Source organism: Roseofilum sp. Guam (genome assembly GCF_017746735.1).
GTDB classification, from domain to species: domain Bacteria; phylum Cyanobacteriota; class Cyanobacteriia; order Cyanobacteriales; family Desertifilaceae; genus Roseofilum; species Roseofilum reptotaenium.
Window position 1 is genome coordinate 1 of the sequence record NZ_JAGHZN010000014.1, and the last position, 57,671, is coordinate 57,671.

The following is a 57,671-nucleotide window of genomic DNA, read 5'->3' on the forward strand; positions in this document are numbered from 1 at the left end:
AAACTCAAGCATCTGTATCCTGTTTTTGAGATGGATGACGAGTTCGATTCTATTGCCTCATTTTAGCTGTGTCAAGGCAGTAGGGTGCGTTCTTAACGCACCCTCAAGAACGCCTTATCCCCCAAAGCCTTGACCGCGATGGTTTGAGGTTAGAGTTAAACAATTATTCAACTGGGAAAGCAGTGTTTCTTTGTCCAAATCTTGACCAATTAACACAAGCTGGTTTTTCGGTTCCCCTTTCCATTCTTTATCGTCGAGCGTAAACCGTTTACCACTCAGGTGGAAGATATGGCACATGGGGCTTTCTTCAAACCAGAGAATCCCCTTAGCGCGAAAAATATTTGCGGGTAACTGGTGATCGAGAAACTTTTGAAACTTCTTAATCGAAAAGGGGCGATCGCTCTGAAATGAAATCGACATAAATCCATCATTTTCCAAATGGTGAGAATGATGGTGATCATGATCGTGATGCTGGTGATGTTCATGATCGTGATCGTGATGGTGGTGATGCTCATGATCGTGATCGTGATGGTGATGATCATGATCGTGGTGATGACCATGATCGGCTTCTTCTTCAAAATATTTATCGGACTCAAATAAACCCACACTCAAAACCAATGGTAAAGACACCTCACTATTTACTGTCTTTAAAATCCGAGCATCGGGCTTAATATCGCGGATTTTCACCTCTACAAGATCTACATGCGCTTCATCAACCAGATCCGTCTTATTCAACAGAATAATATCCCCATAAGCAATCTGACTATAGGCTGCTTCTGAATTAAACAAATCCAAGCTAAAATTCTCCGAATCCACCAGTGTGACAATCGAATCTAGACGGGTTAGATCTCGTAATTCCGTACCCAAAAATGTGAGTGCTACTGGAAGCGGATCGGCGACTCCTGTTGTTTCTACCACCAAATAATCTAAGTTTTGTTGGCGTTCTAGGACACGATAAACGGCATCAGCCAACTCATTATTAATGGTGCAGCAAATACAACCATTACTCAACTCCACCATATCTTCACCAGTGGAAACAATTAGCTCATTATCAATGCCTATTTCGCCAAACTCATTGACAAGAACAGCCGTTTTTACGCCCTGTTGGTTACTGAGAATATGATTAAGCAGGGTTGTTTTCCCACTTCCGAGGAACCCCGTGATGATGGTTACGGGTAAAGGAGGTAAAGCGGTGTCTTGCTGTTCAGATGGGTTGGAGGTTACTGCTGAGGTCATAATGGTACTGTGCAAACGAGTCTCAATTTGTCTATTATCACCCATAAATAGGGAATTGGGCGATCGCCCGACCAATCCAGTCGATCTGAGTTATCAGTCAAGGGGACAATAAGATATAATTAATACCCATAAGATTGACAGACTAGCTAAGTACGGATACGGTGGAGAAGCAAAGTAAACCGCGATCGCCACTCAAGCAGACAGAATGATTACAGATTAAGCGATCGCCGTTGAGTCATTGGCGGCGATTAAGATGTCTAAAAAAGCGGTTCATTCCATTACAGAAAAAATTAAGTTTTCCGGTCTTTTGATGGTATCACCTGTGATTAATTTGATTGCAGAATCAGTAGTTTTATATTCTTTAGAAGCATATCAGGGAATTAGTATGATGACGGCTAAAGATTTTTAGCAAAGATATTTTGAAAGTAATTAAGGGTGACAACCGTATGAGAGCTTCTAGAGGTAAAGCTTTTGAAGATCGCCCCACCATAGCGAGTCAACTGGATTGAGGACAGTTTAGCTAAAAAAAATTTCCCACTCTTCCGGATTCAGAAGAGCCAGCTAGGGATAGTGGTATGGTAGATGCACCCTGATGATTCCCCTTGGCTCCCCCGCTAAGGGGTTTTTTTTGAGATGGAGGGGGGGAATGGAGGATCGGGAGACGCGGAGATTCCTCATTACCAAATTACCAATTACCAATTATCGATTACCCATTACAGTGGCATCATGTTAGAGTGATGGCATAAAATCAGTGCAACCCATTGAGCCAACAAGATTAAACGAACCCTCTGCTATGGATCGGGATTTTGATAAACGCGATAACGAGTCTGACTTGAATACAGATTCTATCCCTATGGCTTCTTGGTCAATGGAACAAGAGGTCAATGGGTTGATGGATGATTTGTTTGAAGATATTGACCGCGTGTTAGATCGCGGCGGCACTCTGCCGAAGGAACCGGTGCAACCGCAATCTGTTTCCCTCAAACCCTTGGATATTCCTTCGATGAAGTTGCCCCAGGCGATCGCCGAAAATCTGGCTCAGATCTCCCCAGAATTAGCCAGTTTAACCCGTATCCCTCAGATCGGGAATCAGACGAATACATTGACAACGGTAGAGGAGAGCCAAATGAGTTCCCCTACTGAGGAAAACCCAGAGATAGAATGGGCAAACTGGGCACAGGATTTAGAACCAACGGTATTACAAGAGGAAGAGGGGCTTCCAGTAGCTCCCCCTGCACCAACGGTTCAACCTTGGTGGGATCGTTGGCTATTGGTTGGGTTGGGGACGGCGATCGCCCTTCCCCTAGGTTGGTGGATATCCAGTAGCCAGGGAGGACAAGGGATACGCCAACAGTTTGCCCAGTTCTTACCCTCTAGTCAACCCAGTCCAGAACCCATGGCTCCGGTTGATTTGTCCTCCACAGCTTTAGCGGATGAAGAGTTTGCCAATTATATGCAACGTGCTTTGAAGTTAAAGGATCAGTTAGAGCAAAATCAGGAGGAGCCACAACTGAGTGACTCTGAAGGTGAAGCGTCTCAAACCCCTCCATCTGCTCCCAGTCAAATTTTGGAGCGCGTGTATATTCCCGTTTATCAACCGACTCCAGCACCTGCACCTTCTCCAGAGGTGGCGGCTGCACCGTTACCGAGTCCTACTGATGATAGCGCGTCCCCTTCCCCCGTGCCGTCACCCGTTGCTCCCCAGGCGAGCAGTAGTCCACCAGAGAGTCCGCCAGAGAATATGATGTTGACAGGAATTCTGGAATTGGGCGATCGCTCGGCTGCCTTATTTGAAATTGAGGGCATGTCTCGGCGGTTTCAAGTCGGAGAAATGATTGGTTCGAGTGGATGGATGTTGGTGGATATTGTCAATCAAGAAGCCGTTATTCGTCGTAATGGCGAAGTGCGATCGGTGTTTGTCGGTCAAAAGTTTTGAGAGTTACTGTAGGGGCAGGTTGACTAAATTCTCTGGTTTTCTAATCCAAGTGTTAGCGAACCTCCCCTTACAACGGGTTTACGATTCTGTCAGTGGAAGGAGGAGAAAATAGTGGGTATTTTTGATGATATTAATCGCTTTTTAGAAGATCGTTTGGATGAATTTCTGCGCAAGCATCCCCAGTTGGAGCTATCGATTTTAGAAGATCAGCTCCATGAACAACAGGAAGATACCCTGCGCCTGATTGTCGATTTACAGCGTCAGGAAAAACAAGCCCAAGAAGAAATTATAGCAACGGCTCAGGAAATTCAGCGTTGGCATACTTGGGTGCAAAAGGCAACTGCAAAAGGGCGCATGGATTTAGCACAAGCAGCACAAGAGAGAGAAAATGCCCTGTTGCATAAAGGGAATCAGTTATGGGGAAAAATGCAAGGCTGTAAACAGAGAATTGCCAAAGCCAAAGAACTATATCAGGAAATTAAAAAGCGCAAGGAAGAGGTTCATGCTAGGGTTTTACAAATGGAAGCTGAAGCCAGTGCCAGTGAGCAACAAAAAACAACCCATTCTCCTCCTGGTTGGAATCAGGGTTACACTCCCATTGGCAGTAGTCCCGATCAGTTAGAAGAAGAATTTCGCCGTTGGGAAGCCGATCAAGAATTGCAAGATTTGAAAGACCAGATGAAGAAATAAGCTGTAATGATTAGGGTTAATTGTTATTTTCAGAAACCTAACCGTAATGATGACTGAAAATTCCTAAGCCATTATGAACTCTAGCCGCAGTCGAAGGGGGACGGTTAATCATTTGTCCGCCGAGGATCAAACTGGTGGAACTACCGCCATCTAAGTTTAAGGCGTGAATGGCTCCAAGTTTTTGCATGAGTTCGGCAGTTTCGGTTAAGCTGGCTCCTAATCCACCGATGCGGTTATGGATGGTGACGAGTATCAATTCACCAGAGTTAGTAATTCCGAAAATACTGCGAATGGCAGATTGTTGGGCAAAGGCACGGCTAAATCCTTCCGCTTGAGCATCAACGACAATTTGTTGATTTTTGATTAGTAAGGGACCGCCGCCGATAATATGGGGAAAGGAATTAAAGTTAGAGGGATTAGTGGTACTTTCTAAGGTTACGGTTGTGCCAGGCATCAGGCTGGCTTTGGCGCTAGAGAGCGATCGCAAAACCAATAAGTATCCCGTATCGGGAATATCAGTTTCTTCCGCAATCTCCACATGGCGCGACACTTGGTTATTCTCCACTACAATAATCACTTCTCCGGCAGTTAAGGGCGTGTAACTCTTACCCCATTGAGGTGTAAAGCGAGAAATTCCTCCTTTAACATAGCCACTGTTGAGAACAACCAAAGTAAATTGTCCGCCAGTTGATGTAGTAATTACTTCTTCTAGGGCGAGGCGGTCAATGGCAGTGCTGCCCTGATTATCCCAGGCGATCGCCCCCCGATTCAAGATGGGCCCAGAATACCAGGTTCCGTGCCAACGAATTGCCCCCAAAGGTAATCGGTTATTGCGGTTAAAAAATCCAGCATTAATGGCAGCTAGAGTTTTACAAAATTCTCCCATTTTTAATAAGGGAGTTGTACCTTCCATGGTGTGAGCGTAAGTCCAAATCGGTTCTAAATTCAGTTTCGGCGTTTGATTTGGAGACAGCGTTAAGGACGTAACCGGAAAACGATCGGAACCTAAGGATACATATTCTTCTTTCCAGCGCAGTCCCGGCAACCAAATAATATTTCGGTTGCGGGGAATATCGGGGCGAATCTCCAGAATTAAGGTATAGGGATTGGTTTGAGTAATGGCTTTTACGGATAGTCCAGGAGGAAGATTGCCTTGAATTAAAAGATGCTGGGGATCGGCCGTTATTGTCGGGCGTAACGGTTGGGACGTATCGGCAATGACTTCTCCTTCATTCACTTCTTCGGAGGAAGGTCGAGGACTTTCAGGGGTAACGATTGAGGGGTTTTGATAGTCGTCTAAAATACTTTGCTTAATCGCTGTATCCAGGGTAACTTGCCAATCAAACGTATCTTGTCGGAGTTGATAGGGGGTGGGTTCGGTGAGGTTAATTTTCAGACGCAAACCGATCGCACGATCGCCCTCAAACAGATTTTCCGTTTGTATCCCAGTAACATTTGTCATCGGCTTCGTGAGCACTAACGTATCGCCGTTAACCGCCATCATTAACGACTGCTGTTTTCGCCAGTTCGTAATCTCCAGATGACGATAATGGTTATGACGTTGCGCTGGCAGGGGAATGGGGAGAGAAAACCATTGAACCGGTTGTTGACTTGGGTTTTCCGTATTCAGCAAGTCAATTCCCATACCCTGAATCAGTCCAGCATCGGCGATCGCCGTTCGCGCGAATAAACCATTACTCCATTGATTCCAAGTTGCCGCACGGGTTTTTCCATTAATGGAAATCCGGGTTCCTTCCCGAATCGGGCCAGCCGGAAACACTTCTAAAATATAGTCTGAGGGAATCGGTTCCACTTTACCCAACAGCAGTAAAGATTGATAGAAAAACGCCGCCACTTCTGCACGAGTTGCATCCCGGTTGGCGTGGAAAACCCTTAGATCTGGATAGTTCACCACCAGGTTAGCGCGGGTTGCTAAATGCAGCGCATCCCGACCATATTGGGGCACACTGGAGGCATCTTCATAAATGTCTTCTAGGGGAGCAAGAGGTTGACTGCGATCGACCAGGGTATGAACCCGCAACCCACTGACTAAAGAGACAATAATCTGAATCCGGGTAACATTGGCTTGGGGTCGAAATCGACGACCTGGAAAGCCTGATATAAAGTTGGTCTCGTAAGCCCAAATGATGGCTTGAGTCGCCCAAAAATTCGCTCCAACATCGATAAACGGCGTGTAGGGTCTTTTTTGGGGTTGTTGTAGGGCAGCTTGGAGTATAACGGCATATTCAGCGCGAGTCATGGGGCGATCGGGCCGAAATGTCCCATCAGGGAATCCATTGACAATGCGGCGATCGCGCAATGCTTGGATAAAGGGGAATGCCCAATGATTGAGAGTATCGGGAAAGGAAGACATCGTTCAATTAAAAATTAAAAATGATTATAACGGACTAGCCGAACAGGATATGATTGCCAATCTAATTTTATCAATGTTGATCACCGTGGGTTTGGCCATACTGGGCATTTGGTTTGCAGGACTCCCCGGTTATTTTATTGTCTGGCTCTCCCAACCTTTTATCCGGTTTTGTTTTGGTCAAAGGGCCCTATCTAATTTGAATGCTCAACAAAGTTTTGCCGCAGTTTTTCTGGTATCTTTGTTTTGGGGATTTAATGTTCTTCCTGGGTATTTAGTGGCGTTTGTTTGGCTAAAAGAATATACCTTGATCAGTCAAATTCCAATTTTTGTGGGTGTGGTGTATATAGGCAGTATGATCGTTGCTCTGCTAACCTATGGCTGGGTTTTGGGAAAATAGAAAGCTAATTGCTCCTTGAGAGGCAAGTAGCTCTCAGCTTGTTGTTAAGCGCATTTTCACATAAAAATGGTCTCAGGAGTAAGGTGTATTGATGACAGTGAAGAGGGTTTGTTAAAATCAGATCAACGTTCACGTTCTATGTAGACAGAGGTTGTTACATGACGATTATTCTTGATAATCTTGAGCCAGAAATATTAGAAAAACTCAAAAACACAGCCATTTCTCATGGTCGAACCGTGACAGAAGAAATTAAGGTTATTTTAACCGAAAAGTTAGATCAACCCCAAAAAATGAAAAATCCTGAAGAATTAGGGTGGAGTGAAGGATTCTTTGAGAAAACAGCAGGGGCTTGTGCGGATGATCCGATTCGGATTGACAGTGGAGGAATTGACTCCAACTTAGATCATTCTTTTGCCAATGTATTGAATGATTAATTCCATGATATATTTGTTGTATACCAATGTAATTATTACATACTTAAATAATCGTTCTACCGCTATTAGAGAACGCTTGCAGCAAATACCGGTTCAGAATATTTGTGTTTGTTCTGTTGTTAAAGCTGAATTGTTTTATGGCGCAAACAAAAGCAATAATCCGGTCAAGACATTATTCAGGCAAAAAGAGTTTTTGTCTGAATTTATCTCTCTTCCATTTGACGATCATTCAGCCGAAGTCTATGGAAGTATTCGAGCAGACTTAGAGCGAAAAGGAACGCCGATTGGTGCGTATGATTTGCAAATTGCAGCGATCGCCTATAACTTAACCCTGGTAACCCATAATACCAGGGAATTTGCACGAATTGATCGGCTATCCTACGAAGATTGGAATGCTTAGGGAATAGAATAGAAGAGACACAGGAAATCACTATACACCCGTTCCAACTATAGATCGATAACCTTAAAGTTTTTGAAGTTGAAAAATCATGAAAATTTTGCGATCAAAGAAATTAATGGGTTTATGTTGCTCAGTTTTACTTCTAGCAAGTTGTGGCGCTTCAGTAGACACACCCTCCACACAGAGCGGCCAAAACCCATCCCCATCCGATGGAACCATCACGATCTGGTGGACTAGAAGTTTCTACATTCAAGAAGATGAAGCCCTTGAAGCCGCGATCGCGCAATGGGAAAAGGAAACTGGGCACACAGCAGAACTGTTTTTTTTCGATGAAGACGATCTTCCCGGCAAAATTGCCAATGCCCTCAAAAGGAACGCTCCCCCCGAAATTGTTTTTTCGCCCCGTATTGCTTTTACCAGTGTCCCGCTGTGGGCTTGGGAAGGCAAACTCGCTGATGTATCCTCTGTCGTGGAACCCCTCAAAGAACAATATAGTTCTTCTGCCATCGAAGCCGTTTCCCTTTATAACCAGAAGTCCCAAAAGCGCTCTATCTATGCGACCCCTATTGGACAACGAACGATACACATTCATTATTGGCGAGACTTACTGGCAGAAGCGGGTTTAAACGAAGCTGATATTCCTCAAGAATGGGAGGCTTTTTGGAATTTTTGGAAACAGGCACAAGATAACTTACGAGCGAAAGGCTATACAGACATTTATTGCTGCGGTTTTCCCATGTCAGCCGAGGCCACGGATACACATTTTATATTTGAGCAGATTTTAGAGGCTTACGATATTCCCATTGTGGATGAAGAGGGCAATCTGATCGACAATCAGGAAATTCGCCAGCAGGTTGCTAGAGCCATGGAATTTTTCGCCAGTTTTTATCGCGAGGGCTATGTGTCTCCAGATGCAGACAATTGGACGAATGGGAGTAACAATAAAGCATTCCTTAACCAAAATGTCTTAATGACGATTAATCCTACGTTATCTATCCCAAACGCTCAAAAAGAAGATGAAGAAATTTATCAAGAGCGCATTGTAACGATTGGATTTCCCCAAGAACCCGATGGGGAAATCCCGCGCTATGTCGTTACACTCAAGCAGGTGGCCCTATTTGAATCTTCTCCCAATCCAGAAATTGCCAAAGATTTTCTCTCTTACTTCATCGAGCCAGAACATCTCGAGCCGTATCTGGAAAACTCGTTGGGTCGTTACTTTCCAGTTATGCCAGAACTCGCCGCCAAGCCATTTTGGAACGATCCAGCCGATCCTCATGTTTTTGCAGCCACCCAACAGTTCCAAAGAGGAGAAACGATTCCCTCTGCCCAATCTCTCAACCCAGCTTATAGTACCTTACAGTCTGAAAATATTTGGGGCCTGGCGATCGAGGGAATGGTTGCAGAGGGGAAATCTGGGGAGGAAGCCACCGAAGAGGCATTTTCCAGAATTCGCGAAATTTTTAGAGAATGGGAAAGATAGTTGAGACAATTACCCGTGATGAAGATGCTCAAAGTCTGGAAAAAAAGCCTCCTCGTCCAAATTGTCGGTTCTTTCTCGACTCTCTCCTTTGCGATCGTTGCTTTAACCAGCTATTTGGCTTTCGTGCAAGCAAAAGAATCTCTGAAGGAATCAATTTTCGATCGCCTGACAGCGGTGGCTTCCCTCAAAGAAGGAGAATTAAATCATTGGTTGCTCGATCGCCGCAATAAACTCCTCGCCTTGAATCAATTGCCAGAAGTCGGGATGCAGGCTCGAATATTACTGTCCGCGCAGCGATCGACCCCAGAATATCAAGCAGCTTTGGTTCAGTTGCAGACCGCTCTAAGTGGGTTTATTCGTGATCGCTCCGATTTTCACGAAATATTTCTACTCACTCGAGGCGGACGAGTTCTCGTTTCCACTGAACTGGAGAAAATCGGCAACTACGAACCCCTCCCCCGAAGTAGCGAGGCGATTGAAGGAAGGGAGAACAGTTTTACTGTCAACTTTTATCGTCTTCAAGATAGCGATCGCCCTGCTTTGACCATCACGACCCCTATATTAGACGGAACGGGCAAACGGATGGGACTGCTTGCCGTGCATCTCAACCTCGAGCGTCTCGATCGGATTGTGCGAGATAATCGCGGTTTGGGTAAGACAGGAGAAACCTATACAATCGTTGATTTTGGCAACGGTTTTGTCCATCACTATGCCTTTATTTCCTCTGAAGGCTTCGGTTCAGACGAGTTTCCTGATGGGATAGAGAGCGAGGGGATCGTGGCAGCAATGGAGGGCAACGACAATCGCGGTCTCTATCGCAACTATCGCAATATTCCTGTCATCGGTGCTTATCGTTGGTTGGAGCGGCATGACGCGGGTTTACTCGTGGAAATGGAGCAGTCAGAAGCCTTCGCCCCTGCTCGTCGCCTTGCTTATCAGATTATTTTTGCCGGTTTGAGTCTATCTGGAATTTTAGCGATCGCAATGGTGTTGGTCGGTCGCCAGATCGTCAAGCCGATTTTAGCGATCGCCCAAGCCGCGAGATCCCTTGAGAGCCAGATTAAAATCGGAGAGTTTAGCCATCTGCAACCTACGCCAATTTTAACCGAAAATGAAATTGGTTGTCTGGCCAAAACCTTCAATCAAATGAGTTATCAGTTGCAATATTCCTACGAAAAATTGCAAGAATACAGTCATGATTTAGAGTCTAAAGTTTCGGCACGAACTCAAGAATTAAATTATAAAAACAAGCATTTACAAGAGACTTTAAATCAACTCGAACGCACTCAAATTCAACTCATTCAAAACGAAAAAATGGCGAGCTTGGGTCAAATGGTGGCAGGAATTGCTCACGAAATCAATAATCCAGTTAGTTTTATTGCCGGCAATCTCCAACATTTGCAAGAATACGCAACCTCTTTACTTCATTTGATCGATCTCTATGAAACCGAATATCCTGAAGATACTGCGGCGATCGCTGATGAAAAAGAAGAAATCGATCTCGATTTTGTCCAAAGAGACTTACCCAAAATGTTGAATTCCATCAAACTGGGTACGACTCGCATTCGGGAGATTGTCATCAGCTTGCGTAATTTTTCTCGCTTGGATGAAGCGGATTGCAAAGCAGTGGATCTCCATGAAGGACTTGATAGTACACTCTTGATTTTACAGAATCGGATCAAAGTCGCACCCAATCGCCCAGAAATTAAAATAGTTAAAGAATATGCCTCTCTCCCCCCAATCGAATGTTACCCTAGTCAACTCAATCAAGTTTTTCTCAACCTTATCAGTAATGCAATTGATGTTTTAGAACCGGGCGCGATCGCTGGGGAAATCGAAGAGCCAACCATTCGCATCCGCACCCTGTTAGAGGAACAAAACGCGATCGTCGCGATCGCCGATAACGGCCCCGGAATTCCTGAAGAAATCCGTCATAAAATATTCGATCCATTTTTCACGACAAAGGAAATTGGCAAAGGAACGGGATTAGGGTTATCGATTAGTTATTCCATTGTCGTTGAGCGCCATGGTGGCGATCTAACTTGTAGATCTTTTCCCGGTCAAGGTACTGAATTTATCACCTCTATTCCCATTTAACCCATATTCCGCACGATACATTACATCAAATCCCCAAAATGCTGTATTAATATTGAAACAATGGAGTACTCAAGTAGCGATCGCCTCCACTCGGTTGAATCACCACAATCATCTGGCCTTGATGTTCTGGACGTTGGGCGACTTGCAGCGCCCCATAAACCGCCGCTCCCGTGGAAATACCGCTCAGAATTCCCTCTTCTTTGGCTAAACGGCGACCCATCTCATAGGCTTGCTCCTCAGAGATGCCTATGACCTCATCAATCAGATCTACTCGCAGCACATCAGGAATAAAGCCCGCGCCAATGCCTTGGAGATTATGGATATTGGCTTTTTCTCCACTTAAAACCGCACTGGTTTTCGGCTCGATCGCCACAATTTTAAGCCCTGGTTTCTTTTTTTTCAAATATAGACCTGCTCCTGTCAGGGTTCCCCCTGTGCCCACTCCCACCACCAAGACATCCAGCTTACCTTCAGTATCTGACCACAGTTCCGGCCCTGTCGTTTGGTAGTGGATTTTCGGATTTGCAGGATTACTAAACTGTTGAGGAGAAAAAGAATTAGGCGTACTCGCCAGTAATTCATTCGCCCGTTGAATGGCTCCAGCCATGTCCAAATGATCCGGAGTCAAGACCACCTCTGCACCATAAGCCTTGACCATCTGTTGACGCTCCCGGCTCATATGGTCTGGCATTGTCAAAACTAAGCGATAGTTTTTCGCTGCGCAAACCATCGCTAACCCAATCCCCGTATTGCCAGAGGTCGCCTCAATAATAGTAGACACGCCAGGGGTAATTAATCCCGCTTGCTCGGCTTCGGCGATCATACTCAAGGCAATTCGGTCTTTCACCGATTTAGCCGGATTCATCCCCTCTAGTTTCAGCACAATCTCGGCGTGACCATGTAATTGTTTGGGGAGATGCTGTAATTGGACAAGAGAAGTTGTGCCAATGAGTTCGGTAATGTTTTGATAAATCTGCATGTGAGAGAATAGGGAAATAAGAGAAGAAATGACTGTCAGCGTTTATAAAAGAAGTTGGAAAAAGATGGCAACGAAGCCTGCCATTAACAACAGATGGGGTAGGTTGCTCCAGAACGGACGTTGAGTAATTTTTAACAGGGGATAGAGACTAAAGGCGATCGCCCCCAACAGGGCCAGTCCTTGCAAAAAGACCGCCACATCCGAACTCCAGGTCAGCACCGGCCAACCCTCACCAGAAAAGCCAAACGTACGAGCTGTTACCGGTAACAGTTTGCCCGCTTCCGTCATCGCGGCTGGAATATAATAGGCTAAATTCACCCCCAACGTCATCGGCAAATAGGCATAAATTGTGACCAAATAGGGAGGCATTTCCCGGTCAAAGAGCCGGGCGATCGCATGAACCCCATAGGTTAAACCCCAAGGAATACTCAACAACAGTGCCACCACAGGCAAGGCCATAAACCAAGGTTGCCCCGTAATTAAAGTGCTATCCAGGCCAAAAAAGCTCAACACTTTGTCGGCAGAATGCATAAACACCCCACCAAACAAGAGTAGTAGTAGTGCCACTTCTGCCCAAAAGGGTTGGTGATTTTCCAATAAATCCGTCGCCACAAACCGCAGATTTAACTGTACCGAGCGGTTGGGACAAGCCTTTAAGCAGCTCATGCACAACACGCAATCTCGGTTATCCCGCAGTTGGGCAGGATGGGAATAGAGGGGACAGCCTTCTGTTGCTTGTCCCTCATTCGGTAGGGAATCCGCAAAGGTAACCGGAGTGGCATCACTGCCTTTATAACAGCCAAACGTACTACATTGACTTCCACAAATTTGCTGAGTCGATCGCAACTCAATCAAGGCCAGTTTGGCAAACATCCCATTCATGCCACCAATGGGACAGAGATACCGACACCACAAACGCCGCTCATAAATCAGGCTACAAATTACTGCACCAGCAGTAATGATCAGCAATAAATCAGAGGACAGATAGGGCGTATGGGGCAGATCTGCAAGTTTCTCCCAGAGATAAATAGCCACAAAACCGCCCCAGAGCAACCATGCTCCCCAACGATTCATCCATTTTGTGGGCCAAGGGAGCAGTTTACGGGGCCAAATCCATAGGGAGAGGGTTCTGATCCATTCTCCGGTCACCATAAATGGACAAACGGCACACCACAACCGACCAATAAAAGGGAAGAGAAACAGATAAAAGGGCCACCACCAAGCCCAAAAGAGATTCAGAGTCATGTTAGAGTCACGAGTCTGGGGGCCTAGATAGCCCATGAGGGTGACGGGGATAAACAGGAGCATGACGACAACCCAGAATCGTTTAGGCCACCAATCACTCAGCAGAAATCGACGCAACCAGGGCAGTTGATTGAGTAAATCGACGCGAAAGGCATTTTTTTGGGATTGAACTGACCAGAGGACTTGTTCGGGAATGATCGTTTGTCCGGGGGGAGTCATCAGCACCGCCCGTTTAAGGATGCTTTGCAGTTCGGCCACGTTGGCGGGATAGTCGTAGCTGATTAGACGGCGCAAATCTGCTTGATTGAGGCTTAAGGGCGATCGCTGAGTTTCTTGGCAGTATTTATGTAGAAAATACCGGGCAAATCCAGGAATATCTAGTTTACGCTGTTTCAGGGAGGGAAGTTTGAGGGTATGACAGGGGAACTTACCCAACGAGATCGAGGAAGGACTGCTGAGGATCAGACGCACCCAGGACTGGATCGGGGGGCCCTCTGGGTTGGGAGTGAGGAGGTTAGTGTGCAGATAGCTCAACAGGCGATCGCGGTCTTTTTGGCTTAGAAGCTGACAATTTTCAATTAATAAGGTTCCTCGCTCTAGGAGTTCAATCACTCCCAGTTGTTGACCCGCGTGACCAAAAAGGTCATCCGTATTCAGGGCCCCATTCTCCTCACGGGGAAGTAAGGCACAGTCGAGTTCAGCCCAGGGATGATCTTTAATTCCTGAATAGTGATGAATATAGCCAGCCAGAAAGGTTTTTCCCGCTCCAGGAGGGGATTGGAGTTGGATGGGTTTCAGGTCTAGGGTTGCTTGTTCAATCTGTGAAGCGAGTTTTTGGCCGATTTTGCTTTTGCCAATAATCAACTGATCCGTAGGAATTGGTCGGATAAAGGCTTGTAGTCCTTGGATGCGGATTTGTTCGGTCACGATGCGATCGGCAAAATGCTCTAAGTCTTGCGCTAGAAAGGTATTAAAGGCTTTTTCAATTTGTGGATATTGGGTGGTGAGCTGCTCAAAGTCTGTTTGGCTCAGAAACCAGAATTCGCTTTTGGCGATCACCACGGCATTGGTGCGATAGGTCGCCATCGGTTGGTGGAGGGCTAAGGGAGTATAACCAAACAGTTCTCCAGCGCTGTAATAGCGAATGTGGGTTTTGCCCACCAGGGAAGAGCGATAAATCTCCACCGAACCCCATTTGATTAGGTATAACCCAATCGGTTCTATGCCTTGGTGATAAATGTCTTGGTTGGGTTCCACTTTCAGCAAACGTAGAGATTGAGCGATCGCCTCAATTACGTTGTCGCTTAATTGTCCCCATACTCGATGAAAGCTTAACCAGTCGATACCGTCTGTAATCTCGGTTTCTTCCAGGGATATGTCTTGCTCTGGATGGGGCCGTAACGGAAGGAGTGAACTAGGAATCATGCTATCTGTGCCCGATGTAGCTCATCTATTATTTTAATATAGTTATGCAGTTATTGAAATTTTGTCTCCCCGTCAAGGTACTGAATTTATCATTTCGATTCCCATTTAATTGTTAATTGATATAACATGAACAGCGATCCCTACAAACTGAAACGTTTTCTAGGCGCACAAGCGACGATTTATGAGAAAGTCTTGGCTGAACTCAGAGCAGGTCAGAAGAAATCCCATTGGATGTGATATATTTTCCTCCAGTATCAAGGCTTAGGCTTTAGTATGATGTCGCAAAAGTATGCAATCCAAAGTCTAGACGAAGCTAGAGCTTATTTAGAGCATCCGGTTTTAGGCGATTGCTTGCTCGAATGTACGACAACGGTTTTAGGCATCACTGGGCGATCGGCACATGACATTTTTGGCTCCCCTGATGACCTCAAATTGCGATCATGTGTCACCTTATTTTCAGTTGTTTCACCCCCTGATTCTGTTTTTGTACAATTGATTGTTAGAGCAGTTTTACAACGGACAAAGAGAGACTAAGACGTTGGAGTTGTTGGATTCGAGCATTGAAAACAGGAGGTAGGGTGGGCAAGCTGATCGGGGTAGAGCGTCAATTCTCTATCTGTACCTTGCCCACCCTACAACACCTACTGTGAGATACGCTGTTACCCAAGCATCTATAACAGTTTCATGAAATTTGAAATTCCTACGCCGCTTGGATTTACAGTTAGAACCTCTGAAGAATACTGGCAACGGTTAATCATCAAGCACCCTGATATTGAGGAGTTGGAGAATCTCATCCAATTTGCTCTTTCAGCACCGGACGAGGTTCGACGCAGTAGCCGGGATGCAGAAGTATTATTGTTTTATCGGGTACGGCGAGAAGAACGTTGGGTTGTTGCAGTTGCGCGACGCTTAAATGGAGATGGATTTTTGATCACAGCCTACCAAACGGATGCGATTAGGAAGGGGAAACAGTATGGCTCAAATAAAGGTGTTTTATGAACCAGAAACGGAGCTATTGAGCGTGTTCTGGCAAGTTCCACGAATGAATCAAATTGCTACTGAGCTTGGAGATGGGGTGATTTTGATCAAGGATGGGATCAGTGGTGAGCCAATTGGCATAGAAGTGCTGTCCTACCGTCCTGGTGACGACCGCTTTGATGCCGTAAGTGTTGAATTAGGGAAAATGAGTTCGATGCAGCAAACCGGGTAACTAGACCGTTATACAACCGGGAGTAGGGGCGAAAAATTTTTCGCCCCTACTTATGATTTGGTCTTCAGGAGATCCTGTAGTAGTATTTGCTAATTGTTCCCCGATCGCGAAAGGACAGACCTAGGGTGAAACCTCGCTCAAGCTATTACGATTTAATTCCCTATCTTCGCCAAGAGTGGCAAACGATCGCCCAAGCCCTGGTGTGTACTCTTCTATTTACGGGCTTTTGGCCGATTTTAGCCCAACTGGCTGGGGAGATTGCCGAGTTGATAGGTCAAGGTTTGGTGGTGGAAATTGCCCAACTCGCGGTGATCGCGGCTGGGGTTTTTCTCTTGCGAGGCTTGGCACAATATGGACAAGATGCCTTAATGGCCAAAGCGGCTTTTCTCATTGCCCGCGATTTACGCCAAGAAGTCTATAGCCATTTGCATCGCTTGAGTTTAGATTACTTTGAAACGGCCAAAACTGGCGATTTATCCTATCGTCTCACTGAAGATGTGGACCGCATTGGGGAAGCCATTAACAAGATTTTTCACCAATTTCTCCCCAGTATTCTCCAGTTAATTGTAGTCATTGGTTATATGGTCTACATTAACTGGCAACTGACCCTAGCTGTAGCGATTGTTGCCCCCTTAATGGCCCTTTTGGTGGGATGGTTTGGGGAAAAATTGCTTCAGTATTCTCGCCGCAGTCAAAATCGAGTCTCAGATTTAGCGTCTTTGATTTCCGAAGTTTTGGGAGGTATTCGCTTAGTAAAAGCCTTTGGTGCAGGAGATTATGAGGTCGATCGCTTTAGTGTCCAAGCCGAACGCAATCGCCGCGCCAAGTATAACGCCGAACGATTAAAGGCCATTCAGTTTCCCGTGGTCGGCTTTCTAGAAGCCATGAGCATTATCTTCCTCTTATTCCTGGGAGGATGGCAAATTCAACAAGGAAATTTGACCGGCAATGGATTTTTACGCTATGTAGTCGCCACAGCCATGCTTATCGATCCCATTTCCTTTGCCACGAGTAATTTTAACGAATTTAAGCAAGCTGAAGCTTCTGTAGACCGGGTATTTGAGTTAATGAAAATTGCGCCCCAGGTCGTCGAGAGTGCAGAGGCGATCGCCTTACCCAGAGTTGAAGGAACGGTAGACTATAACCACGTTTATTTTGCTTATGACAGCCAGAAACCCGTCTTACAAGGCTTAAGTTTTCAGGTTAACCCCGGCCAAGTCATTGCCTTAGTGGGGCCTTCAGGAGCAGGGAAAACGACACTGGTTAATCTGCTTTTACGGTTTTATGATGTGCAGAGCGGTGCAATTCTCATTGATGGAGTGGATATCCGCAAAGTTACCTTAAACTCCCTACGGCAACAAATTGGTATCGTGCCCCAAGAAACTATCCTATTTTCTGGCACAGTCGCCCAAAATATTGCCTTTGGTCAAAAAGAATTCAATCTTCACCAAGTCGAAGCAGCGGCTAAAATTGCCAATGCTCACCCATTTATCGAGCAACTGCCTGAAGGATATCAAACTTGGATGGGAGAGCGAGGAATGACCTTATCCGGAGGACAACGACAGCGAGTGGCGATCGCCCGTGCAGTCTATCTTAATCCTCGAATCTTAATTCTCGATGAAGCCACATCTGCCCTAGACTCAGAATCAGAAAGTCTAGTACAAGAAGCCCTAGAGCGAGTGATGCACAATCGCACCGTCTTTATTATTGCTCACCGTTTAGCCACCGTACGCCGAGCCGATCGCATCCTAGTCGTTGAACAAGGTCAAATTGTGGAGTCAGGAACCCATCAGGAACTCTTGGATAAAGGCGATCGGTATGCTCTGTTTCACGCTCGCCAATTCAATTAATGTAGGTAATGGGTAATGGTTTATTCAAGGCTTAGATTTTCAAGATCTGCTAGATCTTGGGTTCGCCCAGAGGCCCGTTTATTTTTCTTCAGATTTTCTAGGTCGATAAATTTGACAGTTATACTATCAATCTCAAGCTCCAACCGCTCTTGATAACAGGTTTTGAAATCAATACCGTCAGGGGTTGTCAGGAGATCAATGCGATTTGGCGGATCACCCAACTCGATGATTTGGTCTGGTTCCAGAAAATCTTCTGGTTTTAGACCGAGTGACCCAAAACCGAAATCGCTTAAGGATTGAATAAGCTTCTGGGCGTTTTCCAGTTCCATTTCAATCCAAATATCAATATCTTTGGTGTAGCGAGGATAACCGTGAGCAGCAACAGCATAGCCTCCAACGATAAGATATCGCACATCATTACTGTTTAATGATTCGATAAACTCTCTGAAGTCGGGGTTGAGCATTGTATTTCCATTGATTATATTCTTGACGGATTTGTTCGAGGGTCGCCAGGCACTCAGTAGGATGGCGTGTTTGCCAGTAGGTCAAGTCTTTGGGTTGCTGCTTTTGGTTGACTTTGGTATAAGTCATGGAAATGGTGCGTTTTGCTGGTGGGGTCATGGGGATAATTAACAATGAGTGCTGAGGGACTAATTGTAACGTAGTTCGACGGACTTGATTCAAATCATTCCAGTCGCACCATTGCCTTTTGCCTCTTGCCTTACCTACTACAGAGACTCTAAGTAACTCAACAAATCTGCCATCACTTCCGGACTCGGCTGAAACTGGGGCATTGGTGGAGTTCTACCCGTGATGACTTGTTCGATTAAACGGCGCTTAGACCGATGTTCCGATACTCCTTTCAAACTCGGTCCCACTCGGCCATTGGCTTCCAAACCATGGCATCCAGCGCAATTCATTTGGAAAATCGCATGGCCCTGAACCCGATCTCCTTCCAAAGCCAATACTTCCCTCAAGTAGGGGTCGGGCCGATCTAAGTACTGGAGAGCGAAGCCCAGAAGCCCCAGCACCACGACAACCAAGACAACGATGCTCCACCAGCGTTTACTCAAGAGGGAGTCAGAGCTAGGATGATCTAATGTTTTATCACTAAACTGCTTAACCAATGGGTTTAAATAAAGAAGACGGTTTTTGGAGAAATATGAAAATTTAATAACTTACTAATAACATAACTTAAAATTTCGCAACTTCCAAACAGGTCGGGCTTACTCCATTCTGGGTCTTCCCCTGAAAATATTGGAGAAACCTGCCCAGGGAACCGATCTGGTCAAAGTGAAGAGAACACGCTAGGTTATATCTGTCTCTGACGCGATCCGAAAGCACAATTGCCTCCAGGATTACCTCTAAGCCGTGATGATTTCCCAACAAGAGTTTGTATCCAACCCGATCAAAGTCTACGTCCCTAGGGGGTCTTGCTCTATTGATTAAGAGTGGGTTCCGCCAGCGGGCTATTAATGTTTAAGATGAACATATAACGCTGAACCAGCGCAATTTCGCTTATGGAAGGATCATTTCAAATCACTCTCTTAATTATCCTCACGGTTATGGCCGGGATTAGTGCCCAAGTGCTGGCAGATTTTCTGCGCGTACCGGCGATCGTTTTCCTATTGCCCTTTGGTATTTTGTTAGGGCCAGATGGATTGGGATTGATCGATCCTCAACTACTCGGCATTGGGATTGAAGTGATTGTAGCGCTCTCGGTTGCTCTGATTTTGTTTGAAGGAGGACTGAATCTAGAGCTTCGAGATTTGGGAAAAGTGTCCGGAAGTTTGCGGAATTTAGTGACGATTGGCACATTAATTACTTTGGTGGGTGGGGGGATCTGTGCCCATTATTTGGGCGAGTTTCCTTGGGGAATTGCCTTTCTATATGCCTCGTTAGTGGTCGTGACGGGGCCGACTGTGATTTCTCCTTTACTCAAGCATGTGAAAGTCCAGCGACCTGTCGCTACACTCCTAGAAGGAGAAGGGGTCTTAATCGATCCGGTGGGGGCGATTTTGGCGGTGGTGGTTTTGGATATTATCCTCAATGGAGATGCCGATCCAATCTCCATTATCAGCGGATTGTTACTGCGCCTAGGTATTGGTGGGGCGATCGGTGCTTTGGGGGGCTGGGGACTGGGTTGGTTTCTCAAGCGCAGTAAGTTTTTATCGGAAGACTTAAAAAATTTAGTGGTTTTGGCAGGGTTGTTAGGCTTGTTTGGTATTGCCCAAACCATCCGCTCAGAGGCTGGATTAATGGCTACCGTTGTCTCTGGGATTGTGCTGCGGGGGTCTTCGCTACCGGAGGAGCGCTTATTACGACGCTTTAAGGGCCAACTGACGATGTTGGCGGTTTCGGTCTTATTTATTTTATTAGCCGCAGATTTATCGATCGCCAGTATTTTCGCCTTGGGTTGGGGCAGTGTCTGGACTGTCTTGATGTTAATGTTCGTCATCCGTCCCCTGAATATTTGGGTCTGTACCTGGACAAGCGATCTGAATTGGCGACAAAAGTTATTTTTAGGTTGGATCGGCCCCAGAGGGATTGTTTCTGCCTCTGTTGCGTCCTTATTTTCGATTTTATTGACTCAACGGGGTATTAACGGGGGAGATTCCATTAAAGCCTTGGTGTTTTTAACCATTATTATGACCGTGTTATGTCAAGGTCTAACGGCAGGATGGTTCGCTAACTGGCTACACATCACCTCAACAAAAGCCACAGGAGCAGTCATTGTAGGGATTAGCCCCTTGAGTCGATTAATGGCTCGCTTGTTTGAGGAACAAGGAGAATCCGTAGTTCTGATCGATACAAACACGGAAGCGTGCCGTCAAGCGGAAGCGGAAGGACTGCGGGTATTTGTGAGTAGTGCTTTAAATACCGCCGTTTTGGAAGAAGCGGGATTGGCTTCGATGGGGACATTTTTGGCCATGACGAATAATGGTGAGGTCAATTTTGTCTTAGCGCAACGGGCAGTAGAAGAGTTTGATCCACCCAGGGTATATGCCGTTTTTCCCCGTGATTCCCAAGGACAACAACATTCTGCTAGTCCCCAGAAGATTGCCCAGGCGTTTAGCCCAGATTTACCGATTAAGGTTTGGAATCAGTATGTGGACGAGGGTAAGGTAAAGTTGGGGGTAACCACGCTGAAGTCCGAAGGACTAGGGTTTCAACAGGCCCATTTGCAAGCCCTAATTCGCGCTGGAGAGTTGGTTCCTATTTTACTCTCTAGGGATAGCCGCCTAGAAGTGATGCCGGCTTCGGAAGAATGGCGCAGTGGCGATCGGATTATTTATTTGCTCCACGATCCAAGACCTGTTTTGTTAAAGCGTTTGTCAGGTGCTTCTCAGGCAACTCGATTATCCGTAGAGCGCTTACCGGAAGTAGAAGAAATCCCACTGACGAAAGGACAACCAGGAAAGATATTAGATGTAGTCCCCACTGAATCGAAACCAGATAAGGTATCGGATAAACAGGCTAAGGTCGGATAGGAAGATGGGGAATGGGGATAAAGGACCAATTCCCTATTCCGTCGCAAGGGGCGGTATCAATGTCAAGAATCGTGACGGTTTTATCGATGAATTATTAAATATTTTTTCAGGAATACACCGCCTCTAAGAAGGTTGGGGTTCAATGGAAGAAGTAAGGAATTTACACGAACAAAGGATTGGGCCCATTGCACGTAAGGACTTAAGGCTATGAAACGACCTTCACAACTCACGCGGTTGATTTGGGATTTTTATCGGGAAAATCAAGGAGAATTAAGGTCTTTGCTACCTTTGTCTCGATGTCAGGTGTTTAGACGGTGGGGGGTGTTACATATTCGCTGTTTGAATCGAGAGATCGCAGAGGCGATCGCTAAGGTCTATGCTTTGATTCGTGAGCCGGTCATCCAATTGAGGTTAGCCCACACGATTAAAATTCAAGTGGATCAGCGATCGATCGCGGTAGTTGATGTCCCATCTGGAGAATTAATGGCTTGATCTCTCCTGTGGTCTGCCTCAACCTGAAGATGCCTGAATAGATAAAGATGAGAATTTTTCTTGGCGATCGCTAAAACTAATTCTCATCTTTTGAGTATTGACAAAAATTACTGCATCTCATTACGTTAGATTAAACTCTGTTCATCACTCCCCTTTACCTACTTTTGTTGTTGGTGATTATCTCCGTTGAAAAAATTACTGCAATTCTTAGGTCTATTTTTGATGACCTGGATTACCTTGAGCTGTATGGGTCATTGGGGTTATCCTTCGCAACCCAACAACCTATCTGCTTGTAGAGCTGTCCAGGTTACCAGTTATCCAGCACTGACTGAAGTTCCCGAAAATGGCGATCGCTCTCAACTCTACCTGAATGGGGTTTGGGATTTTCAACCAGCGATCGCCTCTACTACCACTCCCCCTCAAAGTAATTGGGGCAAAATTCGCGTCCCTGGGGACTGGAGACGAGAAAATGCTAAATCAGTCCCCGGGGTTCTTTCTCGTGGCACTGGAGCGATATGGGAAGGGTATGATGGCAAAACATTAGATCGGGCTTGGTATCAACACTCGATTCATATTCCCCAGCAGTGGGAAGGACGCAGAATTCTTGTTAGTTTAGAACGAGTGAGTACAGACGCGAAATTATATGTGAATCAGCAAGCTTGTGGTGAAGTGAATTGGCCCTATGGTGCTGTGGATATCACTTCATTGGTTAATTCGGGAGAAGAAAATAATTTAACCCTTTTCGTCAAGGCAAACCCAGAAGCTAAAAATAATTCTGAGGAAGAAACTCGTTTAGCCTCTCGTGGATTAATTGGAGAGGTTCGGTTACTGAGTATTCCCCAAGGTGCATTTATCAGCGATGTTTTTGTACAACCTTCAACTCGTCAGCAGCAGGTACAAGTAGACGTTGAACTGACTGATATTACCCAACCAGGTTCAGTAGAGATCACAGCAATAATGCTTGATGAACAAGGTCAAGTTGAACGGGAATTTGTGGCAAAAAAGAATATTACAGCAAAAGCTGTTCAAACCCTAAATTTAGTCTGGGATTGGCAAAATCCTCGATTGTGGGATGTGGAAAAACCCAATTTATACACTTTACGGCTAAAAATGAAAGGAGCAGGAATTGAAGATACTTACGATCAATCCTTTGGCTTTCGAGAATTTTGGATTGAGGGGAAAAATTTCTACTTAAATGGGACAGAAATACGCCTGCGTCCTGTTTATCATAATGATAATTGGCAAGGTTGGGCTGTCGGTATTCCTGAAGTTATGGATCGGATGATTGAGGGATATCAATGGGCTGGGTTTAATATCGCTGAAATTTGGCCCTGGAATCATGGTGAACAGGGGCGATGGCATTTCCGGGAATTGTTCTCGGAGCAAGCTGATTTGAAGGGATTTCCGATTATGATCCCCGCTTTAGATGCAGGGATTAGTGGTTATGCTGTTAGGTGGCGTAAACCAGAAGGTAAAACACTCTGGGAATCTAGGATGGTGAATGAATTACGCCGATATCGTAATCACCCTTCTATTTTGATGTGGGCGAATAGTCCTAATTTTTTTGCCCCTAAAGGGGACGATCAAAATCCTCGAAGACTCGGAAAACGCAAGGTTCAAGGAACGCTGGGTCAAAAATGGGATAGACGATGGAGAGAGCGCAAACTCATTGGTGAAGAAGTGGTGGAAACGATTAAGGATTACGATCGCACTCGGCCGGTTTTGATTCATAATGGTGGTGCGATCGGGGATGTGTATGCCCTTAATTCTTATCTGAATTTAATCCCTCTACAAGAGCGGGAAGAATGGATTTCTAATTGGGTTAAAGAAGGGGAAATGCCTTACATGGTGGTGGAGTTTGGGACTCCTTTACATGGGGCGATGATGCGCGGCAAATATGGATTATTGAATGGATCAACGTTTGAACCGTTAATGACGGAATATAGTGCAATTTATTTGGGTAAGAAAGCCTATGAGTTGGAAACTTCTGCTTATCGTTCTCAAATTCGGGAAAAATTTGTCCAAGATCAGGTTTATGAGAGTTGGCACTTTAACCCAGAATTAGATTTTGCGCCAGCGTTTCAGGAGCTGCAATCTTTATTTAGTGCCCACACTTGGCGAAGTTGGCGCACGTGGGGAATGACTGGGGGAATGATTCCTTGGCATGATGGTCATGGGTGGCAAATTTCTGAAGAGGGAGACGAAAGGGTTTCTTTGGGGGATTTTGAATCGGGAGATCGCGGAGTTTCCCTAGACAAGATTCCCCAATATTTCCAAAGTTATTTTCAACCTCCTGGTTTTAAAATTCATCCCGGAGGTGAAGCAATTATAGAAAATAATGGCCCAACTTTAGCCTGGATTTCTGGAGAATCCGGTAATTTTGCCTCTAAAGATCATAGTTATGAAGGGGAGGGGGTTCTAAAGAAGCAAGTGGTACTGATTAATGATACTCGTGAGTCTAAATTCTTTTCTTTTGAATGGGAAATTCAGGTGGGTAACACAGTGGTCGAAAGTGGGGAAAATCAAGGAAAAATCGCCTCCGCAAAAACACTGTTTTTCCCGATTGAGGTGACTTTACCGAGGGTTGCTCAGAAGGTGGATGGAGTTATTACGCTGCAAGCTCACGTGGGGAATAGTCGCCATCAAGACCGATTTGAGTTTCGGGTATTTTCTGGGTCTTCTGAGCAGAATTTACCGGAGATCGCTATTATCGATCCGGTGGGAAAAACCACACAGATGTTGATAGGGTTGGGGTATCGGGTAACGCCTTGGGACGGTTCCCCGACTTCTAGCTTAGTGGCGATCGCCAGAGAAGCCTTATCCACTAAATCAGGATGGGGAAATCGCACGCTTAAAGGACAATTAGCCCAGTTAGAATCCTTGGTTGAGAACGGGGGGAGAGTGATGATATTTACTCAAAATCCTCAATGGATTCACGGCACTCTGGGGTTCCGTGTCGCTCCCCATCTCAGTCGTCGCGTGTTTCCGGTTCAGGACAATCATCCCATACTGCAAGGGTTGGATAGTATGGATTTGCGGGACTGGAGAGGGGAGAGTACCCTAGTTGAAGCGTATCCCGATACAACAAAGACCGAGATTAAACGCAGCCCCCCTCGTGAATTGCCTTGGTATGGTTGGCATTGGGGGAATCAGGGTGTAGTTAGTAGTGCAGCGATTGAAAAACCCCATCGCAGTTCTTGGCGACCGATTTTAGAGTCTGAGTTTGATTTAGCGTATAGCCCCTTGATCGAGTTGGATTATGGTCGAGGTCGTGTGATTTTAACAACTCTGGATTTTGAGGATGGGGTTAAGTCCGATCCAGCCGCTCGCACGTTGTTAGATCGGGCGATCGCCTATGCTGCTGAGGCTCCCCTGTCTGCTAAAGCACAAGGGGTGGTTTTTATCGGTAGTGATGCAGAAGTGCAACAATTAGACCAGTTGGGGGTAATTTATCAACGGTCAAATCAGTTAACCTCAGATGTGGATTTAGCGATTATTGGCTCGCAAGTGAGTTTAGAGAATGCAGCCATTCGCGAGTATTTACAGCAAGGGGGACGGCTGTTTTTCTTATCGAGAACGCCCCAGTCACCGAGAATTTTAGATCTGAAAATTGCTAATCAACCCCAGTTTTCCGGGTCTTTAGCGGTTCCCTCTTGGGGAGAAACAGGGGGCTTAAGTGCATCGGATTTGCGATCGCGCACCGACTATTCCGCGAATTTAATTACGTCTGGTGGTGAAATCAGCAGTGATGGGTTATTGAGTCGAGTGCAAATTGGCCCAGGGGTCGCCATTTTTTGTCAACTCGATCCTCAAAGCTTAAATGCAGATCGCTTCACCTATTTTCGCTACACACGCTGGCGATACACGAGGGCAATGAGCCAAATTTTAGCCAATCTAGGGGCCAGTTTTCGGGTAGATGGCGAACTATTTGCTAATCTACAAAAACCGCCTAAACGAGTGCATTTATCGGAACCAGTCGCCAACGAGTTTTATCATCCTGACTATCGAACGGATTTCGAGTTGGGAGATGACCCCTATCGATATTCTTTGTGGTAATTGTCGATAATTTCTGCAAACAGATTAAGATAATTGTCAGCTTGGATTTCTAAGGTGAATTCTTGTTCGACTTTCTGACAAGCGCGATCGCACAAATTCTGATAGCGCTCTTTGTCTTCTAAAACCCAGCGAATCCCCTGAGCAAGATCTTTAATCTCAAAGGCTTGGGCTAAATAGCCATTCTGCTGATGCTCGATCATATCTGGCATTCCCCCAATATTAAACGCAACTGCTGGAGTTCCACAAGCGAGGGATTCCAGAATGGTATTGGGTAGATTATCTTGAATGGAGGGTGCAACAAACAGATCTACGGCTGCATAAATCAGACTTAGAGCGAGATCGTCTTGAAATTTACCTAAATAATGGGTTTTAAATCCTAAAGCAGGTTCCTCCTGAGGACGAGATGCGCCAAAAATGACCAGTTCAATATTATCCTGCTGATGGCATTGGCTCAGGTGCTGTAAGGCGGGTTGCAGTAAGTGAAAGCCTTTGCGGGTATCGCTGGTGGCGTTGACTGCTCCAAACAAAACGAGATGTTTATCTTGAGGTAAGTTTAAGCGATCTCTAGCATAGCCGCGATAATGCTCCGCATCGCTGACGCGATCGCAGGGTTTATAAACCGTTGTATCTAACCCATTAGCAATCACTTCAATGCGCTTATCCTGAAATAAGCTACTTTTTTTCATGCAGTCTGCTAACCAGTGACTGGGAGTAATCAACGTCAGAGGAATCGCACTCCAGGCTCGTTTTTTTCGCTGCCAAATCCAACGGGATAAGTCCTGTTCTTTGCTACTCTTGAGTTGTGGACATTTGCCGCACTGTTGGATATAGCGATCGCACTCTTGCGTATAGTGACATCCTCCCGTAAACCCCCACATATCATGACTTGTCCACACCAGAGGATAGGGAAGTTTTGCTAAGGTTCCAATTTGCATAAATCCTTGGCTGATCCAATGGACATTAACGATATCTGGCTCGATCCGCTTGAGTTTAGCTACAATTCTATCGGGAACCCATTGGGTAGAAAATAAAGTCGATGGGCGATCGGTATACCGTTTCAACGGTAGTTTATCTAAGGTAGGCCCTAATTGGGAGAAGACTTTATCAAAGGGCGAAGTGTTTAAGGAGGTCGTATCACTTTTTTTCGCACTTCCCACCAACAAAGTAGTCCGATCTTCCACCCGTTTTAGACCTTGATATAAGCGATAAACGGCCACATATCCTCCCGCTCCACTATCGCCGCGACTAAGGAGTGTAATTTTCATTTTCTGATAAAAATACCATCGACTTGTAGCATTCTGCCGGTTTTTGTATCCGTAAAATCGGGACTGATTTGATGTAATTCATAACCCATTTCTTCTAGCTTATCTAACGTCTCTCGCAATAGAATTTGTCCTTCGTACAAAGGAATCAAAGATAATTCCAATTGAATGGCTTTAATTCGAGATAAAGTTGCTGTGGCTCCGGCTAGAACTTGCATTTCAAATCCTTGTACATCTAACTTGAGAAATGCTGCTTGAATATCTTGGGTTAAATAATTGGCTGCCAGGCTATCTAATGTCCTCAAAGCAACCTTTTCTTGGTTGATATACGCCGATTCTGGAGCCGCTTCCACATGGTTATCAAGCATTCCCAACACGGAACTACTGAGGGTATTGGCGGAAACGTTAATCTCGATTTCCCCATTCCGATCGCCCAGAGCACCTTGAGGGGCAATTTCCCAGAGGGGATCGGATTGACTCAGTGATTGTAATTTCGAGTGGCACTGAGCTAGGGGTTCAAAGGACACGATTTTTCCACCATAGCTAATTTCTCGTAAATAACGTGCATATTGACCAATATTGGCTCCGACATCGAAAATCAAATCAATTTGATGGTAATCTAGCAAACGTTTGAGTCGGGCAACTTGGGAAATATCTGGAGAGAATTTGTGGAGTTCGAGTTCCAGTCCTAAGCGTCTAAAGGCTTGCTTGATTTGTTTTTTCATACATCTTAAACTAAAGATTGATACAATCTAGACTATTATACTATACTGTCTGGCTGCGATTCTATTTTATTTTTAAGTAAAATAAAGGTCAACTTAATATGAGCAAAAATTCCAATATTTCTATTATTATTCCCACATTCAATCGCCAACGCTTGTTAACGCAAACGTTAGATTCAGTGCAAGCACAAACCTTTGCCCATTGGGAAGTCTGGGTTGTAGATGATGGATCTACGGATGGGACAGAACAATATGTAACGGGTATTGCAGCACAAGATCAGCGTATTCATTATGTTAAGCGCGATCTCCTCCACCGTGGCGCACCCGCTTGTCGCAACCAAGGCGTTGAACTTGCCCAAGGAGACTATATCATCTTCCTCGATTCCGATGACTGTTTAGCTCCCAGTGCCCTAGAAAACCGTTTTCAGCACATGGAACAACACCCAGAACTCGATTTTGGCGTGTTCGGCTGTATTTTATTTCGCGATCGCCCTGGAGATACTCCCCTATTATGGAATGCACCAACCCCAGAAAATGACCTCGATCGCTTCTTAGCCAACGACGTACCCTGGCAAACCACCAGTCCCATTTGGCGCAAAACAGCTCTAGAAAAATTAGGATCTTGGGATGAAACCTTAATCACAGGACAAGATTGGGATCAGCACCTACGCGCCTTAATCCTCAACTTGCAATATCAATATTTTTCTCCCCCAGACTGTTATTGGCGAATGCCCCATGCCGATACCATTGGCTCCCAATCCAAAGCTGGAAAATATTTAGAATGTCGGGAAAAACTATTACAACTCACCCAAGATCGGTTAGCCTCAGCCCAATTACTGACTCCCAAACGAGAAAAACTGCTTAGAAAATGCTACTTTTGGCTCTCAGATACTTGGATTGATGATGGCGATAAGACTCAAGCCTTTCAGATATGGCAACGCTGTTATGAACGGCAGCTCCTCGATCCATCCCTGTATCGCCAAGGATTAAGATACCTGCAAATCATTGCCACCCTACCCTCAGTCGGACGGCGAGTGGCTCGCAAAGTCATTCGGGAATGGGGAAATCAGGCGATCGTCTTTCATTCCCCCAAAACCTTTCGGAAGATTGCCCTTGACTCTAAAAGCTCTTAGACATTAAGCATGATTATTTTTAGTCTCTAAATTCTCTAAATTAATCCTCGATAGTTTTTCCAGGATATAATCTTGTTGCTCTTGGTTAAACAACTCATAGAACTTTTTCCCATTTGCACTCTTAATCGGAGCGCCCACAGATGCTTTCCAAGTCTCATCTGGCCGTACCACTTTCTGAGCCGTTTCACTATAGGCAGTCAGCATCACCGCATCAAACTCTAAACCCAGAAAATTACACAGTTGAGTTAAGACCTTCTCCGGATCGGCAACTAGTTTTTCATAACCGATCAAAATATGGTTAGGCTTATGTAAATGATCGCTAGAAAACTGCACCGACTCAATCCAAGTTTTCACACATTTATCAATCGTCCAAGGCTCTCCCCAAATATCTCTACGTTGGTGATTGTGAGAAACATCATAAAGAGAAGCCACCACATCTCCGCCATTGCGAACCAAATGAATGAATTTACTCTGGGGAATTAAATGCTCAAAAAGCTGAATATAACGAATATGTTCTGGAGACTTTTCCAGCCACACTGATTTACCTTGTGCTTCAGTCGCCTTATTAAGCGCTTCTGTAAATACAGAAACATATTCATGGATAAACAGAGGAACAGGTGAGAGTTTAGATTGAAATTCCGGCTGCCCAATTTCGTCTAAAAACCAGTTAATTTGTTTTTTTCCTTTAATTGAGGCTAAACCCAGTAAGCGACTGAGATATCGAATCCGCAGATTTTGGAACAAATGAGATTCAGGAAATGAAGCAATTTTTGGGTGCCCCCCCAAGAGACTCTGTAAAAGAGTCGTTCCCGAACGGGGGCAACCTCCCAAAAAAATAGATCGAGTAGGGTAAAAATCCATAAGATCACTCCTCATTACTGCCATAATTCCGTAATAGCAAGAATTGGAATTTAACTAGAGTTTTTTAATCGTAGCTACGACCCAATTTCCATCATAATAACACTGGACTTCTGCCTCGGAACTGAAAATTTCAGTAACATTATGTTTCGCTGATTGATTCCAGATCACAAAATTGCCATCTTGCTCATCAAAATTCCATTGATGTAAACCTTGATATTGCTCTTGTTCAGCTTCATTTTTGTGATGCATTAGAACCACAAAACCATTTTTATTGGCAACAGAAAACATATTTTTGACCACCGTTAAGGGATCATAGCTATGGTCTAAAGCATTTCTAGAGTAAGTGATATCAAAGCTTTCCGCAGAAAATAAATCTAGCAGTTTTTCTCCAACCCCAAACTCAGTTCTTACTGGTGGAGTAATATTGTATTTGTTGAGAATAACATCATACTCACGAGCCAAAGGATCGATCGCTGTAATCTTCAGTTTTTGATCCTTATAAACTTTCCCCAGTGGCGTGAACGGGCCAGCTCCAACATCCAGAATTGTAAACTCTTCTCCCTTCTGCTCCAGGGTATCTAAACATTTGGCAATTTCCGGTTGTAGATGCAAGTTAGGATCGAGTTTTTGCTTGTATTTATCCTGGAATTTTCCCAGTCCCTGAGTTGCTATATATTCATCCCAAAAGTCCACTTCACTGCCTTGGGATTTTTCCCATAATTTTTCTGTGGGATAAAAACGATTTCTCAGTTTTCGGTAATTGAGGGCAATTTTACGATAGGGCCAGAGAATAACTTTGTTAAGATAGTTGGTTGTTGACATAATCCTTGTCTCCTTCTGAATACAGTATTAATGGTTCAATTTTATCATATTCAATCTAGATTAACCAGAGCAGTGTTATAGATCAAAGCTCTATTCAATTCGATTTTCTAGAGCGAGTCAGATCTAAAATTTGTGCAAATAAATCTGGAAATAGTATTCGTATAGCCAGCACATACGAAATAGATGCAGTAATTAAACAAATCGCTAAAATCCAATATAAATTCAAATACGGATCTAGGATCGCTTTAGTGACCAGAATCAGACTAACCATAATTCCTGTAGCAATCAATGGAGCCATCAGTTGGTTAAAGTAAATTTTAATATCGATATTGAGTAACTTTTTGACCATCCCAATAAAAGTCGGTAACGGAATGAGATAGCCACGAACCACAAAAGCGGTTGCAACAGCAACAATTCCCCATGGAATAACAAGCATAAACGCAGTAACATTAGTCACGGCATTGAGAATATTGACTCTTAACGCCCAGTCTGGTTTTCCCAGAGCTAGGATAATATTAGTGTTGATACTGCCTAAAGCATGAACAATACCAATAAGCATTAAAATTTGCATGACGGGTATACTTGCAGTCCATTGGGAACCAAACATAACAGGTATGAGTTCTGGTGCTAAACTAGACAGTCCACAAAATAGGGGAAAAGAAATGAGAGCTGTAAACTGGGTCGCTTTGTAGAAGCCTTGACGCAGCTTTTCGGGTTCTCCTTGAAGCTTGGAGAAAGCAGGAAGGGCTACCTGGGTCATCGTTGTGATAAGAATAGTTAGGGTACGCAACAGACGATAGGCGATTGCATAATATCCTAAAGTCACTGGCCCCAAAAAATACCCGATCAAAAAATCATCTGCTCGTTTATTAAAAAATCCTAGAACTTTAACCCCTAAAATATTCACTCCAAAACTAAATAGCTCTTGAAAGTGACGCTGAGAAACTTTCAATCCAGGTTTCCAATCACTGACCCACCATAATACTAAAACTCCAACCACTTGATTGACTAATCGTTGCCCCACTAAACTCCATACTCCCCAGCCCGTAATGGCCATGATAACACCCACAACTCCACCCGCTAATTGAGCAACTATAGCTCGTAAAGATAACTCTTTAAACAAAAAATTACGAGTAAAAATTGCCTGCTGAATACTGTTAAGAGCTGATAACATAAAGGCTATAGATAACCAACGAATAATCGGTGCTATATCCGGCTGTTGGAAACTAGAGGCAATCCAATCAGCACCAACAAGACTCATTCCTGTAAGGCTAGTACTAATGCCTAAATTAATCCAAAAAGCGGTATCAAGATGTTCGGGATCGAGATTTTTACATTGTACAATGGCTTGAGTAAAACCTTGGTCAGTAAAAACTTGCATAAATGCTAAAAAAACATCCGCTAATGCAATTAGACCAAAAGATTCAGGCTCTAGTAAACGAGCTAAAGCAAAAAATACAATAAATGATACGAATTGGTTGCCCAATTTTTCAATTGCTGACCATATAACCCCTTTAATGGTTTGTTGTTTTAAGTTCATTATTTCTTTGAAATCTGTAATTGTGATTAGATTCGTGCCAATTAATAATCTATAATCTTAACATAGCTCTTGAATTTGAACTATCAGATGCTCTGTTTGATTCTAATCGGGAGGAAATCAATATAATCCGTCTATCGGTATTTTTTATTTCTAAAACTATTTATTAGGCCAGATCGCTTTAACTTTAAAAAACTTAATATGTTTGCCAATCATGAATGATTTCGACTACAATGAAAGACAGTTCATTGTATCCCATGTTTCAAAGATGACTAACAAAACTCTAGAACACACTTCTGAAAGCGTGTTATTTTTTCTGCATATTCCCAAGACAGCAGGTAGCACATTACATAAAATTATAGAAAGACAATATTCTTCTGATGAAGTATTTACAATTCATGGTGTGAATCCTCAAAAACATATTGATGAATTCAAAAAGTGGTCTCTTTTAGATAAAAATAGGATAAAAGTTGTTAAAGGACATATGAACTTTGGTCTGCATGAGTCCATAGGAAAACCAGCTACATATATTACTATACTTCGGCATCCAATTGATCGAGCCATATCTACCTATTATTATGTTCTTCGCTCTCCCAGTCACCACCTCTATGAGTATGTTACCTCCAAAAACATTAGCCTTCAAGATTTTGTTTGTGACGGTTTATTCACCGATATGGATAATGGTCAAACTCGCCGCCTATCTGGAATATCTGTTGGCCAATTTCCTGGTTACAAAGAAGTTAAGTTCGGAGAGTGTTATCCTGAATTATTAGAACAAGCAAAAGATAATATTGATAAAAATTTTGCTGCTATTGGTATTCAGGAAAAATTTGATGAATCAATATTAATGATGAAGGAAAAAATGAATTGGAAAAACTGTTATTATGTCAAACAAAATGTTTCTCATGGGCGAGTTGAAAAGCATGAAATTAGTGAGGAGTGCCGTTGTGCGATCACTCAATTCAATGACTTAGATATCCAACTCTATGAATTTGTCAAAGAAAAAATTGTACAACAGATAATTGAGGAAGAATCTTCATTTCAAAAAAACTTAAATAAATTTCAGTCTTACAATAGAATATATGGGGACATAGTTCAATTTATTTCTGTTCCTCGCAATTACTTACGAAGTTTCAAGAAAAAGATATTTTGACATAAGTTATTTTTTAATTATAATCATTAGAGCCTTTTGATAAATCATAACTTATTCGACAATTAATTAAGATATAAATAAACCAAATTAGCTTCGGTTGAAACAAGCTGCTGACTGTAATATTGGGAATCAGCATCCACGTTAAAATTAGAGGAGGCACTAAAGACTCAGGAGATGAGCTACTAATCATATACTTTATGCAGATAGAAAGGGTCATGATAAAAGAAAATAAAAATAGAATTAATCCCACCAAGCCAAACTCTAAAAACAGTTCTAAAAAACCATTATGAGCATGAGGCGGAACCCATCCGTTATTTGATACAATCCCATGTGCCGGATTATCTTCGCCACGCCAGTCTTGCCAGAAACTATGGCTGCCATAACCTAAGAAGGGCCGTTGAAACCCCCGCTCTATCATTTGTGGCCAAACAATAGTTCTTCCAGTTAATGTTGGATCTTTGTCCAAAGATATTAAAAGATCGTTCCAATTTTCTACGACAAGGAAGCCTATACAACTGCCAATTAGCATAAACATTAAAACCCCTGCAAATGCAGCTTTGTAAGGAAGTGTCTTTAAAATTCTTAAAGATCCCAATAACATGAGTAACAGAACAATTACAATAAAACTTGTTGTAGAGTTAGTATTTTGTCTAACATAGAGTGAAAAGAGAGCAAAAAAAGCAGCTATCCAACGTTGCTTGGGGTAATGAATTCCATGAAATAACCATAGTGTAATATTTAAGGCTAAAACGACTCCTAATCGATTCGGATGACCCATCACTCCTTTCCAGCCTTTACCAACTACACCGATAGCAGGTTGAGTTAAAGCATAAAAAGCACTTAATACAGATATAGCAGTTGTACTCCATCTTAAAATGCTAATGATTTCTGTCCAAGAGTATTTTTGGCAAACTTGAGCAGCAACTACAGTTACTTGTAACACGACTAATGCATATTTTAAAGCATAAATTGGGGTATCTGACCATAAAATAGAAACTAAGGATAAGATGATAAAAAATCCCAAAAAAAAGTTATTAAAGAGGAGGCGTAAACTTTGAAAAAGTTTTTGAAACCAAAACCTTAATAAAATAACAGAGGTTGAATAATAAAAAATATTGATCGCTAGTTGTATTGGCCCTAAGTTTTGATTCAGTAATTGTGCAGGTTGAAGTAGGGAAACTGGATAAATTTCAAAATCACATAGTGTGATAATAAACATAAATGTAAAAAAAAATGCAGCATTTTTCCTAAAAAACGATGATTCACTCCAGTAAAAAATTAGAACAAAGTAAACCGCAAAACAACTCAAAATGGGCATTAAGATCAATGGATCGAGTATAATTTCTTTCATGTAGAGTTTAAGATTTTTTAGATGTAAGCTATCATGTCAGATAGAAAACGCTTTATTCCAGGATAACCAGCATGGCATATTGGATATTGAACAAAGGTATGACTATCCTGACATTAATCACCTTTCTTATCTTGCCATACTCATCAGTAGCTCAAGAACAACACTCGTCGAAAGTTCAAACAGATCAATCTCAACTACCTATAGAACCAGGCTCTCATACAAGTGCTTATCGGTTAGGAGTTGGCGATCACATCCGCATTGATATTTTAGGATTCCCTGAATACGGCGGAGAATACTTGATTACCCCTAATGGTATTGTACATCTACCCTGGATTGAACCTATTTCAGTCCTGAACTTGACTCAACAAGAACTTCAGGAAGAAATTACGACCCAGTATACTGGAATTCTCAAGCGTCCTTTCGTCAGTGTCACACTTACCCAAGTCAGACCAGTAACGATTACTATAACTGGAGAAATTAATCATCCGGGTGTCTATCCTGTCGATCTTGGCATTGGTGGAGGAGCGCAACCGAGATTGCGCTACCCTACTATACCAGAAGTTCTTACAGCAGCCGGAGGAACAACTTTAAGTGCTAATCTCCATGCAATTCAAATTCACAGATCCCTTCCTGGTAACCAAAAACAAGTTATTCCCATCAATCTTCTACAACTGCTAGAAACAGGTGGCCATATGGAGTCACTGGTACTGCAAGATGGTGATTTAGTGTTTGTGCCTACAGTGAACAATATCAATCTTTCATACATTCCTCAATTGGCAAGTCTGAGTTTTGCTACGCCTGTTGATACACCCCGAAATATTACAATTATTGGAGAAGTTACGACACCAGGAGAATATGTCATCATTGGGGGAGAGTCGAGATCAGAACTGAGGACAGGTGGATTGCCAACAGTCAGTTGGGCTATTCGTAGTGCAGGGGGCATTACGCAAGCTGCCGATCTACGCCATATTGAAATTCACCGACCAACTCAAACAGGAACACTGATTACTTTTAATGTTAACTTGTGGGATTTTGTTCAAGGACAAGATTTACACCAAAATACAATTCTCCAAGATGGAGATACTATTATTATTCCAACTGTTGATGCTATTGATTTTGAGGAAGTGGTTACAATTGGTCAAAGTAGTTTATCCCCTGAAAATATACGAATTTTTATTATTGGAGAAAGACCTAGAAACTTAACTGGAGTAACACGAGAAATAAGACTTCCATTAAATACACCTATGAATCAAGCTTTGCTGGCAGCAGATGGATTTATTAATCGGAGAGTTCGACAGAGTTCAGTTGATTTAGTTCGTGTTAATCGTGATGGAACTGTATCTAAACGTCAAATATTTATCGATCTTTCTGCTAATCTAAATTATGATACTAATCCGCCATTGCAAGATGGTGATGTTATTATCCTCAGTCGTTCAGGGTTAGGAAGATTTATTGATTTTGTCAGTACAGTCGATCAAGTTTTAAGTTTAGGTGAACCTATAAGAGACATAGCAAATTTACTAGAAATATTAGGGTATATCAACAATCGATAAAGAAATTAGAATTGAAATCTTAAGGACAATTACAATGAATTTTAGTCAACAAGAATACAAGAATGGTTACAATCCCCAAAAAACACAGGATAAGATGAATGGTTTAATTTCCCAAGATAGGGAAGATCAAGAAAGTTCAGATCTGAACTTTAATTGGGTACTAGCAGTTTTTCGTCGCCGTCTTCCAATTATGGCAGTTGTAGCATTCGGTGTAACTGTATTAGCAGGGATTTTGATTGTTAAGGAGTCTCGTCAAGTTATTCCGGTTTATCAAGGTTCTTTTCGTCTGTTAGTTGAACCGGTTACGGCTGAATCTAGAGTCGCTCGTTTATCCTTGCTTTCACAGGAGACAGAAGATGTTGTTCAACAAGGAAGATTTAATATTAGCTTGGTTGATTATGAGAGCTTGATTCGAGTATTAAGTAGCCCTCAAGTTGTCGATCCACTACTCAAAAAAATAAATAATAAATATCCCAATATGACTTATAATGGTTTGCTGGGAAATTTATCAACAACAAGAGTAACTTATGAAAAAGATGCTAAAACCGAAGGGACATCATTAATCCGAGTTGGTTATCGAAGTTCAGATCCAGAAAAAATAGAATTTATTTTAGACATTCTATCTGAAGGTTATATTGATTATAGTATTCGAGAAAGGAAAGCTAGTATTCAGCAGGGAATTGAATTTATTAAATCAGAGCTTCCTGAACAAAAAAATAGAGTGAATTTATTGCAAGACAGAATTCAATTACTCCGTGAAAAATATGATATAATTGAGCCAATATCTCAAAGTCAGCAGCTTTCAATTAGACAGAGAGGATTAGAAATAGAACGAGTTAATGTAGAAGGCCAATTAAGAGAAAAAAATGTTCTTTATGAGACGATAAAAAGACAATTTAATAATGGTGACTACGTTTTCATTCTAAGCAACTCTCCTAATACTTATCAAACTATCCTCAAAAATTACCAACAGGTACAGTCTGATATTGCTACTTTTTCTAGTCAATTCAGTGAAAATAGTATCCCTATGCAAATGTTAAGAGAACAGAAATTAGAATTGAATTTAAGATTGCGTGAGCAAGCTCAGGCAGTTGTTTTTCAGGTTGAGAATGAAGTGCAAGCATTAGAGGCGAAATCACAAGCATTGATTTATGCGGAAAATCGCTTGAACGAGAAAATAGAAGTTTGGCCTTTAGCAACTCGACAATATGATGAACTTCACAGAGAACTAGATTTTGCAATAGAACATTATAAAGATCTTTTATCTAAGTTAGAATCTTTAGAAATTGATGAAGCTCAAATTCAAATTCCTTGGCAAATTATTGATCCACCAAAAGTCATTAGTAATGCACAAGGAAAGCCGGTTTCTATGGCCGTTGAAGAAACTCGCAAGAAGTTGGCTGTGTTAATGGTTGTGAGTACCCTTTTAAGTGTTGGTGTCGGTTTCTTAGTCGAGGTTTTAATCCCTGTTTTTCATACCCCTGAAGATGTTAAGTCTTTTACCAAGCTGAATGTGTTAGGTGTTATTCCCTTAGCACCTAGCTTGAAAAAACTGAAAACGAAACAAACTCGCCGTTATTTTACCAGTGGCTCTACTTCTGACCTTATGCCTCTAGTCATCCAGCCAGAATACAGTGCTTCTTTTTTAGAATCGTTTCGTTCACTCTACACTAATATTACTCTGATGGGTAAGAATCAGCCCATTCGTTCCTTAGTAGTCAGTTCTCCTAGCACAGATGATGGAAAATCTACAGTTTCTATGCATTTAGCTCAAACAGCAGCAGCAATGGGAAAGCGAGTATTATTAGTTGATGCAGATTTAAGGTTGCCTCAACTTCATCAAGCACTGGGTTTAGAGAATCAAGCCGGACTCAGTGATACAATTGCCAACTATATCAGTTTAAATGAAGTCATCCAACAATCGACCCTAGAAGAAAATCTTTTCTTTCTTAGTGCAGGACAAAGTGTTCCCGATCCCATTAAACTGTTATCATCACAAAAAATGCAGTATTTGATGGGACAGTTACAAGGCTTTTTTGATTTAGTTATCTATGACACTCCACCTTTAGTGGGTTTAGCGGATGGACATCTCGTGGCAGCACGGGTTGATGGTGTGATTTTAGTTGTCCGCCTTGCGAAAACGGACCAATCACTGGTAAAAAAATCCTTAGAAGAATTAACTATCTCTCATGCTAGACTCTTAGGGGTAGTGGCTAATGAAGTCAAAAACTCTGACTATATAGCCATGAGTGCTAATCGGCACTATCGCAATTCTTCTGTGTCATAAATGAACAACAATCCCCTTGTTAGAGGAGTAACAAGGGGATTGTTTAAGAATTGATTAAGCTACTTTCTGAGAGGATCGTGTTGAGTCAGATTGAGATAACTCAAGATATCTCTATTTAGCCTGGCGTTTGCGTAATCCGAAGGCAGTCATTCCAGCTAACAAACCTAGACCAAGAACACTAGAGGGTTCAGGAACATCTTCAATGACTTGATTCAACTCTCTCATTCGGAAGTTCACTCCGTCACCTGAGCTGTTAGCATAGTCCATACCCAACTTGAGAACAATGGAGTTTACATTGAAGAATTCCAGAGTGTTCATGCTGGAGTTGCCTCGTGCATCACCAGCAGCGTCATTGAGTAATCTTTCCTGACTGGTATCGCCATTGACAGCAAGTACCCCAGTTTGGTTCTGACGTTCAGAATCGAAGAAATCGATGGTTAATTTATCCAGAGTTCTGGTGAAGACAAATTCAAAGGTACCAACTTCAAGCATTCCTCCTTCTTCCGCAGGAGCCACTGGGCGGAACCAGTATCCTTCATGATTCGTTCCTCGGTCACCATTAGCAAACTTGACCGTTTCTTCTCCATTGGTGTAGGTATTGCGAGTGTCCAAGGAATCCAAGAATAAGCGGCTTAACTGAACTTCCCCAGTTTCTGCATCTTCCCAAGGTAGAGCAGTAACGCTTTGAATAAATCCAACAGGCATACTCAGGCATGTTTCTATGCAGCCAAAGCCGGTGTCAAACTCACCTTCAAATGCCAAAGGATTAGCAGAGGCTGAGGGAGCGAACATTCCTGCAACTAGAGCGGAAGTGGTAACTCCTGCCGCTACGGTACTAACTCTTTTAGTGATTTGAGATAAGGATTGAGAGGTCATGGTATTGTGTTTCCTAGAACTGTGTGAGTTGATTAAGTTTGTATACTCTTTTCTTTGCTTTCCTCTACAATAGTCCCCTGGTATAGGTCTTCGCATCAGAGAGATTGGGGATTTTTGATTTGAAGTTCCGATGTAGAAGTCTGGTGGCTTATGAGTGTACTTAAGTAGCTATTCAGGAAAAATACTGATCTGAGGCCTAGATAGCCCCATATCGTTGGAAATGATCCGTATAAGTGAGGACAGAAAAATAAATATCAGACGAAAATCCCCCATTGATGGGCATGAGGAGACTGGGAAGATACGGAAAGTTATGGGATAAGTCCTAAAGAATGATTGCTACTGGTGAATAATGGATCGAACTCTATAGATGGGGCGTTTTTGAGATTCATGGTAGGTTCGCATGAGGAGTTCTCCGAGCAGACCAAAGCAAAATAGCTGTATCCCAGTTAAGAGAAGGACTACGACTAAAATGAGTAGGGGACGGCCGCCTATGTCTTCGCCAAAACCGAACTTGAGGATGGTGAGGTAGATTCCCAACAGAAATCCGAGAAAGAGGGAGAGTAGGCCCATGGAGCCAAAGATATGCATGGGCCGGGTGAGGAATTTCTTCATAAACCAAACGGTTAGGAGATCCATTAGGACTCGGAAGGTGCGTCCTAGGCCATATTTGCTTTTACCATACTGCCGAGCATGGTGGCGTACTGGAATTTCAGTGATTCTGGCTCCTTCGATAAAGGCTAAGGCGGGTAAGAAGCGGTGGAGTTCTCCATAAAGGTTCATGTCGGCGACGACTTCGGCGCGATAGGCTTTGAGGGAGCATCCGTAGTCATGGAGCTGGACTCCTGTGACTTTGCCGATGATCCAGTTGGCGATTTTAGAGGGTAGGAGCCTAGTGACTGCATCATCTTGGCGTTGTTTGCGCCAACCACTGACGAGATCGTAGCCTTGTTCGATGGTTTCTAGGAGGAGGGGAATGTCGGCGGGGTCGTTTTGAAGATCGGCATCAAGGGTAATGAAGATATTACCTTGGGCGTATTGAAATCCGGCGGCCATGGCTGGAGTTTGACCGTAGTTTCGGCGGAGAATAATGGCTTTGAGATGGGGGGTTTTGTGGGCGAGTTCGGTTAAGAGTTCTGTGGAGCCGTCGCTGGAGCCATCATCAACGCAGATGAGTTCGTAGGTGTGTTGGGTTTGGGGGAGTATTTTGGCGATCGCCTCTACCAATAGCGGCAGGCTTTCTACTTCGTTGTAAATGGGAGCGATCACGGAAATTTCGGGCTTAGGAGTGGTTTCAACGGTAGGCAGAGTTGGGGAAGCATTCATAGGATTAGGGGTTCTTGAGACTAAACTGTTTATAAAGCCAGGCAAGTAGAGCGCCGATCGCCTCTGCTAATACACTAATGACCCGATATAAGGCGACTCCACTGAGGATGATAGCAGGTGGATAGACTCCATCCAAGAGGGCGATCGCTGTGGCTTCAAAGACTCCCAGTCCTCCGGGTGCGCCAGGAATGACTAAGCCGAGTAACCAGGCAAAGCTAAAGGCACTCAAAAGTTGGGGAACTTGCGCCATTTCTATGGTCGATAGGGCTGCCAGGGCAAATAAAAATCCTAGTCCTCGAATCAAGAGAAATCCCATTTCACCGAGTAAGGGTTTTAAAGGATAGCGCTTTAACTCGGCTGAGGGTTGCTCCTGGGCTGCTAGGTCTCCTTTTGCTTTCTTTTTCGAGAGAAAAGTGAGGATAGGATTCAATATCCGAGGATGAACGCCTATCAGGACGATGACTAAAGTTACTCCTTGCAGCAGTCCTCGGCTTTGGGGACTCGCACCTGCGGCTAAGATCAGGGCTGAAGCTGCCATGAGTAAGGGTTCCATTAGGGTGCTGAGGATGGCGATCGCCCTTGGAACACCCACACTTTGAGCGGCTCGAATGCGACCATAGAAATGCCAGACGTTACCGGGCAAATATTTACCAATATTAGTGATCAGATAGGTTTGAATGCTCCAAAGAGCTTTAACCGGTTGGTTAAACTCAGCTAAAATCCAGCCCCAGATCCAGCCTGACCAAATATGAGCGGCGATCGTAATCAGAAGGGCGATCGCCAAACTCATCCATCCCCACCCACTGATGCGGATCGCCAGCACCTCCTGCCAATGATCTTTGAAAGCTTTCGCCAGAAAAAACAACGCCAGCCCCACAATAAACCATCGTAGGTAAGGTTTTAAAATGGAGAGTAGGCGTTGAACAAACGGTTTCATCGTCTCAGATTTAGACAGGATTTAAACGCCATAACCAATTGAGACCAGTACGAGGATTTTTGCTTTCGCTGACTGGCTCTAGAGTCCATTCATCAACTGACTCAATCTGTGCAATCAGGTCTGGAGAAGGATGGTAGACCAACAGATTTTCATACTCTTTTGGAATTTGACCCAAACTATCATCGACTAACCATACTTTTATCCTCGGATCGAGTCTATAGCTCAGAACCCCTAAACGCATTCCCGGATGACTTTTAGTAATCAACAGAGGGTGAGAACTATTATTAACAATCTTAGCCACCTCTAAACTGTGGGAATCAGCACGTTTATTCCACCAGTCTTGAGATTGGGCACTTAATCCACAAGAGATAATCCCCAAGGAGAATAAGAAGATAGTAATCACTTTCCAAAGATTCGCTTGATATCGCTTCCGAGAAAAAATTTGAACAGATAAAAGATAAGAGACTACAAGTTGCATTCCTAGAAAAGTCGGAATAATATAGCGTTGAACATTCGATCTTGTCGATCTATATACTAAATCGGGGATAGCTAGAATTAACCAAGGAATAACGACTAGTAAAATGGCAAATAAATAGGTTTTTCTATCTGTAGTCTTCTGGGTAAAGTACAAAGCATAAATAACTAAACCAACCACACTGAGCAAAAGTGGAATAAATAATTTCAAAGCTATAGAATTTGTATCTGAACTTAAGCCAAAATCTACAAACTGTCTAGCTGTATTACCCAGCCAACTTTTGAGATAAAAACTCAGGGGGGGGTTACCAGATTCTGATTGCCAAGTGGCTGTATTTTGAATGGCATTGAAGTTCATCAAAATTACGATAATCCAGGGAATAAAAGCGATCCAGCCGATGAGATTTGCTCCCAGGTAAATCGTGAGCATTTTTCTCCATCGAAATCGCTCTAACCACAGGCAATAAATCCCATGAGTGAATAATACTAATACAAACAGAATATGGGTGTATAATCCTAACACGATACTCCCGGCATAAATCCCCCAACTATACCCCTTTTGTTTTATCCATTTAGGGGATTGATAGTGTAAGCGTATGGCTCTTAATAAAGCAGCACTAGAGAATAAGGTGACAACGACTAATAAGCTATATTGTCTGGCTTCTTGAGCATACAAGATTTGAAACGGAGAAATAGCCAATAAACCCATAGCTATCCATCCAGTCAGGGAGGATTCAAATAGCTCTAAACATAACCAATACACACAAGGAAGTGCGAACAAGCTGATCATAGCCGATAAGCTACGGGTTGCTGCTACTGAACTGCCAAACCACCCGCGCCAAAAACGGAGCATGACAAAATATAAAGGCGTATGTTCAGAATTATGAGTTAGAGCTTGTACAACATCGGCAAAGGAACGGTCTGGACTGGGGTGATAATAACTTTGAATATCTTCTATGCTCAGAATTTCATGCCTAGGTAAAATTTGCACCAATTCACTTGCGGAGGAACCGGAAACTCTCAAAGCGGTAAAGGTTTCATCGAGCCAATAGATTTTATTATCTAGATGATAAAAACGAAAAAAAACGCCTAACAGTATACAGAGAATCATTAATAACTGTATTGTTTTTTTCATGGTAGACTCAATTTAAAAATAATCTTTGAGTTGGGAGTTTTGATTAAAGATATATTCATAAACTTTGTTCCCATAGAGTGTCTTAAACTCCTCTCTCGATCCTTCATAGTTGTCCGTGCGACTAATGACTCGTGGATCGTGATAAGTTTTTTTCTTGACTTCTTCTTTGGAAACTTGTTGTTGAACTTCCTCCAGCTTTTTTGAATCTAAGCTTTGGCCAAAATGGGCGGTAACTTTGGAGAATTCATCAGCCATATTTTTTTTCAAGTTCTCATACCTAAGAATAGTTTTCTTCTCGCTTGTTGTTTCTTGAATTAACCATTTACTGAGATGCTTGGCATACAGGGTTGACCAATATTCAATTCGCTCAAGATCGCTGGTCTTTTCTTGATAAAAGTTTAACTGTGAATAAATCGTTGGCACTGGATCTCGGTAGAGATAGATGACATTTTTGCGATAAACATCGAGATCGAGATCGTGGGTATGATAGGTCATGAAATCTTGTCTATTTTTATAATAAAAAACTCTGATTAGAGAGGGACGCTCAAAATACAATTCCATCATCAAGCGCATCCAATGGCTTCCGGTTCTGGGAAAACTGATAAAAAAGGGGAAGTCTGGGTCACTAGTGAACTTTTCAATGAGTTTTTCATCATTAACTCGTTTTGATAAATCTTGATAAGAACTGGGATCGGCGATCAGTTGCTTAACTAGCTGAATGGCTCGACTAATCATGATAATTTACCTCTCTAAAGAAAGAATATAGATTTTCCATACAGAAGTGACTAGATTACCCTATATAATAGTGCTGATGTGTATAATATGGCAAGCTATTGATTGAAATGTTATGAATTGTAAAAGTATAGCTGTCTTACTGACTTGCCACAATCGAAAAAACAAAACATTAGAGAGCTTAGACTCACTATTTACTCAAGATCTGTCCCCGGATTTTTCTCTGGTGGTATACTTAGTTGATGATGGCAGTACGGATAGAACTTCAGAGGCGATCGCGAAAACCTATCCTCAAGTTAATATTCTCCAGGGTAAGGGTAACCTATTTTGGAATGGAGGAATGCGCCAAGCCTTTGCTGCGGCTCTAGAAGTGGGTCATGATTACTACCTATGGCTCAATGATGATACAACCCTCTATCCTCATAGTCTTAGCACTCTTTTGGACACTCATCAACAAGTGAGCGATCGCGGACAACCGCACTCTATCATTGCTGGATCAACCCAAGATCCAAACACTCAGGAATGGACTTATGGAGGCTATCGGCAACTGGGATGGTGGTATCCTCCCTTTAGGTGTTCGCCTGTCAAACCCACAGACACCCCACAATCTTGCGATGTGATGTGTGGCAATATTGTCCTCATTCCTCAAGAAGTCACTGTTATCGTGGGCAATCTCGATCCTGCCCTTACCCATTATGCTGGAGATTGGGACTATGGATTGCGAGCCAAACAAAAAGGATGTCAGGTTTGGATTACGCCAGGATATTTAGGCACTTGTGCCAGAAATCCCAAACCCGATCCGGTTAATACCCCTAATCTAAAACAAGGGTTAGAAAAGATTGACAAACCCAAAGGTTTAGCCCTACAAACAGTTACCCTACATCCTTGGGAAGAGTGGAAACTCCTGATGCAACGACATGGGGGAATTTTATGGCCCATTTTTTGGGTTTTACCCTACCGGAAATTACTTTTGCCCAAGTTATTCGATCGCCACTAGGAGGGTTCAACCCTGAAAAAAGATTAAGTGTTTATTGCTATTGTTATGGATCGACCGAAACTTTATGGAAAATATTCGCGTTGCCTGGTTAATTCCTGCGGTTAGAAGGGGCGCTTATTGGCAACCCGTTCTCCGGGAATTCACAAAAATCTATCCTCAAACTCAATTTTACACCAGTCAAACCTGGCCAGGATTCGATCCAGAGGCTCCGGGGGCAAAAGCGATTACAATTATTGGTAAATATCGTTTTCAGGAAACTCAAACCGTAGAATCTGGGTATAATCGGGGCATTATTTTGGTCTCCCCTACTGTTATTTTTCCATTACTCAAGTATAAGCCCGATGTTGTTTTTGTCAGTAGCTTCTCGATCTGGACTGTGTTGGCGATCGCTCTTAAGCCTATCGGCAAGTGGAAGTTAATCTTAGTCTACGAAAGCAGTTCTCCGAATGTTGATTTTCGCGATAGTGGCTTGCGCTCCCAGTCTCGTCGGTGGATGACTCAATTTATGGACAGTTTTATGTCTAATTCGCGTCGAGGAAAAGAATATTTAATAGAAATTTTAGGGGTAGATTCAAAGAAAATAGAAGCTCGCCCTTATATGGTTCCAGATACGAAAACCCTGTTGCAACAGAAATCGCCAACTTCATCTCTATCCCTAGAGCTAAAATCTCCTGTTTTCCTATCTGTAGGGTTACTGGTTCCCCGTAAAGGAATAAAATATTTGTTAGACGCTTGTTGTCTTCTGCGCGATCGCGGATACTCGAATTATCATTTAGTCTTAGTCGGAGATGGAGAGCAACGAGCAGAATTAGAAGCTTTTGCCCAAGACAATCACTTAGAAAAACAAGTGACTTGTACCGGTTGGTTAAACTATGGCGAACTGGGCAGTTATTTTGAAATAGCGGATGTGTTTATTTTTCCCACTTTAGAGGATACTTGGGGGGTGGTGCTATTGGAGGCAATGGCGTTTGGAAAGGCAATTATTTCCTCTAAATGGGCGGGGGCTTCGGAAATGGTTGTTGAAGAGGAAAATGGCTATGTAGTCGATCCCTATAAAGTCGAAACTATTGCCGAAGCAATGATACGATTAATTGAAGATCCAGAATCGATCAAAAAAATGGGACAAAAATCTCAGGAATTAATGGATGAAAATAATGCCGAAAAAGCGGGATTATTTTTGGCGAGTCAAGTGGAAAAGGTACTGGAAAAATCGAATTAAAGTTAAGGATACTCTAGTTGAGTTGAATGATAAATCCATGAAAATTCTCTTATCAGCATTTGCGTGTGAACCGGGACAAGGCTCTGAGGAAGGAGTCGGTTGGAATGCCGCGGTTGAGTCAGCTAAACACGATCAAGTTTGGGTGATTACGAGAAAGTTTTGTCAGCCCTCAATTGAAGCTCAATTAGAGCGTCATCCGATTCCTAACTTACACTTTCGCTATGTAGAACCGTTTGGGTGGAAAGAAAATTTTAAGGGTAGACAAGGAGGTGTACAACTCCATTATTATTTGTGGCAAATTTTAGCGTATCAGGAAGCCCAGCGCTTACATCAAGAAGTTCAGTTAGATGTGGTGCGTCATGTGACTTATGTTAAATTTTGGTCACCCAGTTTAGTTTGTCTATTACCGATTCCCTTTGTTTGGGGCCCCATAGGCGGAGGAGAAGCGGCTCCTAAACCGTTTTGGCATGATTTTAGCTTTAAAGCAAAATTATATGAAACGGCGCGGGATATTGCCCAAAAAATTGGAGAAAGAGACCCATTTACCCGGCTGACAGCTCAACGGAGTGCGATCGCCCTCGTAACGACAGAAGATACAGCCAAACGGGTCAAAAAAATGCCCATTTCCCAGATAGAACTCTATTCGGAAGCCGGTCTCTCCCAAGCAGAAATGACCCGGTTAGCCTCCCTAGGAGAACCTCCTGCCTCTCCCATCCGCTTTATTAGTCTAGGGCGCTTGTTACACTGGAAAGGGTATCATTTATCTGTCCGTGCATTTGCCCAAGCTAATTTACCCAACGCCGAATATTGGTTGTTGGGAGATGGGCCAGACCGTCAGAAACTAGAAGCTTTAGCCAAGACATTGGGGATAGGAGAGCGCCTAAAATTTTGGGGCAAACGTCCCCGCGATGAAAGCCTAGAGAACCTCGGACAATCTCATGTTCTGGTGCATCCGAGTTTACATGATTCTGGGGGCTGGACTTGTCTGGAAGGCATGGCTGCAGGTCGGCCCATTATCTGTTTAGCGATCGGAGGGCCAAATACCCAGGTAACAGAAGAAACCGGAATTAAAGTACCAGCCCTAAATCCCGATCAAGCAGTCAGAGGGATAGCTGAAGCGATGAAACAACTAGCTCAAAACCCTGAACTCAGAGAAAAATTAGGACAAGCTGGACAAAAACGGGTGCGAGAAGTCTACGATTGGGAGATTAAGGGCCAGTTTTTTGCGCAACTTTACAGAAAGGTGGCTAAACAAGATCACCCTGATTAAATTCAAATGAGTCAGGAGTTTAATTGAGAGCGTTAGGACAAGGAGATTATTGAAATGATTGATGCTGGAAAGCGGAATATTCTTGGAGTTCTGGTTAATGTAATTGATTATGAAGGGGCAGTTGCGCAAGTTATCCAAGCCGCAAAAGCAAAAAAAGGACTATCGGTTTGTGCCTTACCCGTTCATGGCATCATGACGGGGGTTCTCGATAATACCCACCGCTTCCGGCTCAATCATATGGACTTAATTTGTCCCGATGGGCAACCGGTGCGTTGGGCCCTAAATTTAATTCATAAGGCCGGATTATCTGACCGGGTGTATGGCCCCAATTTAACCTTGAGGGTATGCGAGCGAGCGGCACAGGAGGGGCTACCGATTTACTTGTACGGCTCTCGACAAGAGGTTGTAGACACTTTGTCTCAGAAGTTGCGAGAACGCTATCCTCAGCTTAAAATAGCTGGCTATCAGCCGGGTCGCTTCTGGCAGATTAGTGTCGAAGAAAAACAAGAAACCGTCCAAACCATCAAAGAGAGCGGAGCCGCCATTACCCTGGTGGGTTTAGGATGTCCTCGCCAAGAGGTTTGGGTCTATGAATACCGGGATCATCTCTCTATGCCTGTTTTAGCTATAGGTGCAGCCTTCGATTTCCATGCTGGACTCGTACCTCAAGCCCCACCCTCCCTGCAAGCATTGGGATTAGAGTGGCTCTATCGCCTCATTCAAGAACCGAAACGACTCTGGAAACGCTATGTTTTACTCAATCCCTATTATGTTTGGCTATTAAGTTTACAAATTTTGGGCTTGCGTAAATTTAATCCGAATACTACCACCCCTCCAGAAGAGGAAATGCGATATGGTTAATTTTGAAAATTAATAAGCCCCTCTACGCCCCAAGACCACTTGTACCGTTTTGAGTAAAATTTCAAAATCCAGGGCTAACGACCAATTATTAATATAAGACATATCTAATTTAAAGGCATCGTCAAAGTTTTTAATATCCGATCGCCCCGAAACTTGCCAAAGTCCTGTAATTCCTGGTAAAACGTTGTGGCGCATAAAGTGGTGCTCTGCAAATCCTTCAATATCACGCAGGGGGAGAGGACGGGGGCCTACCAAACTCATTTCTCCAATTAAAACATTGACGATTTGGGGCAACTCATCTAAACTGTAACGCCGTAAAAACTTACCTACCCTGGTGATTCGGGGATCATCTTTCATTTTGAATAAAACGCCCCCTTTAATTTCATTTTTGGCTTCTAATTCCTTCATTAGCTGATCGGCATTAACCACCATGGTTCTGTACTTCCAGACTTTAAAATGTCGTCCCTTAAGGCCCATACGAGTTTGTTTGAAAAAGATGGGGCCGGGGGAGTCTATTTTGATAGAGATCGCCAGAGCAATAAATAGAGGGCTACCCAAGAACAAAATCAGCATAGATACTACAAGATCAAATGCCCGCTTCATCCAAAAATCACTGCCTAATAAACCTGGTGGCTGAAACTGAATACTGGGCATTCCACCAATCATCTCAATTTTTGGATTATGATGAGGAACTTCCAGACCAATGGGCAATATCCTCAGTGCAATTCCTGAATTTTTTAAACTCCAGTAAAGGGGCATAATATTGCCTACTATATTCCATGAACAGAAAAATACTTCTCCGACATCAAGAGATTGAATTTCTTCCAGAACTTGAGACCACTGATTTGATTTTTTTTGTAGAGATAGATGATCGAGTTGCCCAACAATTGTAAATTCTTTATTACTATCGAGTTTCAATGCAATTTTAGCAATCAGGGTATCTTTAGGATTTCCAATCAGGAAAATTCGACGAGGTACTCGACCATGACGGCGAAGAGTAGTGATGGTTGCTTCTGCTATTAACCTTCCTGTTCCCACGTAGACAATTACAAATAACCAAGATAGTACAAACATCGACCGAGAAATAATCAGACCTGGTTGATAGATAAAAGCAATAACAATCAAAACGCCTTGAGCGAAGGTAATACTTCTAAGTAAATTGCTAAATTGACGACGATTGCGGCGATCGCCATATAATCCTCCCGTTGCGATCATCCCTAGGGTAATCCATAAAATCGGAAACAAAAATCCAGGTTGCTCTGGAGTATAAGCTAATAAGTGAAAAGAGGGAACATGCTTTAACCAATCAACCCGTTCAACAATAACCTTAGCACTCTTCCAAGCCAAGGCAATCATCACTGTATCTAAGCACAGAAAGGCTAGAATTCTCAGCCAAGCAACGATCAGTCCTCGTCGCAGACCTACAATGGTGGGAACCCGCAAATCAACATGATTATGGGGTGATTTATGGGTTTTGTAAGGGGTTTGGGGCAGATTATCTGACATAATTTAACCTTTGCTGCCTCGATCGCAGGTCGAATCTTGAATTTCAACCCTGATCAGATCTTTTCCCAGGCTAGAAACAGGGTTACAGTCGATTGGCACTACACCTTGATACTCTCTGAGACTTCAGATGGTCTTCCAGCCTGAAATTCTACTTACTTCTGATGATATCCAGAAGTGGGTTAATTTTAGCATTCTCCCCATGGGTTGTCCAAAGGTTAACTATCCCCTGCCTATAATTTGGGTTTTATGTCTATTTTTTATTTACCTCGAAGATAATCTCTGGAAGGCGATCTGTATCGGGAGAGCGATCGCCTGTTTTATTCTCTTAACGGCAGATCTGTAATTCTGAATATCGGTTATTTTGACACAATTGTTGAAACGACTGAGTAATTTGAGGATACTGCTGGGGATTTTGACCATACATCACCCTCATTTTATGAAACTCTTCTGGGGATAAATTATGCTGTTGTAAAACAGTTTGTGACTGGCTACAAAAACTTTGTAAATGACTAATAATATCTTGGGAAATTCCAGTGGTATTACTTACGGTTCCTGCCTCTAGATTACAATCAAAAACGGGTTTATTTCCTATGGGAACCAATCCTTGAGTATTTTGCAGAGTCGTTTCCCGAGCCAATTCAATTTCCAAAACCGATTGCACAAAATTGGCCATTTGTACGGGAGAATTAAATTGAGCTTGTGCAGTGCTTGCTCCCGCTAACGATCCACATAAAGATAATACACTCGCAATTAACGTCCGGCCGATCCATTGGCAATCCAAACAGAATCCACCAGAAGAGCGAAGTTGAACTTGAAAATTAAATGAATGATTCATAATGGCACATTAAAGACACAAGACGATCAACTCTTTTGAATTCTTTTAGGAAGATGAAGTTCCATATCTATCTCAGATTGTCAGCTCTACTCGCTTGGCAGTGGTTCCTGGTAAGAGCTAATCAGTAATGGGAGATAATCTCCAATTGTACGTCAAGATTTCCGATATAGCTGACAGATTTGGATAATGTGAGTCTGGAGAATTTCCCGTTCAGCTCTTCCTTGCTTGAGTCCCCACTCTAGGGAAAGCAAGAGAGGTAGAGTGCGCTGTAATGAGGCAAAAGGGAGCGATCGCACCTGTTGTTTGAGAAAATACACCCGTTTAGGATTAGCCACCTCAGCAGCTTGAGCAATTTGGCGATCATCACGTTCTCCGCTCTCAACCATCAATTTAACCCATAACCACGTGCGAAACTGACCCACCAAGGTAGCAACAATCCTTAAAGCGGGTTCATTTCTGTGTAATAAACCCTCAATCAAAGTTAAACTCCGATCTACCTGGCCTTTAGCGATCGCCTGCGCCAATTCTAAACTCGTTTGCGTATTGGAGACCACCAACCGCTCCACATCCTGGTCATTCAAAACCTCACCATCTGGATGATATAAGACCAACTTCTGCAACTCATTAACCAACCGACGAGTATCATTACCTACAGACTGACTCAAAACTTCCGCTCCTCGTTTGGTTAATTTCACCCCCTGTTGACTCGCCACTTCCTCAACCCGTTGCAAGAGTAAATCAGTCTTCCAAGGTGGAATTAAAGAAAATTCCCGGAATTCAGCATACTTTTGCATCAGCTTCGTCACTTTCAATCGTTGATCGAGTTTTCCGGCTACCGTTAGTAATAGCACTGATGAGGTTAACAGAACCGGTAAAGTCCGCTCTAACTCAGCCAATAGACTACCAGATGCCTGCTGAAATAGACCTGTATTCACCAACCAAACCAACCGATTTCCAGAACCAAATGGAGGAGTCATCGCTTCGTTTAAAGCTTCCATAACACTCCCCGGCTGATCCGGTAAGACCTCAGTATAATTAAACGAAATCCAATTGGGATCGAGGAGGCGATCGCGTAACTGCTTAACCCCCTGCTGCATAGCAAACTCATCATCTCCCCAATACACATAAATTGGCATTAACCTAAACCATGAAACGTCGAAACCTACTCCATAAAATCGCCTTAGGCGCAGCCAGCACCTATAGTATCACCGCCTGTCAATCCCCGAACCCTCCTCAACCTAACCCCGAACCCACTCCCAGCCAACCCCTCATTCGCTGGCGCATGGCCACCAGTTGGCCCAAATCCCTAGATATCATCTTTGGAGCCGCAGAAATCCTTTGTCGGCGCGTCGAACAAATGACTGAAGGCCGCTTCACGATTACCCCCTATCCTGCCAATGAAATTATTTCTCCCCTACAAATTCTCGATGGTGTAATTGCAGGAACCGTAGAATGTGGCCATAGCAGTCTTCTCTTTTCCTTTGAGCGAAATCCGGCTCTGGGACTCCTTTCGGGTGTCCCTTTTGGTATGAACACTCAACAGCATAATGCCTGGTTTTATTATGGGGGAGGACTAGAGGCCATGGAAAAAATTTATCAAGATTTTGGCGTGAATGTGTTTCCCGCTGGTAACACTGGGCTACAAATGGGCGGATGGTTTAGTCGCCAGATTAATAGCATCAATGACCTCAAAGGCCTAAAAATGCGAATTCCTGGTCTGGGCGGTAAGATACTGGAACGACTCGGCTGTGAAGTCCAAGTTTTGCCTGGGGATCAAATTTTTCCAGCATTGGAGCAAGGTACAATAGATGCTGCTGAGTGGATTGGGCCCTATGATGATGAAAAACTTGGACTCAACCGCATTGCTCCTTATTATTACTATCCGGGTTGGTGGGAACCTTCATCTGTACTGATTGCCTTAGTTAATCGAAGGCAATGGGATCAGCTTCCCAAAACATACCAAGAAATTTTTCGTTCTGCTGCTCTTGAAGCTTATTTTTTCACCATCAGTCGATATGATGCCGCTAATGGAGAAGCCTTAGAGCGAATGATGTTAAGTGGTACCGAGTTACGTCCCTACAGCCAAGACATTTTACAAAATGCCTACCAAGTGGCCTTAGAACTCTATGAAGAGTATGCCTCAGAAAGTGATGACTTTGCTAGAATCTATCAACAAGGGAAACAGTTTCAATCTCGTATTTATAAATGGTATCCAATTAATGACCTAACTTATTCTGATTTTATCTCTGGAATTTCCCCAAAAAATTAACTATTTATGCCTTCTTTTTTTTAGAAAAACCCTGAACATTCAGTATAAAATATATATAATTAGGTACATTGCCACCCCCTTCAATCGATCATGTTTAATCCAATTGTCCGATCTGTCAACTTATCAATATCCAATATCCTGAAGATTACAAAAAACAGGAAAATTACCATTAAAAACAAGCTGAACTTAGCTTTTGGTAGTTTGATTGGAGTTACCTTTTTAATTATGGGAGTTAATTATTGGAGTAGTGTCCAAGCCACTTTGAATATTAATCGGACGGAAGAATTGCGAATGCCGATCGCTCTATCGTCTTCAGAAGCACAAAGTAATTTGCTAAAAATGCTCTCTAATGTACGCGGTTATTTGGTAACGGGAGATGCTGTATTTCGACAACAATATCAGGAATCTAGACATGCTTTTGAAGAGAATCTTCATGAAATGGAGCAGCTATTTCAACAATGGAACGTGCCGATACAACTAGAACAGTTGAAAAACTTGCGCCGATTTTATGAAATTTGGTCAGAGTTGCCTCCTTACCTCTTTGACTTAAAAGATGATCGCCTCAAGAGTGAGCCAGGATTTCGTCTTTGGGAACAAGAAGGAGAACTATTAGCGATTCATATTTTAGCCAATATTGATAAAATAAGCCAAGAGCAAAATCCGAGATTGTTATCAGATCTTGAGTTATTCCAAGAGACGATTAATCTTAAAAGTTTATTTTCCTTATTGGTAGCTGATATGAGGAATTACATTAGTACACGAGAGGATAAATATCGCTTCGATTATACAGCACATTATCGGAAGAGTAAAGCTAGCTTAGAAAATATTCAATCTAGGTTGTATTCCTTGACCCAAAGTCAGCAAGAAGCTTTGAATGATATTATTGAAGATTTTGCTGAAATAGAAATTATTATAGAAAATACTGTTGAAATTATCGAGAGCGATCGCTATCGAGAAGATCTGCATATATATCAAAGCAAAGCTGAACCGATCGCCAAAGAAATGCTGATTATATTAAATTATATTGTCGAGACGCAAAAACAACAATTTAGATCCGAATTAACATCCGGTGTCTCCAGCTTGAATTCTGCTCAACTACAAACCTTAATAGGTTCCCTATTGATCCTAATTTTAGGGTGTATTATGACTCTAGTATTGCAACGTAAAATCTCCGATCCGATCCAAAGATTAACAGAAGTGACAAATTCAGTAATATCGGGAAATCTTGAAGTCAAAGCTTCAGTGGAGTCTGGGGACGAAATTGGGATTTTAGCCCAGACATTTAATGAGATGACGGATTCTCTTAAGCTTTCTCTAGACACATTAGAAATGTATAACAAAAACCTGGAATCACTGGTAGCAGAAAGAACTGAAGAACTCCACGTAAAAAACAAAGAGCTGCAATTAACTTTGCATAACTTGAAACAAACTCAGTCCCATCTCATTCAAGCAGAAAAAATGTCAAGCCTGGGACAAATGGTGGCTGGAATTGCCCATGAAATTAATAATCCCATTAGTTTTATTCAATGCAACCTTTCTCCCTTGACTACCTATTGTCAAGATTTACTCGATTTAGTGCAATCTTATCAAGAATTGTATCCAGATGATATGAATATGGCTAAAAAGATAGAGGAGATTGATTTAGAATACATTGAGGAAGATTTGCCGAAGCTAGTTGAATCTATGGATATGGGGGCTAATCGGATTTATAACATTGTCTTATCTTTGAAGAATTTTTCGAGAAGCGATCAAGCAAACTTAAAAGAAGCGGATATTCATGAAGGTGTTGAAAGCACATTGTTGATTTTACAACATCGCTTAAAATCAGCTAGCAATCAAGGAAGAACAATTCAGATCAACAAAGAATATGGTGATTTACCTTTGGTGGAATGTTACCCGGGGGAACTCAATCAAGTCTTTATGAATATTTTAGCTAATGGCATAGATATTTTAGAGTCTATGGTGGAAGGAGACAATAGGAATGCAGACTTGGAGGATGGAGTCTTAACAATTCATACTGAATATCAGGCAGAAACGGACAGGATATCCATTCAAATTCAGGATAATGGCCCAGGTATAGATGCCGAAATTACAAAGAAAATTTTCGATCCTTTTTTCACAACTAAACCTGTGGGTGAAGGCACGGGTTTGGGACTATCGATTAGTTATAAAATCATTACAGAGCATCATCAGGGGATGTTAAAATGTTATTCAGAACCGGGTGAAGGCGCTAGGTTTGAAATTGAAATTCCAGCTCATCAAAGCTGGACATCATTACCCCATGAAGATCAGAGATTGAGTGCATGAAGCCTAGCTGAAAAGGGCTATAGAGAATAGAGGATTAAGATTTAAGTTTATGGTTAGTTTTCTCTCAAGAACAACTCCTGAACAGCCGATTCCCGATCGCTTACAAACCGGATTAAACTCGATCCGCAACCAGTTACGGGACGGGCAAAGACAGATGGCGGACTGGGAAGGGGGAGAGTTGGCGGTTTCTGCTGTACCGGGATCGGGGAAGTCTACGGGGATGGCGGGTGCAGCGGCGATCGCCATTGCCCAAAATCGTCTCCATATCCATCATCAACTGGTGGTGGTGACGTTTACTCGTTCAGCCGCAGCGAGTCTGAAGGGCAAAATTCGCCGCCATCTGCAAACCCTGGGCTTACCGTCCACGGGTTTTGTGGTGCATACGCTCCATGGGTTGGCTCTACAAATTGCGACGCGCCATCCAGAGTTGTCCACCCTGAGTTTAGATGCACTCACACTAATTTCTCCCAACCGATCGCACCAACTGCTCCGCCAAAGTGTCGAACACTGGGCTAATAGCCACCCCAGACTGTACAAAAGACTCTTGGAGGGCAACCAGTCGGACGGAGAAGAAACGGAACGGTTGCGCCGTCAAGGCGTGCTGCGTACTGAAGTTTTACCCCACTTAGGTTATACGGCGATCCACGAAGCTAAAAGCTCTGCTTTATTGCCCTCCGATCTCTTTGAACTAGCACAAATTCAAGAGAGTCAAACGTCTGGAGAGCATTACCCGATTTTACGCATTGCGGCGGGACTCTACGAAACCTATCAACAGCAACTGCGATCGCGTTCTTTGATCGACTATGATGACATGATCCTCGGAGCCTTGCGGGTTCTGGAGGATGTGGGCGCAAGACGGTTATGGCAAAATCAAGTCTTTGCCGTCTTTGAAGATGAAGCCCAGGACTCGAGTCCCCTACAGGCGAAATTGCTAGAAATTTTAGCCCAAAAGGAGCAGGATTCTGTAGGGGCGGGTTTACCCAGATCTGGGCTGATAGACAAAAATTTCGATAAACCCGCCCCTAACTCTGACAAAAATGCCAATAAACCCACCATCAACCTGATCCGAGTGGGAGATCCCAACCAAGCCATTAACTCCACCTTTACCCCAGCCGACCCCATTTATTTTCGTCAATTTTGCGATCGCCTGCGAACCCAAAACCAACTGATCTCCCTTGACTGTGCCGGGCGCTCTAGTCCCATTATTCTCCAAGCAGCTAATTTTATGCTCCAATGGGTAAACCAACATATTCAACAGCAAAATCAACCCGCCCCCTTACCCTTCAGCGTGCAACGGATTAAACCTGTACCTTCGGAAGACCCGCAACCGGACGCAAATCCAGCCCCAGAAGGTAACGGTTTAGAACTCTATGCTCCCCGTGATGTCTTCCAAAGTGTAGACTTAATTGGCGATCGCATTAAAACCCTATTTACCCAAGACCCCTATCGCAGTGCCGCTGTCCTAGTACGCACGAACGATCAAGGGCGATTTGTTGCCCATCAACTGCGGGAGAAATACGGAACCGAAATTAACCTATTTGAAGTCGCAGAAAGCGATCGCCACTCCCACGTTCCCGCCGAAATTCTCAACCTGCTCAACTTCCTCGAACGTCCCCATTCTCCTGACGCTCTCAAAGCAGCCCTCACCGTCCTCGCCAACCGCCGCCTTATTCCGCCCCAAGACCTCAACGCCCTTGCCAGCTTACCCGAAGTTTTCCTCTATCCCGGGCCTCTGGACTCTCCTGGAAGCCAAACCAGCAAAAGCGCCCAGCGTTACTGTCGCGCCCTCCTCCGCGCCAGATTAGATCTACCCCCTTACCAACTCATTCCCTTTCTCGGTCTCACCCTACGCTATAGCCAAAACGAACTCGCCACCGCCGATAAATTAGCAGAACGAGTCACCCAGCAAACCCTAGGTGACTCGTCCCTATCGGCTCTGTTGAGAGTTCTGAATGAAATTGTGCAATCAGAACGATTTGAGCCAGTTCAAGTAGATACCGCCGATGATTCCCCTTACATGCGGCTAGGCCAGCTTACCATCATTACCATGCACAAAGCCAAGGGATTGGACTGGGATTATGTCTTTTTGCCGTTTTTACACAAAAATATGATTCCTGGGAGTTTTTGGACTCCTCCCCAAACCCGATTTCTAGGAGAATTTAGTTTAGCGGAAGTCGCTCGTGCCCAAATTCGCGCTTATTTACACGACGATCCGATTCCAGAGGGCGATGAAGCTTGGCAAGAAGCTGAACAGTTAAAAACCGCAGAAGAATATCGCTTACTCTATGTAGCCATGACTCGTGCTAAACGCCTCTTATGGATGTCTGCTGCCAATAAAGCGCCGTTTACGTGGAGTAAGTTTAATGTTAATCGCCAGATGGCGCTTCAATCTCAACCCGTCTGTCCTGTTTTTCCTGCCTTAAAGCGTCAATTTCCTGAATCTGTAGTTTCAAT

The 57,671-nt window shown here is 43.3% G+C and carries 47 protein-coding genes and 1 pseudogene (1 of these 48 running past the window's edge); 27 read left to right on the top strand and 21 right to left on the bottom strand.

All coding sequences use genetic code 11. The features are described 5' to 3' along the window. Window positions 1-114: 114 nt before the first annotated feature. Window positions 115-1,236 (bottom strand): GTP-binding protein, encoded by a 1,122-nt coding sequence (locus J7529_RS06665; RefSeq protein WP_318728335.1) that lies wholly within the window; start codon window positions 1,234-1,236, stop codon window positions 115-117. A gap of 253 nt (window positions 1,237-1,489) precedes the next feature. Here J7529_RS06665 and J7529_RS06670 point away from each other — a divergent pair, with 253 nt between their 5' ends. The 3 genes from J7529_RS06670 to J7529_RS06680 all read left to right on the top strand — a co-directional run bounded on the left by J7529_RS06670 (window position 1,490) and on the right by J7529_RS06680 (window position 3,862). Continuing rightward, window positions 1,490-1,645 carry a hypothetical protein gene (locus J7529_RS06670; RefSeq protein WP_318728336.1) on the top strand — a complete coding sequence of 52 codons (156 nt, stop codon included), beginning with the start codon at window positions 1,490-1,492 and terminating at the stop codon, window positions 1,643-1,645. A 384-nt stretch (window positions 1,646-2,029) separates the two neighbouring features. After that, window positions 2,030-3,172, top strand: a complete 1,143-nt coding sequence (locus tag J7529_RS06675; protein WP_318728337.1) for a hypothetical protein — start codon at window positions 2,030-2,032, stop codon at window positions 3,170-3,172. Between the two features lie 111 nt (window positions 3,173-3,283). Further along, complete coding sequence (locus tag J7529_RS06680; protein ID WP_318728338.1) at window positions 3,284-3,862, top strand: TIGR04376 family protein; 579 nt, start codon at window positions 3,284-3,286, stop codon at window positions 3,860-3,862. A gap of 37 nt (window positions 3,863-3,899) precedes the next feature. Here J7529_RS06680 and J7529_RS06685 read toward each other — a convergent pair whose 3' ends face one another. Beyond that, window positions 3,900-6,236: a phosphodiester glycosidase family protein gene (locus J7529_RS06685; RefSeq protein WP_318728339.1), complete on the bottom strand. Its 2,337-nt coding sequence runs from the start codon at window positions 6,234-6,236 to the stop codon at window positions 3,900-3,902. Between J7529_RS06685 and J7529_RS06690 the strand changes: the two genes are divergently transcribed. From J7529_RS06690 to J7529_RS06710, 5 genes are all read left to right on the top strand, one after another. After that, window positions 6,211-6,633 carry a hypothetical protein gene (locus J7529_RS06690; protein ID WP_318728340.1) on the top strand — a complete coding sequence of 141 codons (423 nt, stop codon included), beginning with the start codon at window positions 6,211-6,213 and terminating at the stop codon, window positions 6,631-6,633. The genes J7529_RS06685 and J7529_RS06690 overlap by 26 nt on opposite strands. A gap of 158 nt (window positions 6,634-6,791) precedes the next feature. Then, window positions 6,792-7,067, top strand: a complete 276-nt coding sequence (locus J7529_RS06695) for a hypothetical protein (protein ID WP_271943872.1) — start codon at window positions 6,792-6,794, stop codon at window positions 7,065-7,067. Between the two features lie 4 nt (window positions 7,068-7,071). After that, window positions 7,072-7,467 carry a type II toxin-antitoxin system tRNA(fMet)-specific endonuclease VapC gene (gene vapC, locus J7529_RS06700; protein WP_318728341.1) on the top strand — a complete coding sequence of 132 codons (396 nt, stop codon included), beginning with the start codon at window positions 7,072-7,074 and terminating at the stop codon, window positions 7,465-7,467. Between the two features lie 88 nt (window positions 7,468-7,555). Further along, the gene (locus J7529_RS06705) at window positions 7,556-8,950 is read left to right on the top strand and encodes an ABC transporter substrate-binding protein (RefSeq protein ID WP_318728342.1); all 1,395 of its coding nucleotides are present in this window, start codon (window positions 7,556-7,558) and stop codon (window positions 8,948-8,950) included. Then, the gene (locus J7529_RS06710) at window positions 8,951-11,047 is read left to right on the top strand and encodes a sensor histidine kinase (protein WP_318728343.1); all 2,097 of its coding nucleotides are present in this window, start codon (window positions 8,951-8,953) and stop codon (window positions 11,045-11,047) included. 46 nt (window positions 11,048-11,093) lie between these two features. Here J7529_RS06710 and cysK read toward each other — a convergent pair whose 3' ends face one another. Both cysK and J7529_RS06720 read right to left on the bottom strand, forming a co-directional pair. Next, window positions 11,094-12,026 carry a cysteine synthase A gene (cysK, locus tag J7529_RS06715; protein WP_271943882.1) on the bottom strand — a complete coding sequence of 311 codons (933 nt, stop codon included), beginning with the start codon at window positions 12,024-12,026 and terminating at the stop codon, window positions 11,094-11,096. 42 nt (window positions 12,027-12,068) lie between these two features. Continuing rightward, entirely contained in the window at window positions 12,069-14,696 is a 2,628-nt protein-coding gene (locus J7529_RS06720) for a cyclic nucleotide-binding domain-containing protein (RefSeq protein ID WP_318728344.1), read from the bottom strand. A gap of 126 nt (window positions 14,697-14,822) precedes the next feature. Here J7529_RS06720 and J7529_RS06725 point away from each other — a divergent pair. The 4 genes and pseudogenes from J7529_RS06725 (at window position 14,823) to J7529_RS06740 (ending at window position 17,756) form a co-directional block, all read left to right on the top strand. Next, window positions 14,823-15,230 (top strand): annotated as a pseudogene (locus tag J7529_RS06725) (DUF1810 domain-containing protein). 150 nt (window positions 15,231-15,380) lie between these two features. After that, window positions 15,381-15,695 carry a hypothetical protein gene (locus J7529_RS06730; protein ID WP_318728345.1) on the top strand — a complete coding sequence of 105 codons (315 nt, stop codon included), beginning with the start codon at window positions 15,381-15,383 and terminating at the stop codon, window positions 15,693-15,695. Beyond that, on the top strand, window positions 15,670-15,906 hold the full coding sequence (locus tag J7529_RS06735) for a hypothetical protein (RefSeq protein WP_318728346.1): 237 nt from the start codon (window positions 15,670-15,672) through the stop codon (window positions 15,904-15,906). Before J7529_RS06730 ends, J7529_RS06735 begins: the two co-directional genes overlap by 26 nt. Before the next feature lie 125 nt (window positions 15,907-16,031). Beyond that, complete coding sequence (locus tag J7529_RS06740; protein ID WP_318728347.1) at window positions 16,032-17,756, top strand: ABC transporter ATP-binding protein; 1,725 nt, start codon at window positions 16,032-16,034, stop codon at window positions 17,754-17,756. Window positions 17,757-17,776: 20 nt separating this feature from the next. Here J7529_RS06740 and J7529_RS06745 read toward each other — a convergent pair whose 3' ends face one another. From J7529_RS06745 to J7529_RS06755, 3 genes are all read right to left on the bottom strand, one after another. Further along, window positions 17,777-18,220 carry a DUF6036 family nucleotidyltransferase gene (locus J7529_RS06745; RefSeq protein ID WP_413038825.1) on the bottom strand — a complete coding sequence of 148 codons (444 nt, stop codon included), beginning with the start codon at window positions 18,218-18,220 and terminating at the stop codon, window positions 17,777-17,779. After that, complete coding sequence (locus tag J7529_RS06750; protein ID WP_271943898.1) at window positions 18,174-18,377, bottom strand: hypothetical protein; 204 nt, start codon at window positions 18,375-18,377, stop codon at window positions 18,174-18,176. The genes J7529_RS06745 and J7529_RS06750 overlap by 47 nt, the downstream gene beginning before the upstream one ends. A 107-nt stretch (window positions 18,378-18,484) precedes the next feature. Further along, window positions 18,485-18,829 (bottom strand): c-type cytochrome, encoded by a 345-nt coding sequence (locus J7529_RS06755; RefSeq protein WP_278003187.1) that lies wholly within the window; start codon window positions 18,827-18,829, stop codon window positions 18,485-18,487. Between the two features lie 447 nt (window positions 18,830-19,276). Here J7529_RS06755 and J7529_RS06760 point away from each other — a divergent pair, with 447 nt between their 5' ends. The 3 genes from J7529_RS06760 to J7529_RS06770 all read left to right on the top strand — a co-directional run bounded on the left by J7529_RS06760 (window position 19,277) and on the right by J7529_RS06770 (window position 25,795). Then, the gene (locus J7529_RS06760) at window positions 19,277-21,247 is read left to right on the top strand and encodes a cation:proton antiporter (RefSeq protein ID WP_318728349.1); all 1,971 of its coding nucleotides are present in this window, start codon (window positions 19,277-19,279) and stop codon (window positions 21,245-21,247) included. A 207-nt stretch (window positions 21,248-21,454) separates the two neighbouring features. Continuing rightward, the gene (locus J7529_RS06765; protein WP_318728350.1) at window positions 21,455-21,739 is read left to right on the top strand and encodes a hypothetical protein; all 285 of its coding nucleotides are present in this window, start codon (window positions 21,455-21,457) and stop codon (window positions 21,737-21,739) included. 222 nt (window positions 21,740-21,961) lie between these two features. After that, window positions 21,962-25,795, top strand: a complete 3,834-nt coding sequence (locus tag J7529_RS06770; RefSeq protein ID WP_318728351.1) for a sugar-binding domain-containing protein — start codon at window positions 21,962-21,964, stop codon at window positions 25,793-25,795. Here J7529_RS06770 and J7529_RS06775 read toward each other — a convergent pair. Continuing rightward, window positions 25,774-27,060: a glycosyltransferase family 4 protein gene (locus J7529_RS06775; protein ID WP_318728352.1), complete on the bottom strand. Its 1,287-nt coding sequence runs from the start codon at window positions 27,058-27,060 to the stop codon at window positions 25,774-25,776. The genes J7529_RS06770 and J7529_RS06775 overlap by 22 nt on opposite strands. Next, window positions 27,057-27,782, bottom strand: coding sequence for an FkbM family methyltransferase (locus J7529_RS06780; RefSeq protein ID WP_318728353.1), 726 nt, complete (start codon window positions 27,780-27,782; stop codon window positions 27,057-27,059). Before J7529_RS06780 ends, J7529_RS06775 begins: the two co-directional genes overlap by 4 nt. 98 nt (window positions 27,783-27,880) lie before the next feature. Here J7529_RS06780 and J7529_RS06785 point away from each other — a divergent pair, with 98 nt between their 5' ends. After that, entirely contained in the window at window positions 27,881-28,912 is a 1,032-nt protein-coding gene (locus J7529_RS06785) for a glycosyltransferase family 2 protein (protein ID WP_318728354.1), read from the top strand. A 3-nt stretch (window positions 28,913-28,915) separates the two neighbouring features. On the opposite strand, the gene J7529_RS06790 is transcribed toward J7529_RS06785, so the two are convergent. The 3 genes from J7529_RS06790 to J7529_RS06800 form a co-directional block, all read right to left on the bottom strand. After that, window positions 28,916-29,797: a sulfotransferase gene (locus J7529_RS06790; protein WP_318728355.1), complete on the bottom strand. Its 882-nt coding sequence runs from the start codon at window positions 29,795-29,797 to the stop codon at window positions 28,916-28,918. A gap of 30 nt (window positions 29,798-29,827) precedes the next feature. Next, on the bottom strand, window positions 29,828-30,595 hold the full coding sequence (locus J7529_RS06795; RefSeq protein WP_318728356.1) for a methyltransferase domain-containing protein: 768 nt from the start codon (window positions 30,593-30,595) through the stop codon (window positions 29,828-29,830). Between the two features lie 94 nt (window positions 30,596-30,689). Next, window positions 30,690-32,135: an MOP flippase family protein gene (locus J7529_RS06800; RefSeq protein WP_318728357.1), complete on the bottom strand. Its 1,446-nt coding sequence runs from the start codon at window positions 32,133-32,135 to the stop codon at window positions 30,690-30,692. 265 nt (window positions 32,136-32,400) lie between these two features. Here J7529_RS06800 and J7529_RS06805 point away from each other — a divergent pair, with 265 nt between their 5' ends. Then, entirely contained in the window at window positions 32,401-33,285 is an 885-nt protein-coding gene (locus J7529_RS06805; RefSeq protein WP_318728358.1) for a sulfotransferase family 2 domain-containing protein, read from the top strand. Window positions 33,286-33,298: 13 nt separating this feature from the next. On the opposite strand, the gene J7529_RS06810 is transcribed toward J7529_RS06805, so the two are convergent. Next, entirely contained in the window at window positions 33,299-34,636 is a 1,338-nt protein-coding gene (locus J7529_RS06810; RefSeq protein WP_318728359.1) for an O-antigen ligase family protein, read from the bottom strand. Window positions 34,637-34,707: 71 nt separating this feature from the next. On the opposite strand from J7529_RS06810, the gene J7529_RS06815 reads away from it, so the two are divergent. Both J7529_RS06815 and J7529_RS06820 read left to right on the top strand, forming a co-directional pair. Beyond that, a complete protein-coding gene (locus tag J7529_RS06815; protein WP_318728360.1) occupies window positions 34,708-36,189 on the top strand; it encodes a polysaccharide biosynthesis/export family protein in 1,482 nt (493 codons plus the stop codon). A gap of 34 nt (window positions 36,190-36,223) precedes the next feature. Beyond that, on the top strand, window positions 36,224-38,476 hold the full coding sequence (locus J7529_RS06820; RefSeq protein WP_318728361.1) for a polysaccharide biosynthesis tyrosine autokinase: 2,253 nt from the start codon (window positions 36,224-36,226) through the stop codon (window positions 38,474-38,476). Between the two features lie 111 nt (window positions 38,477-38,587). Here the strand turns inward: J7529_RS06820 and J7529_RS06825 are convergent, their stop codons facing one another. The 5 genes from J7529_RS06825 to J7529_RS06845 all read right to left on the bottom strand — a co-directional run bounded on the left by J7529_RS06825 (window position 38,588) and on the right by J7529_RS06845 (window position 43,956). Further along, window positions 38,588-39,352 (bottom strand): LEVG family PEP-CTERM protein, encoded by a 765-nt coding sequence (locus J7529_RS06825; RefSeq protein ID WP_318728362.1) that lies wholly within the window; start codon window positions 39,350-39,352, stop codon window positions 38,588-38,590. 336 nt (window positions 39,353-39,688) lie between these two features. Further along, window positions 39,689-40,675: a glycosyltransferase family 2 protein gene (locus J7529_RS06830; RefSeq protein ID WP_318728363.1), complete on the bottom strand. Its 987-nt coding sequence runs from the start codon at window positions 40,673-40,675 to the stop codon at window positions 39,689-39,691. Between the two features lie 4 nt (window positions 40,676-40,679). Then, window positions 40,680-41,612 (bottom strand): hypothetical protein, encoded by a 933-nt coding sequence (locus J7529_RS06835; RefSeq protein ID WP_318728364.1) that lies wholly within the window; start codon window positions 41,610-41,612, stop codon window positions 40,680-40,682. Window positions 41,613-41,622: 10 nt separating this feature from the next. Then, window positions 41,623-43,221, bottom strand: a complete 1,599-nt coding sequence (locus tag J7529_RS06840) for a glycosyltransferase family 39 protein (RefSeq protein WP_318728365.1) — start codon at window positions 43,219-43,221, stop codon at window positions 41,623-41,625. A 12-nt stretch (window positions 43,222-43,233) separates the two neighbouring features. Beyond that, window positions 43,234-43,956, bottom strand: coding sequence for a sulfotransferase domain-containing protein (locus J7529_RS06845; RefSeq protein ID WP_318728366.1), 723 nt, complete (start codon window positions 43,954-43,956; stop codon window positions 43,234-43,236). A gap of 112 nt (window positions 43,957-44,068) precedes the next feature. Between J7529_RS06845 and J7529_RS06850 the strand changes: the two genes are divergently transcribed. The 4 genes from J7529_RS06850 to J7529_RS06865 all read left to right on the top strand — a co-directional run bounded on the left by J7529_RS06850 (window position 44,069) and on the right by J7529_RS06865 (window position 48,300). Then, complete coding sequence (locus J7529_RS06850; protein ID WP_318728367.1) at window positions 44,069-44,950, top strand: glycosyltransferase family 2 protein; 882 nt, start codon at window positions 44,069-44,071, stop codon at window positions 44,948-44,950. 64 nt (window positions 44,951-45,014) lie between these two features. Further along, entirely contained in the window at window positions 45,015-46,169 is a 1,155-nt protein-coding gene (locus tag J7529_RS06855) for a glycosyltransferase family 4 protein (RefSeq protein ID WP_318728368.1), read from the top strand. A gap of 37 nt (window positions 46,170-46,206) precedes the next feature. After that, window positions 46,207-47,439: a glycosyltransferase family 4 protein gene (locus J7529_RS06860; protein ID WP_413038826.1), complete on the top strand. Its 1,233-nt coding sequence runs from the start codon at window positions 46,207-46,209 to the stop codon at window positions 47,437-47,439. Window positions 47,440-47,493: 54 nt separating this feature from the next. Then, entirely contained in the window at window positions 47,494-48,300 is an 807-nt protein-coding gene (locus J7529_RS06865; RefSeq protein ID WP_318728370.1) for a WecB/TagA/CpsF family glycosyltransferase, read from the top strand. A gap of 9 nt (window positions 48,301-48,309) precedes the next feature. Here the strand turns inward: J7529_RS06865 and J7529_RS06870 are convergent, their stop codons facing one another. Continuing rightward, window positions 48,310-49,806 carry a sugar transferase gene (locus J7529_RS06870; RefSeq protein ID WP_318728371.1) on the bottom strand — a complete coding sequence of 499 codons (1,497 nt, stop codon included), beginning with the start codon at window positions 49,804-49,806 and terminating at the stop codon, window positions 48,310-48,312. A gap of 127 nt (window positions 49,807-49,933) precedes the next feature. Here J7529_RS06870 and J7529_RS06875 point away from each other — a divergent pair, with 127 nt between their 5' ends. After that, window positions 49,934-50,149 (top strand): hypothetical protein, encoded by a 216-nt coding sequence (locus tag J7529_RS06875; RefSeq protein WP_318728372.1) that lies wholly within the window; start codon window positions 49,934-49,936, stop codon window positions 50,147-50,149. On the opposite strand, the gene J7529_RS06880 is transcribed toward J7529_RS06875, so the two are convergent. Both J7529_RS06880 and holA read right to left on the bottom strand, forming a co-directional pair. Then, a complete protein-coding gene (locus J7529_RS06880) occupies window positions 50,132-50,641 on the bottom strand; it encodes a DUF4168 domain-containing protein (protein ID WP_271943958.1) in 510 nt (169 codons plus the stop codon). The two genes, J7529_RS06875 and J7529_RS06880, sit on opposite strands and share 18 nt — an antisense overlap. A gap of 152 nt (window positions 50,642-50,793) precedes the next feature. After that, a complete protein-coding gene (gene holA / locus J7529_RS06885; RefSeq protein ID WP_318728373.1) occupies window positions 50,794-51,777 on the bottom strand; it encodes a DNA polymerase III subunit delta in 984 nt (327 codons plus the stop codon). 11 nt (window positions 51,778-51,788) lie between these two features. On the opposite strand from holA, the gene J7529_RS06890 reads away from it, so the two are divergent. The 3 genes from J7529_RS06890 to J7529_RS06900 form a co-directional block, all read left to right on the top strand. Next, window positions 51,789-52,910, top strand: coding sequence for a TRAP transporter substrate-binding protein DctP (locus tag J7529_RS06890; protein WP_318728374.1), 1,122 nt, complete (start codon window positions 51,789-51,791; stop codon window positions 52,908-52,910). A 225-nt stretch (window positions 52,911-53,135) separates the two neighbouring features. After that, a complete protein-coding gene (locus J7529_RS06895) occupies window positions 53,136-55,217 on the top strand; it encodes an ATP-binding protein (protein ID WP_318728375.1) in 2,082 nt (693 codons plus the stop codon). A gap of 49 nt (window positions 55,218-55,266) precedes the next feature. Then, window positions 55,267-57,671 carry the 5' portion of an ATP-dependent helicase gene (locus J7529_RS06900; RefSeq protein ID WP_318728376.1) on the top strand. Its footprint extends 10 nt past the window's final position, so only the first 2,405 of its 2,415 coding nucleotides appear in the window; it begins with the start codon at window positions 55,267-55,269; its stop codon lies off the right edge, out of view.

Bases quoted from the DNA above. Each gene is read 5' to 3' on its own strand.
- J7529_RS06670 (WP_318728336.1), top strand. From the start codon at position 1,490: ATGTCTAAAAAAGCGGTTCATTCCATTACAGAAAAAATTAAGTTTTCC.
- J7529_RS06820 (WP_318728361.1), top strand. From the start codon at position 36,224: ATGAATTTTAGTCAACAAGAATACAAGAATGGTTACAATCCCCAAAAA.
- J7529_RS06705 (WP_318728342.1), top strand. From the start codon at position 7,556: ATGAAAATTTTGCGATCAAAGAAATTAATGGGTTTATGTTGCTCAGTT.
- J7529_RS06770 (WP_318728351.1), top strand. From the start codon at position 21,962: ATGACCTGGATTACCTTGAGCTGTATGGGTCATTGGGGTTATCCTTCG.
- J7529_RS06805 (WP_318728358.1), top strand. From the start codon at position 32,401: ATGACTAACAAAACTCTAGAACACACTTCTGAAAGCGTGTTATTTTTT.
- J7529_RS06855 (WP_318728368.1), top strand. From the start codon at position 45,015: ATGGAAAATATTCGCGTTGCCTGGTTAATTCCTGCGGTTAGAAGGGGC.
- J7529_RS06870 (WP_318728371.1), bottom strand. From the start codon at position 49,806: ATGTCAGATAATCTGCCCCAAACCCCTTACAAAACCCATAAATCACCC.
- cysK (WP_271943882.1), bottom strand. From the start codon at position 12,026: ATGCAGATTTATCAAAACATTACCGAACTCATTGGCACAACTTCTCTT.
- J7529_RS06815 (WP_318728360.1), top strand. From the start codon at position 34,708: ATGGCATATTGGATATTGAACAAAGGTATGACTATCCTGACATTAATC.
- J7529_RS06760 (WP_318728349.1), top strand. From the start codon at position 19,277: ATGGAAGGATCATTTCAAATCACTCTCTTAATTATCCTCACGGTTATG.
- J7529_RS06850 (WP_318728367.1), top strand. From the start codon at position 44,069: ATGAATTGTAAAAGTATAGCTGTCTTACTGACTTGCCACAATCGAAAA.
- J7529_RS06685 (WP_318728339.1), bottom strand. From the start codon at position 6,236: ATGTCTTCCTTTCCCGATACTCTCAATCATTGGGCATTCCCCTTTATC.
- J7529_RS06890 (WP_318728374.1), top strand. From the start codon at position 51,789: ATGAAACGTCGAAACCTACTCCATAAAATCGCCTTAGGCGCAGCCAGC.
- holA (WP_318728373.1), bottom strand. From the start codon at position 51,777: ATGCCAATTTATGTGTATTGGGGAGATGATGAGTTTGCTATGCAGCAG.
- J7529_RS06795 (WP_318728356.1), bottom strand. From the start codon at position 30,595: ATGTCAACAACCAACTATCTTAACAAAGTTATTCTCTGGCCCTATCGT.
- J7529_RS06790 (WP_318728355.1), bottom strand. From the start codon at position 29,797: ATGGCAGTAATGAGGAGTGATCTTATGGATTTTTACCCTACTCGATCT.
- vapC (WP_318728341.1), top strand. From the start codon at position 7,072: ATGATATATTTGTTGTATACCAATGTAATTATTACATACTTAAATAAT.
- J7529_RS06830 (WP_318728363.1), bottom strand. From the start codon at position 40,675: ATGAATGCTTCCCCAACTCTGCCTACCGTTGAAACCACTCCTAAGCCC.
- J7529_RS06835 (WP_318728364.1), bottom strand. From the start codon at position 41,612: ATGAAACCGTTTGTTCAACGCCTACTCTCCATTTTAAAACCTTACCTA.
- J7529_RS06840 (WP_318728365.1), bottom strand. From the start codon at position 43,221: ATGAAAAAAACAATACAGTTATTAATGATTCTCTGTATACTGTTAGGC.
- J7529_RS06895 (WP_318728375.1), top strand. From the start codon at position 53,136: ATGGGAGTTAATTATTGGAGTAGTGTCCAAGCCACTTTGAATATTAAT.
- J7529_RS06780 (WP_318728353.1), bottom strand. From the start codon at position 27,782: ATGAAAAAACAAATCAAGCAAGCCTTTAGACGCTTAGGACTGGAACTC.
- J7529_RS06785 (WP_318728354.1), top strand. From the start codon at position 27,881: ATGAGCAAAAATTCCAATATTTCTATTATTATTCCCACATTCAATCGC.
- J7529_RS06800 (WP_318728357.1), bottom strand. From the start codon at position 32,135: ATGAACTTAAAACAACAAACCATTAAAGGGGTTATATGGTCAGCAATT.
- J7529_RS06750 (WP_271943898.1), bottom strand. From the start codon at position 18,377: ATGACCCCACCAGCAAAACGCACCATTTCCATGACTTATACCAAAGTC.
- J7529_RS06675 (WP_318728337.1), top strand. From the start codon at position 2,030: ATGGATCGGGATTTTGATAAACGCGATAACGAGTCTGACTTGAATACA.
- J7529_RS06860 (WP_413038826.1), top strand. From the start codon at position 46,207: ATGAAAATTCTCTTATCAGCATTTGCGTGTGAACCGGGACAAGGCTCT.
- J7529_RS06845 (WP_318728366.1), bottom strand. From the start codon at position 43,956: ATGATTAGTCGAGCCATTCAGCTAGTTAAGCAACTGATCGCCGATCCC.
- J7529_RS06730 (WP_318728345.1), top strand. From the start codon at position 15,381: ATGAAATTTGAAATTCCTACGCCGCTTGGATTTACAGTTAGAACCTCT.
- J7529_RS06695 (WP_271943872.1), top strand. From the start codon at position 6,792: ATGACGATTATTCTTGATAATCTTGAGCCAGAAATATTAGAAAAACTC.
- J7529_RS06880 (WP_271943958.1), bottom strand. From the start codon at position 50,641: ATGAATCATTCATTTAATTTTCAAGTTCAACTTCGCTCTTCTGGTGGA.
- J7529_RS06775 (WP_318728352.1), bottom strand. From the start codon at position 27,060: ATGAAAATTACACTCCTTAGTCGCGGCGATAGTGGAGCGGGAGGATAT.
- J7529_RS06810 (WP_318728359.1), bottom strand. From the start codon at position 34,636: ATGAAAGAAATTATACTCGATCCATTGATCTTAATGCCCATTTTGAGT.
- J7529_RS06720 (WP_318728344.1), bottom strand. From the start codon at position 14,696: ATGATTCCTAGTTCACTCCTTCCGTTACGGCCCCATCCAGAGCAAGAC.
- J7529_RS06665 (WP_318728335.1), bottom strand. From the start codon at position 1,236: ATGACCTCAGCAGTAACCTCCAACCCATCTGAACAGCAAGACACCGCT.
- J7529_RS06735 (WP_318728346.1), top strand. From the start codon at position 15,670: ATGGCTCAAATAAAGGTGTTTTATGAACCAGAAACGGAGCTATTGAGC.
- J7529_RS06745 (WP_413038825.1), bottom strand. From the start codon at position 18,220: ATGCTCAACCCCGACTTCAGAGAGTTTATCGAATCATTAAACAGTAAT.
- J7529_RS06875 (WP_318728372.1), top strand. From the start codon at position 49,934: ATGGTCTTCCAGCCTGAAATTCTACTTACTTCTGATGATATCCAGAAG.
- J7529_RS06765 (WP_318728350.1), top strand. From the start codon at position 21,455: ATGAAACGACCTTCACAACTCACGCGGTTGATTTGGGATTTTTATCGG.
- J7529_RS06825 (WP_318728362.1), bottom strand. From the start codon at position 39,352: ATGACCTCTCAATCCTTATCTCAAATCACTAAAAGAGTTAGTACCGTA.
- J7529_RS06865 (WP_318728370.1), top strand. From the start codon at position 47,494: ATGATTGATGCTGGAAAGCGGAATATTCTTGGAGTTCTGGTTAATGTA.